This is a genomic window from Acidimicrobiales bacterium (genome assembly GCA_035531755.1).
Classification (GTDB): domain Bacteria; phylum Actinomycetota; class Acidimicrobiia; order Acidimicrobiales; family UBA8190; genus DATKSK01.
This window is the reverse complement of the sequence record DATKSK010000054.1, coordinates 1-57,671: the sequence shown is the minus strand read 5'-3', so window position 1 is coordinate 57,671 and position 57,671 is coordinate 1. Positions and strand designations below refer to the sequence as shown.

51 protein-coding genes, 1 tRNA gene and 1 riboswitch (1 of these 53 running past the window's edge) are annotated in these 57,671 nt (G+C 74.2%); of the genes, 40 read left to right on the top strand and 12 right to left on the bottom strand.

Features of this window, described 5'->3' with window-relative positions; translation table 11 throughout:
• From panC to lysS, 6 genes are all read left to right on the top strand, one after another.
• Positions 1 to 513: the end of a pantoate--beta-alanine ligase gene (gene panC, locus VMV22_11255; protein ID HUY22900.1), read on the top strand. Its footprint begins 1,179 nt before the window's first position; only the last 513 of its 1,692 coding nucleotides appear in the window; its start codon lies off the left edge, out of view; it ends in the stop codon at positions 511 to 513.
• Between the two features lies 1 nt (position 514).
• Positions 515 to 907, top strand: coding sequence for an aspartate 1-decarboxylase (panD, locus tag VMV22_11250; GenBank protein HUY22899.1), 393 nt, complete (start codon positions 515 to 517; stop codon positions 905 to 907).
• Between the two features lie 37 nt (positions 908 to 944).
• Positions 945 to 2,663 (top strand): L-aspartate oxidase, encoded by a 1,719-nt coding sequence (gene nadB, locus VMV22_11245; GenBank protein HUY22898.1) that lies wholly within the window; start codon positions 945 to 947, stop codon positions 2,661 to 2,663.
• Entirely contained in the window at positions 2,660 to 3,613 is a 954-nt protein-coding gene (gene nadC, locus VMV22_11240) for a carboxylating nicotinate-nucleotide diphosphorylase (protein HUY22897.1), read from the top strand. The genes nadB and nadC overlap by 4 nt, the downstream gene beginning before the upstream one ends.
• A 3-nt stretch (positions 3,614 to 3,616) precedes the next feature.
• Complete coding sequence (locus VMV22_11235; GenBank protein ID HUY22896.1) at positions 3,617 to 4,450, top strand: type III pantothenate kinase; 834 nt, start codon at positions 3,617 to 3,619, stop codon at positions 4,448 to 4,450.
• Positions 4,451 to 4,525: 75 nt separating this feature from the next.
• Positions 4,526 to 5,929 carry a lysine--tRNA ligase gene (lysS, locus tag VMV22_11230; protein ID HUY22895.1) on the top strand — a complete coding sequence of 468 codons (1,404 nt, stop codon included), beginning with the start codon at positions 4,526 to 4,528 and terminating at the stop codon, positions 5,927 to 5,929.
• 58 nt (positions 5,930 to 5,987) lie between these two features.
• On the opposite strand, the gene VMV22_11225 is transcribed toward lysS, so the two are convergent.
• Entirely contained in the window at positions 5,988 to 6,968 is a 981-nt protein-coding gene (locus tag VMV22_11225; GenBank protein ID HUY22894.1) for a polyprenyl synthetase family protein, read from the bottom strand.
• A 285-nt stretch (positions 6,969 to 7,253) separates the two neighbouring features.
• Between VMV22_11225 and VMV22_11220 the strand changes: the two genes are divergently transcribed.
• The 7 genes from VMV22_11220 (at position 7,254) to rlmB (ending at position 15,764) form a co-directional block, all read left to right on the top strand.
• Positions 7,254 to 9,701: an ATP-dependent Clp protease ATP-binding subunit gene (locus VMV22_11220; protein ID HUY22893.1), complete on the top strand. Its 2,448-nt coding sequence runs from the start codon at positions 7,254 to 7,256 to the stop codon at positions 9,699 to 9,701.
• A 56-nt stretch (positions 9,702 to 9,757) separates the two neighbouring features.
• The gene (radA, locus tag VMV22_11215; GenBank protein ID HUY22892.1) at positions 9,758 to 11,158 is read left to right on the top strand and encodes a DNA repair protein RadA; all 1,401 of its coding nucleotides are present in this window, start codon (positions 9,758 to 9,760) and stop codon (positions 11,156 to 11,158) included.
• Between the two features lie 320 nt (positions 11,159 to 11,478).
• Complete coding sequence (disA, locus tag VMV22_11210) at positions 11,479 to 12,744, top strand: DNA integrity scanning diadenylate cyclase DisA (GenBank protein ID HUY22891.1); 1,266 nt, start codon at positions 11,479 to 11,481, stop codon at positions 12,742 to 12,744.
• A 103-nt stretch (positions 12,745 to 12,847) separates the two neighbouring features.
• The gene (locus VMV22_11205; GenBank protein ID HUY22890.1) at positions 12,848 to 13,324 is read left to right on the top strand and encodes a CarD family transcriptional regulator; all 477 of its coding nucleotides are present in this window, start codon (positions 12,848 to 12,850) and stop codon (positions 13,322 to 13,324) included.
• A 57-nt stretch (positions 13,325 to 13,381) separates the two neighbouring features.
• On the top strand, positions 13,382 to 14,029 hold the full coding sequence (gene ispD, locus VMV22_11200; GenBank protein ID HUY22889.1) for a 2-C-methyl-D-erythritol 4-phosphate cytidylyltransferase: 648 nt from the start codon (positions 13,382 to 13,384) through the stop codon (positions 14,027 to 14,029).
• Between the two features lie 17 nt (positions 14,030 to 14,046).
• Positions 14,047 to 14,526: a 2-C-methyl-D-erythritol 2,4-cyclodiphosphate synthase gene (gene ispF / locus VMV22_11195; protein ID HUY22888.1), complete on the top strand. Its 480-nt coding sequence runs from the start codon at positions 14,047 to 14,049 to the stop codon at positions 14,524 to 14,526.
• Complete coding sequence (rlmB, locus tag VMV22_11190) at positions 14,523 to 15,764, top strand: 23S rRNA (guanosine(2251)-2'-O)-methyltransferase RlmB (protein HUY22887.1); 1,242 nt, start codon at positions 14,523 to 14,525, stop codon at positions 15,762 to 15,764. The genes ispF and rlmB overlap by 4 nt, the downstream gene beginning before the upstream one ends.
• A 510-nt stretch (positions 15,765 to 16,274) precedes the next feature.
• Here the strand turns inward: rlmB and VMV22_11185 are convergent.
• Positions 16,275 to 17,168, bottom strand: a complete 894-nt coding sequence (locus tag VMV22_11185) for a DUF929 family protein (protein HUY22886.1) — start codon at positions 17,166 to 17,168, stop codon at positions 16,275 to 16,277.
• A gap of 294 nt (positions 17,169 to 17,462) precedes the next feature.
• Between VMV22_11185 and VMV22_11180 the strand changes: the two genes are divergently transcribed.
• Positions 17,463 to 18,230: an enoyl-CoA hydratase/isomerase family protein gene (locus tag VMV22_11180; protein ID HUY22885.1), complete on the top strand. Its 768-nt coding sequence runs from the start codon at positions 17,463 to 17,465 to the stop codon at positions 18,228 to 18,230.
• Between the two features lie 28 nt (positions 18,231 to 18,258).
• Here the strand turns inward: VMV22_11180 and VMV22_11175 are convergent.
• Positions 18,259 to 18,331, bottom strand: a tRNA-Thr gene (locus tag VMV22_11175).
• 105 nt (positions 18,332 to 18,436) lie between these two features.
• Between VMV22_11175 and VMV22_11170 the strand changes: the two genes are divergently transcribed.
• From VMV22_11170 to otsB, 3 genes are read left to right on the top strand one after another with little or no spacing between them, the layout of a single operon-like run.
• The gene (locus VMV22_11170; protein HUY22884.1) at positions 18,437 to 18,697 is read left to right on the top strand and encodes a DUF3263 domain-containing protein; all 261 of its coding nucleotides are present in this window, start codon (positions 18,437 to 18,439) and stop codon (positions 18,695 to 18,697) included.
• Entirely contained in the window at positions 18,694 to 19,290 is a 597-nt protein-coding gene (locus VMV22_11165; GenBank protein ID HUY22883.1) for a LytR C-terminal domain-containing protein, read from the top strand. Before VMV22_11170 ends, VMV22_11165 begins: the two co-directional genes overlap by 4 nt.
• A 16-nt stretch (positions 19,291 to 19,306) precedes the next feature.
• Positions 19,307 to 20,134: a trehalose-phosphatase gene (gene otsB, locus VMV22_11160; protein ID HUY22882.1), complete on the top strand. Its 828-nt coding sequence runs from the start codon at positions 19,307 to 19,309 to the stop codon at positions 20,132 to 20,134.
• Positions 20,135 to 20,160: 26 nt separating this feature from the next.
• Here otsB and VMV22_11155 read toward each other — a convergent pair whose 3' ends face one another.
• On the bottom strand, positions 20,161 to 21,537 hold the full coding sequence (locus VMV22_11155; protein ID HUY22881.1) for a trehalose-6-phosphate synthase: 1,377 nt from the start codon (positions 21,535 to 21,537) through the stop codon (positions 20,161 to 20,163).
• Between the two features lie 56 nt (positions 21,538 to 21,593).
• Between VMV22_11155 and VMV22_11150 the strand changes: the two genes are divergently transcribed.
• From VMV22_11150 to VMV22_11140, 3 genes are read left to right on the top strand one after another with little or no spacing between them, the layout of a single operon-like run.
• On the top strand, positions 21,594 to 22,790 hold the full coding sequence (locus VMV22_11150) for a glycerate kinase (protein HUY22880.1): 1,197 nt from the start codon (positions 21,594 to 21,596) through the stop codon (positions 22,788 to 22,790).
• On the top strand, positions 22,791 to 23,408 hold the full coding sequence (locus VMV22_11145) for a helix-turn-helix domain-containing protein (protein ID HUY22879.1): 618 nt from the start codon (positions 22,791 to 22,793) through the stop codon (positions 23,406 to 23,408). It begins immediately after the preceding gene.
• 32 nt (positions 23,409 to 23,440) lie between these two features.
• A complete protein-coding gene (locus VMV22_11140; GenBank protein ID HUY22878.1) occupies positions 23,441 to 25,108 on the top strand; it encodes an MFS transporter in 1,668 nt (555 codons plus the stop codon).
• A gap of 118 nt (positions 25,109 to 25,226) precedes the next feature.
• Here VMV22_11140 and VMV22_11135 read toward each other — a convergent pair whose 3' ends face one another.
• Positions 25,227 to 26,078 carry a glucosyl-3-phosphoglycerate synthase gene (locus tag VMV22_11135; GenBank protein ID HUY22877.1) on the bottom strand — a complete coding sequence of 284 codons (852 nt, stop codon included), beginning with the start codon at positions 26,076 to 26,078 and terminating at the stop codon, positions 25,227 to 25,229.
• Between the two features lie 82 nt (positions 26,079 to 26,160).
• A riboswitch (SAM riboswitch) is annotated at positions 26,161 to 26,264 on the top strand.
• A 9-nt stretch (positions 26,265 to 26,273) separates the two neighbouring features.
• On the opposite strand from VMV22_11135, the gene VMV22_11130 reads away from it, so the two are divergent.
• The 13 genes from VMV22_11130 to chrA all read left to right on the top strand — a co-directional run bounded on the left by VMV22_11130 (position 26,274) and on the right by chrA (position 38,405).
• Positions 26,274 to 27,530 (top strand): threonine synthase, encoded by a 1,257-nt coding sequence (locus VMV22_11130; GenBank protein ID HUY22876.1) that lies wholly within the window; start codon positions 26,274 to 26,276, stop codon positions 27,528 to 27,530.
• Complete coding sequence (locus VMV22_11125) at positions 27,527 to 27,802, top strand: ubiquitin-like small modifier protein 1 (protein ID HUY22875.1); 276 nt, start codon at positions 27,527 to 27,529, stop codon at positions 27,800 to 27,802. Before VMV22_11130 ends, VMV22_11125 begins: the two co-directional genes overlap by 4 nt.
• 169 nt (positions 27,803 to 27,971) lie before the next feature.
• Positions 27,972 to 29,594 (top strand): chaperonin GroEL, encoded by a 1,623-nt coding sequence (groL, locus tag VMV22_11120; protein HUY22874.1) that lies wholly within the window; start codon positions 27,972 to 27,974, stop codon positions 29,592 to 29,594.
• Between the two features lie 108 nt (positions 29,595 to 29,702).
• Positions 29,703 to 30,404 (top strand): chlorite dismutase family protein, encoded by a 702-nt coding sequence (locus VMV22_11115; GenBank protein ID HUY22873.1) that lies wholly within the window; start codon positions 29,703 to 29,705, stop codon positions 30,402 to 30,404.
• Positions 30,394 to 31,275 carry an ATP-dependent sacrificial sulfur transferase LarE gene (gene larE, locus VMV22_11110; GenBank protein HUY22872.1) on the top strand — a complete coding sequence of 294 codons (882 nt, stop codon included), beginning with the start codon at positions 30,394 to 30,396 and terminating at the stop codon, positions 31,273 to 31,275. The genes VMV22_11115 and larE overlap by 11 nt, the downstream gene beginning before the upstream one ends.
• Positions 31,272 to 31,511, top strand: a complete 240-nt coding sequence (locus VMV22_11105; protein ID HUY22871.1) for an NIL domain-containing protein — start codon at positions 31,272 to 31,274, stop codon at positions 31,509 to 31,511. The genes larE and VMV22_11105 overlap by 4 nt, the downstream gene beginning before the upstream one ends.
• Positions 31,512 to 31,546: 35 nt before the next feature.
• Positions 31,547 to 32,005 carry a hypothetical protein gene (locus VMV22_11100; protein HUY22870.1) on the top strand — a complete coding sequence of 153 codons (459 nt, stop codon included), beginning with the start codon at positions 31,547 to 31,549 and terminating at the stop codon, positions 32,003 to 32,005.
• Positions 32,006 to 32,081: 76 nt separating this feature from the next.
• Positions 32,082 to 32,960, top strand: coding sequence for a phosphate ABC transporter ATP-binding protein (locus VMV22_11095; protein HUY22869.1), 879 nt, complete (start codon positions 32,082 to 32,084; stop codon positions 32,958 to 32,960).
• 106 nt (positions 32,961 to 33,066) lie between these two features.
• Positions 33,067 to 34,254, top strand: a complete 1,188-nt coding sequence (pstS, locus tag VMV22_11090) for a phosphate ABC transporter substrate-binding protein PstS (protein HUY22868.1) — start codon at positions 33,067 to 33,069, stop codon at positions 34,252 to 34,254.
• A gap of 34 nt (positions 34,255 to 34,288) precedes the next feature.
• Positions 34,289 to 35,515, top strand: coding sequence for a phosphate ABC transporter permease subunit PstC (pstC, locus tag VMV22_11085; GenBank protein ID HUY22867.1), 1,227 nt, complete (start codon positions 34,289 to 34,291; stop codon positions 35,513 to 35,515).
• A gap of 3 nt (positions 35,516 to 35,518) precedes the next feature.
• Positions 35,519 to 36,448 carry an ABC transporter permease subunit gene (locus VMV22_11080; protein HUY22866.1) on the top strand — a complete coding sequence of 310 codons (930 nt, stop codon included), beginning with the start codon at positions 35,519 to 35,521 and terminating at the stop codon, positions 36,446 to 36,448.
• A complete protein-coding gene (locus VMV22_11075) occupies positions 36,445 to 37,248 on the top strand; it encodes a response regulator transcription factor (GenBank protein HUY22865.1) in 804 nt (267 codons plus the stop codon). Before VMV22_11080 ends, VMV22_11075 begins: the two co-directional genes overlap by 4 nt.
• The gene (gene chrA, locus VMV22_11070) at positions 37,245 to 38,405 is read left to right on the top strand and encodes a chromate efflux transporter (GenBank protein ID HUY22864.1); all 1,161 of its coding nucleotides are present in this window, start codon (positions 37,245 to 37,247) and stop codon (positions 38,403 to 38,405) included. Before VMV22_11075 ends, chrA begins: the two co-directional genes overlap by 4 nt.
• 102 nt (positions 38,406 to 38,507) lie before the next feature.
• Here chrA and VMV22_11065 read toward each other — a convergent pair whose 3' ends face one another.
• The gene (locus VMV22_11065) at positions 38,508 to 39,206 is read right to left on the bottom strand and encodes an NUDIX hydrolase N-terminal domain-containing protein (protein ID HUY22863.1); all 699 of its coding nucleotides are present in this window, start codon (positions 39,204 to 39,206) and stop codon (positions 38,508 to 38,510) included.
• A 70-nt stretch (positions 39,207 to 39,276) separates the two neighbouring features.
• Here VMV22_11065 and VMV22_11060 point away from each other — a divergent pair, with 70 nt between their 5' ends.
• Entirely contained in the window at positions 39,277 to 39,477 is a 201-nt protein-coding gene (locus VMV22_11060) for a hypothetical protein (protein ID HUY22862.1), read from the top strand.
• On the opposite strand, the gene VMV22_11055 is transcribed toward VMV22_11060, so the two are convergent.
• The 3 genes from VMV22_11055 to VMV22_11045 form a co-directional block, all read right to left on the bottom strand.
• On the bottom strand, positions 39,402 to 40,427 hold the full coding sequence (locus tag VMV22_11055) for an alpha/beta hydrolase (protein HUY22861.1): 1,026 nt from the start codon (positions 40,425 to 40,427) through the stop codon (positions 39,402 to 39,404). The genes VMV22_11060 and VMV22_11055 overlap by 76 nt on opposite strands.
• Before the next feature lie 97 nt (positions 40,428 to 40,524).
• Positions 40,525 to 41,568: a patatin-like phospholipase family protein gene (locus VMV22_11050; protein HUY22860.1), complete on the bottom strand. Its 1,044-nt coding sequence runs from the start codon at positions 41,566 to 41,568 to the stop codon at positions 40,525 to 40,527.
• Between the two features lie 2 nt (positions 41,569 to 41,570).
• Entirely contained in the window at positions 41,571 to 41,771 is a 201-nt protein-coding gene (locus tag VMV22_11045) for a hypothetical protein (GenBank protein ID HUY22859.1), read from the bottom strand.
• Positions 41,772 to 41,987: 216 nt separating this feature from the next.
• Between VMV22_11045 and VMV22_11040 the strand changes: the two genes are divergently transcribed.
• A complete protein-coding gene (locus VMV22_11040) occupies positions 41,988 to 43,100 on the top strand; it encodes a hypothetical protein (GenBank protein ID HUY22858.1) in 1,113 nt (370 codons plus the stop codon).
• Between the two features lie 68 nt (positions 43,101 to 43,168).
• Positions 43,169 to 44,020 (top strand): hypothetical protein, encoded by an 852-nt coding sequence (locus VMV22_11035; protein HUY22857.1) that lies wholly within the window; start codon positions 43,169 to 43,171, stop codon positions 44,018 to 44,020.
• 109 nt (positions 44,021 to 44,129) lie between these two features.
• On the opposite strand, the gene VMV22_11030 is transcribed toward VMV22_11035, so the two are convergent.
• Both VMV22_11030 and VMV22_11025 read right to left on the bottom strand, forming a co-directional pair.
• Positions 44,130 to 46,046 carry a primary-amine oxidase gene (locus VMV22_11030; protein HUY22856.1) on the bottom strand — a complete coding sequence of 639 codons (1,917 nt, stop codon included), beginning with the start codon at positions 46,044 to 46,046 and terminating at the stop codon, positions 44,130 to 44,132.
• A 92-nt stretch (positions 46,047 to 46,138) separates the two neighbouring features.
• The gene (locus tag VMV22_11025) at positions 46,139 to 46,987 is read right to left on the bottom strand and encodes a GNAT family N-acetyltransferase (protein ID HUY22855.1); all 849 of its coding nucleotides are present in this window, start codon (positions 46,985 to 46,987) and stop codon (positions 46,139 to 46,141) included.
• A 328-nt stretch (positions 46,988 to 47,315) separates the two neighbouring features.
• On the opposite strand from VMV22_11025, the gene VMV22_11020 reads away from it, so the two are divergent.
• Positions 47,316 to 49,067, top strand: coding sequence for a hypothetical protein (locus VMV22_11020; GenBank protein ID HUY22854.1), 1,752 nt, complete (start codon positions 47,316 to 47,318; stop codon positions 49,065 to 49,067).
• Positions 49,068 to 49,145: 78 nt separating this feature from the next.
• Here VMV22_11020 and VMV22_11015 read toward each other — a convergent pair whose 3' ends face one another.
• Positions 49,146 to 52,820 (bottom strand): BTAD domain-containing putative transcriptional regulator, encoded by a 3,675-nt coding sequence (locus tag VMV22_11015; GenBank protein ID HUY22853.1) that lies wholly within the window; start codon positions 52,818 to 52,820, stop codon positions 49,146 to 49,148.
• Positions 52,821 to 54,024: 1,204 nt separating this feature from the next.
• Between VMV22_11015 and VMV22_11010 the strand changes: the two genes are divergently transcribed.
• The 3 genes from VMV22_11010 (at position 54,025) to VMV22_11000 (ending at position 57,631) form a co-directional block, all read left to right on the top strand.
• Positions 54,025 to 54,675, top strand: coding sequence for a hypothetical protein (locus VMV22_11010; GenBank protein ID HUY22852.1), 651 nt, complete (start codon positions 54,025 to 54,027; stop codon positions 54,673 to 54,675).
• A gap of 380 nt (positions 54,676 to 55,055) precedes the next feature.
• Positions 55,056 to 56,456 (top strand): OB-fold domain-containing protein, encoded by a 1,401-nt coding sequence (locus tag VMV22_11005; GenBank protein ID HUY22851.1) that lies wholly within the window; start codon positions 55,056 to 55,058, stop codon positions 56,454 to 56,456.
• On the top strand, positions 56,453 to 57,631 hold the full coding sequence (locus VMV22_11000) for a thiolase domain-containing protein (protein ID HUY22850.1): 1,179 nt from the start codon (positions 56,453 to 56,455) through the stop codon (positions 57,629 to 57,631). Before VMV22_11005 ends, VMV22_11000 begins: the two co-directional genes overlap by 4 nt.
• Positions 57,632 to 57,671: the final 40 nt, after the last annotated feature.

Here is a 57,671-nt window from a genome sequence, read left to right as displayed (position 1 = left end):
GTGGTGGCCAAGCTCTTCTTCCTGGCGGGCCGGTGCCGGGCGTATTTCGGCGAGAAGGACTTCCAGCAGCTGGCCGTGGTCCGCCGGCTCGTCGCCGACCTGTCCATCCCCGTCGAGGTGGTGGGGTGCCCGACGGTGCGCGAGCCCGACGGCCTGGCCATGTCGAGCCGCAACACGCGGCTGACGCGCACCGAGCGCCGCGCCGCGCTGGCACTGCACCGCGCCCTGGGCGCCGGGCGGGCGTGCGTCGAGCGCGGCGAGCGCGACCCGGTGCGCGTGCGCGCCGTCATGATGGCGGTGCTGGCGGGCGAGCCGCTGGTGGCGCCCGACTACGCCGTGGTGGTCGACCCGGGGACCCTCCGGTGCCCGTCGGTCGTGGAGGCGGAGGTCCGTCTGCTCGTGGCGGCGCGGGTCGGCTCGGTCCGGCTCATCGACAACGACGGCGTGCGGGCGCCGGCGACGCCCGCCCCGGTGCCGGAGCTCGTGCTCGTCAATACCGGAGAGGAGCGTTGAGATGCGCCGGCGCATGATGAAGTCCAAGATCCACCGGGCGACGGTCACCGACGCCAACCTCGACTACGTGGGGTCCATCAGCCTCGACCCCGAGCTGATGGCGCTGGCCGACATCCTGGAGTACGAGCAGGTGTCCGTCCTCGACATCGACAACGGCGCGCGCTTCGAGACCTACGCCATCGTCGGCGGGCCCGGTGAGGTGTGCCTCAACGGGGCGGCGGCACGGCTCGTGCACCGGGGCGACAAGGTGATCGTCATCACCTACGCCGACTACGAGATCGCCGAGCTCGCCGGCTTCGAGCCCACGGTCGTCCACGTGGACGCCACCAACGCCGTGGTGGACGTGAGCGCCGCGCAGCTCGAGGCCGAGCTGCACCGGGCCGTCACCAGCTGATCCCGGGCCCAGACCCACGCTCCGGGGCGCGCCTGCCGTGGAACTCGACGTCCTCGTCCTCGGGTCCGGGGTGGCGGGGCTCTCCGCCGTCGTCCGGCTGGCCACGCCGGGACTGCGCGTCGGCGTGCTCACCAAGGCCGACCTCTCGCAGTCGGCGACCCGGTGGGCACAGGGCGGCATCGCCGCCGCCGTGGGCGGGGACGAGGACTCGGCCGACCTCCACCTGGCCGACACCCTGGCAGCGGGCGCCGGGCTGTGCGACGTCGACGCCGTGCGCGTCCTGGTCGACGAGGGGCCCGGCCGGGTCGACGAGCTGATCCGCCTGGGCGCGGTGTTCGACCGCGAGGCCGGCGGTGACCTGTCGTTGGCACGCGAGGGCGGGCACTCCACCGCCCGGGTCCTGCACGCCGGCGGAGCCGCCACGGGGGCCGAGGTCGAGCGGGCTCTCGTCTCCGCCGTCCGCCGCAGCGCCGCGGCCGTGCTCGAGCAGTGGTTCGCGGTGGATTTCGTGGTGGAGCACGGCCGGTGCGTCGGCGTCACCGCCCTCGACCCCGAGGGCCAGCGCCGGGAGGTACGGGCCGGGCAGGTGGTGCTGGCCACGGGCGGCGCCGGGCAGCTCTACGCGGTGACCACCAACCCGAAGGAGGCCACGGGCGACGGCGTGGCCATGGCCCTGCGTGCCGGGGTGCCCGTGGCGGACCTCGAGTTCTTCCAGTTCCATCCGACGGCGCTGCACCACCCGGCGATGCCCCGCCCGCTGCTGTCCGAGGCCCTGCGCGGGCACGGGGCCCTGTTGCGCGACGCCGACGGGGAGCGCTTCGTGGACGAGTTGGCGGCGCGCGACGTGGTGAGCCGCGCCATGGCCGACCGCATGGCCGCGCAGGGTGTCGAGTTCCTGTGGCTCGACGCCACCGGGCTCGAGTCGTTCGACGCCCGTTTCCCCACGGTGGCGGCGTCGCTGCACGCCGCGGGGCTCGACCCCACGGTGGACTGGCTGCCCATCGCGCCGGCCGCCCACTACCTGTCGGGCGGTGTGGTCACCGACCTCGACGGGGCCAGCGCGTTGCCCGGGCTGTGGGCGGCGGGGGAGGCGGCGTGCACGGGGGTGCACGGGGCCAACCGGCTGGCGTCGAACTCGCTGCTCGAGGGCATGGTGTTCGGGGCGCGGCTGGCCGAGGCCATCGCCGCGGGGCACGACGGGCCCACCCCGACCGGGGTGATGCGCGCGCTGCTCGGGGCGGTCCACGCCCCGGACGGCATCGCCTGCATCGATGTCGACACGGTGCCGTCACCGGCGTGGGCCGGGACGGGCACCGACGCGGCCGATGCCGCGCGCAACGGCGGCCGTGGCGGCGATGACGACGGCGACGGCGACGGCGACGGCGACACAGGGAAGCTGCGCGACCGGCTCCAGCGGGCCATGACCGACGGTGCCGGCGTGCTGCGGTCGCCGGCGTCGCTGGCCGCGGCCGCCGACGAGGTGGGCGCGGTCGGCGCCTCGCTGCCCGGGCTCGCCCGCGACCGGGCCACCGGCGAGCTCGCCAACCTGACGACGGTGGCGGCCGCGCTGCTGCGTGCCGCGCACGCCCGGGAGGAGACCCGCGGGGCCCACGCCCGGCGGGACCATCCCGACACCCGGGCGCAGTGGCGCTGCCGCCTGGTCCACCGCCGCACCGCCCCGCCGGGCGCGGGCGCGGGCGCGGTGCCGGAGGCGGGCGCGGGCGCGGTGCCGGGCGCGGGCGCGGGCGTGCCGTGACGGGCCCGGCGGGCCCGGGCCGGCCGGGCGTGGGCGCCGACGCCGCCATGGACGACCTGCTGGCGGCGTGGCCGTCGTCGGGCCCCGCGGACCCGCCGCGCGCCGCGGCGCGCGACGCGGTGGCGCGGGCCCTGGCGGAGGACATGGGCCAGCTCGGCGATCTCACCGCCATGCTGGTCCCGGAGACCGAGACGATCCGCGTCCGCGTGGTGGCCCGGGCCGACGGGGTCCTCGCCGGTCGGCTGTGCGCGCTCGAGGCGTTCGCGCAGGTGGACCCGGCGCTCGTCGTCGACTGGCGCGTGCCCGACGGCGGGTGGCTGGCGCCGGGGTCGGTGGTGGCCGAGGTATCGGGGCCCATGCGATCGGTCCTCACCGCCGAGCGCACCGCGCTCAATTTCCTGTGCCACCTGTCGGGGGTGGCCACCTTGGCGCGTCGTTTCGTCGACGCCGTGACAGTCGCCAACCCCGCCACGCGCGTGCTCGACACGCGCAAGACCACACCGGGGCTGCGCGCCCTCGAGAAGGCGGCGGTGCGCGCCGGCGGCGGGTGGAACCACCGCGCCGGCCTGTCCGACGCCGTGCTGGTCAAGGACAACCACCTGGGGCGACTCGGCATCGCAGAAGCCGTGGCGCTGGCGCGCCGGTGGTGGCCCGGCCGTATGGTGGAAGTGGAGTGCGACCGGCCCGAGCAGGTGTCGGAGGCGGTCGACGCGGGCGCCTCGGCGGTGCTCCTGGACAACATGACGCCGTCCCAGGTCTCCGAGTGCGTGGCCCTGGTGCGCGCCCGCACGGCCGAGGCGCCGGGCACCGTGCTCGTGGAGGTCTCGGGGGGCGTGACCCTCGAGCGCGCCCCGGCCTACGCGGCGGCCGGCGCGGACCTGATCTCGGTGGGCGCCATCACCCACTCGGCGCCCATCGTGGACCTCGGCCTCGACATCGTGGAGGACTGACACGTGCTGCTTGCCATCGACGTCGGGAACACCGAGACCGTGATCGGCCTGTTCTCCCTCGGCCCCGGCGACGAGCCGCCGAGCGGGAGCCGCCCCGCCCCCCCCGCACCACCGGAGCCCGCCGGCCTCACCCACCACTGGCGGCTGTCGACGGTCGACGAGCGCACGCCCGACGAGCACGCCCTGCTCATGTCGGAGCTGCTGAACCTCGACGGCCTCGACGTCGACGAGGTGGTGACGGGCGTGGCGGTCACGTCGTCGGTCCCGCGTGTCACCACGGCGTTGCGCGACATGGCGAGCCGGTGGTTCGACGTCCCGTGCGTCGTGCTCGAGCCGGGCGTGCGGTCGGGGATGCCCATCCTCTATGACAACCCCAAGGAGGTCGGCGCCGACCGCATCGCCAACGCCATCGGCGCCTACGACCTCTACGGCGGCCCGTGCATCGTGGTGGACCTCGGGACGGCCACCACCTTCGACGCCATCTCGGGCGTCGGGGAGTACCTCGGCGGGGCCATCGCCCCGGGCATCGCCATCTCCATGGACGCGTTGTTCCACCACGCCGCCGCCCTGCGCCGGGTCGAGCTCGTCGAACCGCGCAGCGTCATCGGGAAGTCCACCGTCGAGTCGATCCAGTCCGGCGCGCTGTACGGCTACGCCGCGCAGGTCGACGGCATGTGCCGGCGCATCATGGACGAGCTCGGCCACGCCACCGTGGTGGCCACCGGCGGATTGTCCGAAATCATCTCGCCGCTGTCGGCGTGCATCGAGCACCGTGAGCCCTGGCTGACGCTGCACGGCCTGCGCCTGGTCTACGAGCGCAACGCCAAGCCGGGCTGACGCCGGGCGCCGGACGCGGCGGCGGGGCGTTGGGGGCCGCGGGCGGGTGGTGCCGACCCGATAGCCTGCGGCCCCGTGGCCGACGTCCCGTACTCGTTCCATCGCACGGCCGACGCCGCCGGGCTCCAGGCGCGCTACGAGTCGCTCGGCGCGGGGGAGGAGACCGAGGACGAGGTCGCCGTGGCGGGGCGGGTCATGCTCGTCCGGCCCCAGGGACGCCTGGCCTTCGCCACCCTGCGCGACTCGTCGGGGCAGGTGCAGCTGTTCGCCCTCGAGAAGGTCACCGCGGACTTCGACCGCTTCTCCAAGCTGTCGCTCGGGGACTGGGTGGGGGCGACCGGGCGCGTGGTGCGCACCCGCAAAGGGGAATTGTCGGTGCAGGTCCATCGCTGGGTGCTGCTGGCCGAGGCCCGGCGCAGCTTCGGCGACAAGTGGAAGGGCGTGTCCGACGTCGAGACCCGGTTCCGCCAGCGCGAGGTGGACCTGTGGGCCAACGAGCGCACCCGCGAGGTCCTGTCCCTGCGGAGCGCGTTGATCAGCTCCGTGCGCCGGCGCCTCGAGGCCACGGGGTTCGTCGAGGTCGAGACGCCGGTGCTCCACGGCATCCCCGGTGGGGCGCTGGCCAAGCCCTTCGTCACGCACCACAACGCGCTCGGCACCGACCTGTTCCTGCGCATCGCCCCCGAGCTGTACCTGAAGCGCCTCGTCGTGGGCGGCTTCGAGAAGGTGTTCGAGATCGCCCGGGTGTTCCGCAACGAGGGGCTCTCCCCGCGCCACAACCCGGAATTCACGATGCTCGAGCTCTACCAGGCGTACGCCGACTACGGGGACCTCGCCGTGCTGGTCGAGGATCTGGTGTCGGGCCTGGCGACCGAGCTGTGCGGCACGGCGCGCCTGACGTACCAGGGCCGCGAGCTCGACCTCACGCCGCCGTGGCGCCGGGCCACCATGGCCGAGCTCGTGCGCGAGGCCACCGGCGAGGCCGTCGACGTGCACACGCCGGTCGGGGAGCTGCGCCGCCGCGTGGCCGCCGCCGGGGTGGACCCCGACCCGTCGTGGGGCGCGGGCAAGCTGCTGCTGGAGCTGTACGAGAAGACGACCGAGCCCGATCTGTGGGGCCCCGTCTTCGTCATGGACTTCCCCGCCGAGGTGTCGCCGCTGGCACGGCGCCACCGGTCGGACCCCGACCTCGTCGAGCGCTTCGAGGGCATCGTCGCCGGCCGCGAGCTGGTGAACGCCTTCTCCGAGCTCGTCGACCCCGACGACCAGCGCGCCCGGTTCGAGGCCCAGGCCGTGGCCCACGCCGCCGGGGACGAGGAGGCCATGGTCGTCGACGAGGACTACCTGCGCGCCCTCGAGCACGGCCTTCCCCCCACGGCGGGGCTCGGCATCGGGATCGACCGCCTCGTGATGCTGCTGGCCGACGTGGCCAACATCCGGGAGGTCATCGCCTTCCCCACCCTGCGCCCCGAGCGCTGACCACCGTGATCACGGCGGCCCACGGTCCGCGGGTCGCGGGCGGCCGACGCCGCCGGGCCTACTTGGAGACGGGCAGGCCTTCGAGCAGGGAGCGGGCCAGCTCGCCCAGCGCGTGGCCGAGCGCCTGCTCGCCGACGGCCCCGGCCGCCTGGAGCGCCTCGTCGACGTAGCGGCGGCCGGTGGCGATGGTGTCGGCGATGGCACGCGAGCCCGCCACGATGGCGCGGGCCTTGTCCCGCTCGGGCTGGTCGAGCGGCTGACCCAGCAGGGGCCGGAGCTCGGGCCCGGTGGCCGGGTCGCGCAGGGCCAGCAGCACGGGCAGCGTGTAGATGCCCTCGGCCAGGTCCTGGCCGGCGGGCTTGCCCAGCTCCTCGTCGTTGGCGACGACGTCGAGGATGTCGTCGCGCAGCTGGAACAGCACCCCGAAGCAGCGGCCGAAGCTCGTGAGCACCTCCACCTCGGGCCGCGCCAGGCCCCCGGTGAGGGCGCCGATGCGGCACGACGTGGCCATGAGCGCGGCGGTCTTCCCCTCGATGGTCGTCAGGTAGTCCGCCTCCGTGCGCTCGGTGCTGTAGGCGGCGCGCACCTCGGTGACCTGGCCCTGGCACAGCAGGCCCAGCGTGTTGGCGAGCAGCCCGGCGATCTCGGTGCCGAGCGAGGCGGCGATCTCGGCCGACCGGGCCAGGAGGAAGTCGCCGGCCACGATGGCGACGAGGTTGCCGAAACGGGCGTTGACGCTCTCGACGTTCCGCCGGACCAGCGCCTCGTCCATGACGTCGTCGTGGTAGAGCGAGGCCAGGTGCACGAGCTCGACGGCGACGGCCCCCTGCAGGTCGTCGGCGGTCGCCGGGTGCCGGCCGAGGGTGGCGGCCGCCAGGGCGAGGCTGGGGCGCAGGCGCTTTCCCCCCGCGGCGATCAGGTGCGTGGTCACCTCGTCCAGGAACGGGTCGCCCGAGCCGACGGCCGTCCGGAGCTCGGGCTCGAGCCGTGCGAGGTCGTCTTGGAGGAAGGGGAGCGACAGCAGGGGGGCGGTGTCCACCAGAGGGGAACGATAGGCGAAGGATCCCGATGTGGGACAACGAGGCCTGGTGGCGGGGTGCGCGGCGGGGGGAGGGGCCTGACTACCGTCTGTGGTCCTGGTCAGGGTTCGGGGCCGAGGTGCCGATGGAACCGGGGACGGGAACGGGTCCTCGTGCTCACAGGAAACGGGGCGTCGTGGTGTCTGTTCCTGGAGCACGCCCGGTAGACTCTGCTCAGGATTCGAGCCGTCGAGGGAGGCGGTCTGGTGTTCGAACGCTTCACTGATCGTGCACGAAGGGTGCTTGTGTTGGCGCAGGAGGAGGCGCGCCTGCTCAACCACAGCTTCATCGGCACCGAGCACATCCTCCTGGGGCTCATCCACGAGGGCGAGGGCGTCGCGGCCAAGGCGCTCGAGCAGCTCGGCATCTCGCTCGAGGCCGTGCGCGAGAAGGTCGAGGAGACCATCGGCCTGTCGGGCACCGCCCCCACGGGGTCCCCGCCCTTCACCCCCCGGGCGAAGAAGGTCCTCGAGCTGTCGCTGCGCGAGGCGCTGCAGCTCGGCCACAACTACATCGGCACCGAGCACATGCTCCTCGGCCTGGTGCGCGAGGGCGAGGGCGTGGCCGCCCAGGTCCTCGTCAGCCTGGGCGCCGACCTGGCGCGCGTGCGCCAGCAGGTCATCCAGCTCCTGTCGGGATACCAGGGCAAGGAGTCCGTCGGGGCCGGCCCCGGGTCGTCCTCGTCGGAGACGCCCTCGGGCTCCCCGGTGCTCGACCAGTTCGGGCGCAACCTGACGCAGCTGGCGCGTGACGGCAAGCTCGACCCGGTCATCGGCCGCGAGAAGGAGATCGAGCGCGTCATGCAGGTGCTGTCGCGCCGCACCAAGAACAACCCCGTGCTGATCGGCGAGCCGGGCGTGGGCAAGACCGCCATCGTCGAGGGCCTGGCCCAGCGCATCGTGGCCAACGACGTCCCCGAGACGCTCAAGGGCAAGCAGCTCTACACGCTCGACCTCGGCGCGCTGGTGGCGGGCAGCCGCTACCGCGGCGACTTCGAGGAGCGCCTGAAGAAGGTGTTGAAGGAGATCCGCACCCGCGGCGACATCGTGCTGTTCATCGACGAGCTGCACACCCTGGTGGGTGCCGGTGCGGCCGAGGGCGCCATCGACGCCGCCTCGATCCTCAAGCCCATGCTGGCCCGCGGCGAGCTGCAGACCATCGGGGCCACGACCCTCGACGAGTACCGCAAGCACCTCGAAAAGGACGCCGCCCTCGAGCGCCGCTTCCAGCCCATCAAGGTCGAGCAGCCCACGGTGGCGCACACCATCGAGATCCTGAAGGGCCTGCGCGACCGCTACGAGTCCCACCACTCGGTCACCATCACCGACCAGGCCCTGGTGGCGGCGGCCAACCTGGCCGACCGCTACCTGGCCGACCGCTACCTGCCCGACAAGGCCATCGACCTCATCGACGAGGCCGGCAGCCGCCTGCGCATCCGGCGCATGACCACGCCTCCCGACTACAAGAAGCTCGAGGAGGAGATCGACCGCATCCGCCACGACAAGGAGTCGGCGATCGAGCGGCAGGCCTTCGACCAGGCCAAGAAGTTCGCCGAGCAGGAGAAGGAGCGCCTCGACCGCAAGACGGCCATGGAGGCGGAGTGGCGCGCCGAGGGCCTCGAGCTCTTCGACGTCGTCGACGAGGAGGTCATCGCCGAGGTCCTGGCCAACTGGACGGGTATCCCCGTCTACCGCCTGACCGAGGAGGAGACCTCCAAGCTGCTGCGGATGGAGGACGAGCTGCACAAGCGGGTCGTCGGCCAGGAGGAGGCCATCAAGGCGCTCTCCCGGGCGATCCGTCGCACGCGCGCCGGCCTCAAGGACCCCAAGCGGCCCAGCGGCTCGTTCATCTTCCTGGGCCCCACGGGCGTGGGGAAGACCGAGCTCGCCAAGGCGCTCGCCGAGTTCCTCTTCGACGACGAGGACGCCCTGATCCAGCTGGACATGAGCGAGTACATGGAGAAGCACACCGTGTCGCGGCTCGTCGGCTCTCCCCCCGGCTACGTCGGGTACGAGGAGGGCGGCCAGCTCACCGAGGCGGTGCGGCGCAAGCCGTTCTCCGTCGTGCTCTTCGACGAGGTGGAGAAGGCGCACCCCGACGTGTTCAACGCCCTGCTCCAGATCCTCGAGGACGGGCGGCTCACCGACGCGCAGGGTCGGTCGGTGGACTTCAAGAACACCGTCCTGATCATGACCTCCAACCTGGGCACCGCCGACCTGCGCAAGTCGTCGGTCGGGTTCGCCAAGACGTCGGAGGCCGTCTCCTACGAGCGGATGAAGTCGAAGGTCCACGAGGCGCTGAAGCAGCACTTCCGGCCCGAGTTCCTCAACCGCATCGACGAGGTCATCGTCTTCCACGAGCTGTCGAAGGAAGAGGTCGTCGAGATCGTCGACCTGATGATCCGCCGCGTGGCGGATCAGCTGGAGTCCCAGGGCCTCGGCCTCGAGCTCACGCCGTCGGCCAAGGAGCTGCTGGCGGACAAGGGCTACGACCCCACGCTGGGGGCGCGCCCGCTGCGCCGGGCCATCCAGCAGTTCGTGGAGGACGCCCTGTCGGAGCGGATCCTGTGGAAGGAATTCCGTGTCGGCGAGACCATCGTCGTCGACGTCGAGGACGGTGCGTTCGTCTTCCGCACGGTCGCGGGGTTGCAGCCGCCGCCGGTCGAGCTGGCCGGCGCCGGCGCCGACTCCTGACCGCACCCTGACGGCGGTCCCGGCCGGCCGACACACCCGACCCGTAGCCTCCCCGTGTGGGACGGCCGCGGACGGTGCACCGGTGTACCTCGTGCGGCGAGGCCACCGCTCGCTGGGCGGGGCGCTGTGCGTCGTGCGGCGAGTGGAACAGCCTCGTCGAGGAAGTCGTCGCCGAGACGGTGGCGGTGCCGCCACGCGCCCGACCCGACCGCTGGCCGGCCACGGACGCCGAGGGGCGGTGGGCGGAGCCGGCCGTGCACCCCACCCCTCTCGGCGAGGTCGACCCCACGCAGTCGGGGCCCGTCCCGACCGGCCTGGGCGAGCTCGACCGGGTGCTCGGCGGCGGCCTCGTCCCGGGCTCGGTGACACTGCTCGGCGGCGAGCCCGGGGTCGGCAAGTCGACGCTCCTGCTCCAGGTCTTGTCGTCGATGGCGTCCACCGGGGCGCGGGTGCTGCTGGTGTCGGCCGAGGAGTCCGCCCAGCAGGTCCGCCTGCGCGCCGAGCGCCTGGGGCCGCTGCCCCCGGGGCTCATGCTGCTCGCCACGACCGACCTGTCCACCGTTCCCGGGGCCCTGCGCGACACCGCGCCGGTGCTCGTCGTCGTGGACTCGGTCCAGGCCGTCACCGACCCCGGGACGCCGGGGGCGCCGGGGAGCCTCGGGCAGGTGCGGGCGTGCACCGACATGGTCGTGCACCTGGCCAAGCTCCATCGCGTCCCGTTCGTGCTGGTGGGCCACGTCACCAAGGACGGCACCCTGGCGGGGCCGCGCACGCTGGAGCACCTGGTCGACACCGTCCTGAGCGTGGAGGGCGACCGGCATCACGCCCTGCGGACGGTGCGGGCCGCCAAGCACCGCTTCGGGCCCACCGGTGAGCTCGGGCTCTTCGAGATGAACGACACCGGCCTGGCGGCGGTGACCGACCCCTACCGCCTGCTGCTCGGGGACCGCCGCCCCGGCGCGCCGGGCAGCACGGTGCTCCCCGCCATGCAGGGCCAGCGCGCCCTGCTGGTGGAGCTCCAAGCCCTGACGGCGCGCACCGCGGCGGAGACGCCGAGCAGGCGCTCGGCCCAGGGTGTCGACGGTGGACGCCTCGCCCTGTTGCTGGCGGTCCTCGAGCAGCGTGCCGGGGTGTCGTTGGCGCGCACCGACGTCTTCGCCTCCGCCGTGGGCGGCATCCGGGTGGCCGAGCCCGCCGCCGACCTGGCCCTGGCCCTGGCCGTCGCCTCCGCCGTCGTGGACCGGCCGTTGCCTCCCGACCTGGTCGTCTTCGGCGAGGTCGGTCTGGGCGGGGAGATCCGCCAGGTGCCCCACGCGCCGCGCCGGCTGGCCGAGGCGGCCCGGGTGGGGTTCCGTCACGCCCTCGTCCCCGAGTCGTGCCCCGACGGCCCCCGGGGCATGGAGGTGCTCCACGCCCGCTCGTTGGCGGAGGCCGTCGCCCTGGCGACCGGGTCGTAGCGGGCCGGAGACGGGCCACGGGCGTCGCGCCGTCGGGCTTGCCCGCCCGTCCCCGCCGCGCCCGCCCACAATTGGCCCGCCCACAATTGGCCCGCCCACAATTGGGTCGCGGCCCGTGGCCGGCCGCCGACGCCGAGCGCCGACGCCGAGCGCCGCCGAGGCGTCGCTCCCGCGCGTGGGATGCGGTCGGTCACGGTGCGTCGCCTCCGACGTCCAGGGCCCGCCGGGATCAGCCGGTGCGCGCCGCCGCACCGTCGCGCATCGCCGTGCGCGCCCGGGCTGCGGGGATTTCGGGGCGGGGCGGCGGGTACCATGCGGGGGTGGAGCTGCGACCCAGCTCGGCCATGGCCGACGCCCTGGCGCTCGTGGCGCCCGGCCAGCCGCTACGTGACGGGATCGAGCGCGTCCTGCAGGCCGATCGGGGAGCGCTCATCGTCGTGGGCGACGGCCACGAGGTGCTGTCGATCTGCACCGGCGGGTTCCTCCTCGACGCCGAGTTCAGCCCGCAGCGCCTGGCGGAGCTGGCCAAGATGGACGGGGCCATCATCGTGTCCTCGGATGCCGGACGGATCGCCCGCGCCAACGTCCACCTCATGCCCAACGCGTCGATACCCACCATCGAGACCGGCACCCGGCACCGGACGGCCGAGCGCGTCGCCCGTTCCGTCGACGTGCCCGTGGTGTCGGTGTCGGCCGCCATGGGCCTCGTCACGATCTACCGGCACGACGTCCGGCACGTGCTGCAGCCCGAACGCCGCCTGCACGAGCGGGTGAGCCAGGCCCTGCAGACGCTGCAGCGGTTCCGGCAGCGCTTCGACCTCGCCGTCACCGCGCTGTCCGCCCTCGAGGTCGCCGACACCGTCACCGTGCGCGACGTCGTGGCGGTGCTCCAGCCCGCCGAGCTCGTGTGCCGCATCGGCGAGGAGGTGAAGGCCGATCTCGTCGAGCTGGGCGAGAACGGCCGCCTGCTGCGGCTCCAGCTCGAAGAGGTGGTCGAGGGCGTCGAGCCCGTCCGCCGTCTGGTGGTGCGCGACTACCAGCGCGCCGGCGCCGGCGCCGAGGCCGGGCGGTCGGTGCGCGTCGACGGGCGCGAGCCGGCCGGTGCAGGCCGTCGCGCCGCGCGTGGCGACGGGGCAGCGCGCGTCGACGGGGCAGCGCGCGTCGACGGGGCGGCACGTGGCGACGGGGCGGCGCGCGTCGACGGAACGGCGCGCGTCGACGGGGTGGGGGCCCGGGGCACGCCCGACGACGAGCCCGACCACGCGCTCACGGCACTCGCCCGCCTGTCGACCGACGAGCTGCTCGACGTCCGGCGGGTGTCGTCGGTCCTCGGGCTGGCGGCGGCCCACGCCGATCCCGACGGCGCCCTGGAGCCGCGCGGCTTCCGGCTCCTGCACCGCCTGCCACGGTTCCCCGACGTGCTCGCCGACCGGATCGTCGAGCACTTCGCCGGGCTGCAGCGGATCATGCGGGCGTCGGTCGGCGACCTCGAGCAGGTCGGGGGTGTGGGTGAGGCCCGGGCCCGCTCGGTCAAGGACGGCCTGGCCCGCCTGGCCGAGGTGAGCATCCTGGACCGCTACAGCTGACCGTGGCGCCGCTCGGGGGCCGGGCGGGGCCGCTCAGGTAGAATGTCCCGTCCGTCCCCGCCGTGAGCGAGTGGCCGGCGCGCCGTCCCCCCGGGAGAGGTCCGTGTTCGACATCGGTGACAAGGTGGTCTACCCCCATCACGGGGCGGCGATCGTGGAGCGGCGCGAGGTCAAGGAGGCCTTCGGCGAGAAGAAGGAGTACCTGGTTCTCCGTCTCGCCTACGGCGACCTCACCCTCATGGTCCCCGCCGACAACACCGAAGGGGTCGGCCTGCGCGAGGTCATCAACGACGAAGAGGTCGAGGAGGTCTTCGCCGTCCTTCGCAAGAAGGAGGCCCGGATGCCGACCAACTGGTCCCGCCGCTACAAGAACCACTCCGAGAAGCTCCGCTCCGGCGATATCTACCAGGTGGCCGAGGTCGTGCGGAACCTGTCCATCCGCGACAAGGACAAGGGGTTGTCCGCCGGCGAGAAGCGCATGCTGAGCCGGGCGCGCCAGATCCTCGTGTCGGAGCTGACCTTCGCGCTCGACGTCGACGAGGAAGCCGCCGAGAAGCGCCTCGACGAGGCGCTGCCCTGAGCCCCATGGGCCCGCTCCGCCCGGGCGGCGCGCCGTCGCCGGACGGGGGGTGAGCCCGTGTCGGTGTGGGCGATCGTGGTCGCGGCCGGCAGTGGTCACCGGTTCGGCGCCCCGAAGCAGTTCGCGCGGCTCGGCGGCCGGTTGATGGTGCAGTGGTCCGTGGACGCGGCGCGCGGCGTGGCCGACGGTGTCGTCCTCGTCATCCCCGACACCCCGCCGGAGCCGGGCTCGGCCGGCGACGGTTCGTACGGCGCCGACGTGGTCGTCCCCGGTGGTGACACGCGGGCGGCATCGGTGCGAGCCGGGCTCGCCGCCGTCCCCGCCTCCGCCGAGGTGATCGTGGTGCACGACGGGGCGCGGCCACTGGCGTCGCCGGCGCTGTTCCGGTCCGTGGTGGACGCCGTCACCGGGGGGGCCGAGGCGGCCGTGCCGGCGATGGCCGTGGCCGACACGCTGAAGCGCGTGGAGGGCGACGCCGTCGTCGCCACCGTGGCGCGCGACGGGATCGTCGCCGTGCAGACGCCCCAGGCCTTCCGGGCCGACCTCCTGCGCCGGGCGCACGCCCGCGACCCCGACGCCACCGACGACGCCGCGCTGGTCGAGGCACTCGGGGCTACCGTGCGCGTCGTGCCCGGAGACCCGCGCAACCTCAAGGTGACGACGGCGGCCGATCTCGAGATCGCCCAGGCGCTGGCGGCGCCGTGACGGCAGGGGCCGGGCCGGTGGGCTTCCGGGTGGGCCAGGGATTCGACGTGCACCGCTTCTCCGGGGACCCGGGGCGGCTCCTCGTCCTCGGCGGCGTCACCGTCCCCGGCGCCGCCGGCCTGGCCGGGCACAGTGACGCCGATGTCGTGGCCCACGCCGTCGCCGAGGCGCTCCTCGGCGCCGCGGGGCTCGGGGACCTGGGGAGGCACTTCCCGGCGAGCGACCCGGCGTGGGCGGGCGCAGACTCCCTGGGCCTGCTCGAGCGCGTGGCGTCGATGGTGGACGACCAGGGCTGGCACCTCGTCAACGCCGACTGCACGGTGGTGTGCGAGCGCCCCCGGCTGGCGGAGCACACCGACGGCATGGCCACCTGCCTCGGAGCGCGGCTGGATGCACCGGTGAGCGTAAAGGCCAAGCGTGCCGAGGGCCTCGGCGCCTTGGGCCGGGTGGAGGGCATCGCCTGCCTGGCCGTCGTGCTCCTTGCCGGTGGGGCATGAGCAGTCCACCCCCGCGCCGGCCCCGTGGACAGGCCGCTTCCTCCGGGCGCAGCGGGGCCGGGGGACGGGGCGCGACCGCAGGACGGGCCGGGACCGCAGGGCGAGGACGGGCCGGGACCGGGGGACAGGGCGGCGCCGGAGGGAGGGCCGGGGCGGGAGGGCGCACCGGTGCAGCAGGCCGCGGCGGGACCGGGGCACGCGGCGGCGGGACCGGGGCCCGCGGCGGGCCGGGCGCGCTCGGAGGATCAGGCCCGCACGCCACGCGTGGCAGCGCGCCGCGTCGTGATGACGCCGGGCGTGGCTCGGCGGTGCGCGGCCGGCGCGACGACACGCTTCGAGGGCGCGGCGACGGCCGCGGCGAGCGCGGACGACGAGCGGCCGACGGCGGTGACAGACGCATCGGACGCGACGCGGGTGGCCGACGCGACGGGCGCGAGGGGCGTGGTGACCGCCACCCGCTCGGCGGCGAACAGGTCGAGGGCCGTCAGGCCGTGCGTGAGCTGCTCGCCGCGGGTCGCCGCCCGGTGCGTGAGGTGTGGATCGCAGAGGGCCAGGACCCGTCGCCGCAGATCGACGACATCGAGCGGCTCGCCTCGCGCCGGCGCGCCCGCATCGTCCTCGTCCCCCGCGGCAGGCTCGACATGGCGGCACGGACCGACACGCCGCAGGGTGTGCTGGCCCGGGCCCAGCCGCTCGAGGAGGCCGACCTCGATGCGTTGTGCCGGGCCCGGCGGGGGGTCGCACCGTTCCTGCTGGTGCTCGACGGCGTGACCGATCCCCACAATCTCGGCTCGTTGCTGCGCTCGGCCGAGTGTGCCGGCGTCACCGGGGTCGTGGTGCCGCGGCATCGTGCCGCGCACGTGACGCCCACGGTGGCCAAGGTGGCGGCCGGCGCCATCGAGCACCTGGCGATCGCCGTGGTCCCCGGGATCCCCACCGCCCTGCGCCGTCTGGACGAGCTCGGCGTCGTGAGCATCGGGCTCGACGCCGAGGCCCCGCGGTCGTTGTTCGAGCTCGGCGCCGAAGCCGAGGGGCCGGTGGCCCTCGTCATGGGGGCGGAGGGTCGCGGCCTGGCGGCGCTCACCCGTCGCCGCTGCTCGGTGCTCACCGCCATCCCGCAGTTCGGTTCCCTGGGTGCGCTCAACGTCGCGGCCGCCGGCGCGGTGGCGTGCTTCGAGCTGGCGCGCCGACGGGGTGGAGATCGGCCCCCGACCCCGACGGCCGTCGCGGAAGCCTGAGCTCGTGATCGCCGCGCTTCACGGCCACGCCTGACCCCCGGCACCCGACGCCGGATCCGCTCCGGCTGGACGGCGCAGGCCCACGCCGGCCGGGCACCTCCGACGCGCCACCAGGGCCCGGACGCGCCGAAGAGGCCGACGGTGGGTGCGGGGAGCACCGATCGACCGCTCCGGCGGATGCGCTGCTGTGCGGGCGGCCCCGTCACAGTGGGCGCTTCGGCCGCAACGCCCAGCGGGTGATGGCGATCGAGAGCCCGACTCTCCGGAACGTGGTGCGCATGACCGTCATCGTGGTCTCCTTCCGTCGTGCAGCCGTCGTTGCACAGTACGCAGCCTCCGTGAACGCCGGGGGTCCGAACGGTGACGGGCGCGTGAACGACGAGGGCCACGACGAGGGCCACGACGATGGCCACGACGATGGCCACGACGATGGCCGGGACGAGGGCCGCGACGATGGCCGGGACGACACGACGACCTCCGCACGGTGCGGCCGTCGCCGGTGGGGCATGGTCAGTGCAGGCCCATGGCCTGTGCCGCCGCGGTGACGGCCGTGGCCGAGCACACCGCTGCGGGCTGCCTGCCGGTCATCGAGCAGATCGCCGCCGTCAGGTAGGTGGTGGCGCCGACGACGCCCTGGGTCACCGGGTCGGACGGGTGCGACAGCCGGGCGGCGATCTCCTTCTGGCTGAGGCCGGTCAGCACGGAGGGGTCGTAGCTGCGCCCGATGACCAAGGCGCGGTTGCCGATATCGACGAAGGGGAATCCTTCCCGGCCGCCGGAGAATCTGTCCGAGTACGCCGTCCACAGCTGTGACTGCACGGTGGTGAGCGAGTGGATGACCTTGCGCGTCCCGAGTCCGTTCGTGTCGTTGCCCTCGTACTCCACCGGCTCGAAGGTGACCAGGGTGCTCGAGTACGTGGCACCCGTGAACGAGAAGGTCGCGAACGGCGTTCCGTCCCAAGGTGACGACGTCGTCTCCTTCAGGCCCCTGAACGACCCGAACTTGGCGAAGGCGGCGATCACCGCCCACCGCTCCGAAGCGCAGTTCGGGCAGAACTCGCCACCGATGTAGATGGCACCCGGCTTGCCGTGGAGCACGAGCGGCGGTTGGCTCGAGTCCACGGTCGGAGCCGTCACCGACGGCGGGAGGCCGACGGCGTCCATCTCGGAGACGGGGATGCCCGTCAGCGCGGCCACCACGGCGGCCGACGCAGGCGTCACCGCCGGCGCGTGGTCGTGCGACGTCACCGCGGTGCTCGGGCCCGAGACCTTCACGATCACCAGCACGACCACCACCAGCACGACCGCGCCGATGGCGACGACGGCCGTCGTGGATGCCGAGAACCGTGGCGACGTCCGGGCCGGCGCCCGACGCGTCCCCGGGCGCGCCGCCCCCTTCGGCACTCGGCGTCCCGGCGCGCCGCCCGCCTGCCGGGCCGATGGCGTCCGCGAGGCCGGGCGGGGCGAGCCGGTGACGCCCCGCCGTCGGGCCGGTCGCCGTCCCGCCGGCGCCGCGCCGGCACCGGGCCGGGCGGTTCGCCGTTCCGACGGCGTGCCCCGTCCGGCGTGTCCTGCACCCATCGACGACATCCCGTCCTCGGGCCCCCAGGGCCCTCCATCCTGCCCGATGGTCACCCCCACCGCTGCCCCGGGGCCACGCGTCGTGCGATCATCTGGCGGGACGAGCAGGGGAGCCTGGTGGCGGTGGGGTCGGTGGTCGAGGTGGGGCGCGTGGGGGCGGTGGCGGTGGTCACCGTCACGCGCGGCAAGGTGAACGCCGTCGACGTCGAACTGCTCGACGAGCTGCAGGCCGTCGTCGACAGCCTCGGGAACGACGACGAGGTGCGGGCCGTCGTGCTCACCGGCGCCGGGCGCGCCTTCTCGGCCGGTGTCGACCTGCCGCGCGTCCTCGACGGGGGCGCCGCGTACGCCGAGCACCTCATCGCCGGGCTCAGGCGGGTGTTCGAGACGCTCTTCGCCTTCCCCAAGCCGACCGTGGCCGCCGTCAACGGCGCGGCCGTCGCCGGCGGGTGCATCGTCGCCTGCGCGTGTGACCGCCGCCTCATGGCGCAGGGCGCGCGCATCGGGGCGAGCGAGCTCGTGGTGGGTGTGCCGTTCCCGGCGTCGGCCATCGAGGTCGTGCGCCACGCGTGCGGCCCGCGCACCGAGGACGTCGTGTTCACGGGTGCGCTGTTCGACGCCGCGGGCGCCGTCGCCGTGGGCATGGTCCACGAGGTGCACGCCCCCGACACCCTGCTCGAGCGCGCCGTCGCCGTCGCCGGGGAGCTCGGCGAGATCGCCCCCGCCGCCTACCGGCTCGCCAAGGAGCAGCTGCGCCGGCCCGCCCTGCAGCGCATGCGACGCGACGCCGCCGCGGTCGACGCCGAGGTGGCCCGGGAGTGGGCGGCGCCGCACACCCACGAACGCCTGCGCCGGCAGCTCGAGCGCCTGGCGGCACGACGGTGACCGTGACGGCGGCCCGGCGGCCGTGTCGAGCCGGTGGTGGGACTCGAACCCACGACCTGACGATTACAAGTCGTCTGCGCTTCCAACTGCGCCACACCGGCCTGCGCGCAACGCTACCGCCCGCCCTCGGCGACCCGGCGCCGACGGGGGTGCAGGGCGGGGGATCCTTGCTTCGCGCGCGGTGCGCAGGCAGGCTTGACCCCGCGATGGCATTGACCGACCAGGACCGCAAGATCCTCGACTTCGAGGAGTCGTGGTGGACCCGGCCCGGTGCCAAGGCCGCCGCCATCCGCGAACGGCTCGGCATGTCGCCCACGCGGTACTACCGGCGCCTGTCGGAGCTCGTCGACGCCGCCGGCGCTTTCGAGCATGCGCCCCTCGTCGTCCGCCGGCTGCAGCGTCGCCGGCGCGACCAACGGCGCAACCGCTTCGAGACCCCGGCCGAGCACCAGCACCCACGGCGATGACCGCGCCGGAGAACGACTCCCCGCCCCCGGCGAACTGGATCCGCGGCGCCGGCGTGGTCGCCGTGGCCGTCGTGGTGGGCATCGTCCTGATGCCGTCGGCGACGCGCCCCCCGATCCAGGTGGCCAGCGCGTCCGAGTCGACGCCCACGAGCCCGGCCGGCGGGACCACGACGACCGCGGCCGGTGCCACCACCACCACCACGGCCCGGACCACCACCACGACGGCGGCGCCGACGGTGCTGCCGGGGGCGTCGGCCATCCACGTGCTGGTGGCGAACGGCACGAGCATCAGCGGGCTGGCCGGGGGGGTCGGCACCTACCTGCGCACGCGGGGGTTCGGCACGCTGGCCGCCGCCAACGCCACCACCAGGGTGTCGGCGACACAGGTCTACGCGGCCGCCGGTGAGCAGCGGGCCGCCACCACCGTGGTCGGCGCGCTGGGCCTGTCCGCCGGCGTGGTGCAGCCGTCGAGCGCCGTGGCCCCGGTGGCCAGCACCGCCGGCGCCACCGTGGTCGTGATCGCCGGGCCCGACCTCGCCCGTCTGGCGCCCGGCGCCTCCACCTCGTCCGCGTCGAGCGCCTCGACCCGCTGACGGGCGCGGCACGCCCGTGGGAGCAGGCGAGCCCGACGGCGCCGCCCCCCCCGACGCGCTGGGGGCGCTGGCGGTGCTGCTCGAACGGCCGGGGGCGAGCGCCGTCCTGACCGACTTCGACGGGACGTTGGCGCCGATCGTCGCCGACCCGGCGACCGCCGTCGCCCTTCCCGAGGCCGCCGCCGTGCTGGCCGCCCTGGCCGAGCGCTTCGCCGTGGTGGCCGTGGTGTCGGGCCGGCCGGTGGCCTTCCTGGCCGAGCGCCTGGCCGGCGCGGGCCGGGGCGTCCGGCTCGTCGGCGTCTACGGGCTCGAGTGGCTCGAGGACGGCGAGGTCCGCCACGCCCCCGGGGCCGAGCCGTGGCGGGGGGCCGCCGCCCGGGTGGCGGACGCGGCCCGGGCCGAGTTCGCCGGGGAGGCGGTGGGGATCGAGGACAAGGGGGCGTCGGTCACCGTGCACTGGCGCCAGGCGCCGGCCGCGGGCGAGCGGGCCTGGGCCTTCGCCCGGGACTGGGCGCAGCGCACCGGGCTGCGGCTCCAGCCCGGGCGGATGGCCGTGGAGTTCCGGCCACCGGTCGACATCGACAAGGGGGTCGTGGTGGAGCGCCTCGCCGCCGGGTGCGCGGCGGCGTGCTTCGTCGGCGACGACGCCGGCGACCTGGCGGCCTTCGCCGCCCTCGACCGCCTGGCGGCGACGGGCACGCGCGGCGTGCGGCTGGCGGTGGCCGACGAGGAGTCGCCCCCCGAGCTCGTGGCCACCGCCGACATGGTCGTCCACGGGCCCGCCGAGGCGCTGGCCCTGCTGGCCACCCTGGCCACCCGGGCGGCGGGCCCTCCCACGGGCTGACGCCGGGAGCCGGGGTGCGATCCCCGTCAGCCGGCGAGGGCCGAGGACAGCTGGTCCGCCAGCCAGTCGCCCGGCTTGCGCTGCGAGACGACGGCCCGCAGCCCCTCGGCGCGCCGCGCCCGCTCGTCGGCGGGCATGTCGAGCGCCTCCAGGAGGGTGCCGGCCGTGCCGGTGACGTCGAAGGGGTTGACCTCGAGCGCCTGGCCGTGCAGCTCGGCGAAGGCGCCCGCCTCGCGCGACAGGGCGAGCACCCCGTCGGCGGTGTTCACGAGCGGGCCCTCCTTGGCCACCAGGTTGAGCCCGTCGCGCAGGGGGTTCACCAGGAGCACGTCGTAGCGGACCAGCGCGGCCAGCGACCTCCCGGGGTCGTCGGCCACGTCGAGGATGATGGGCGCCCAGTCGTCGGTGCCCCACGTGTCGTTGACGTGGCGTGCGGTGTGCTCCACCTCGGCCCCGTAGGCGAGGTACTCCGGCAGCGCCTGGCGCGACGCGTACGCCAGCGCCAGCAGCACCACCTGGCCGCGCAGCTCGGGCCGCAGGCGCAGCATCTCGTCGAAGGCCCAGAACCCCCGCAGCAGGTTCTTGGCGGGCTCGATCCGGTCGACGCGCAGCACCAGGCGCCGGCCGCGCAGGAGCTCCTCGAGGCGCTCGCCGGCCGCCACGCACTCCGCCGAGGCGGCCCGTTCGAACAGGCTGCCGGGGTCGGGGGTGAGCGGCGACACGAAGGTGCGGCGGGCGTCGACGCCCATGTCGGCGCAGCACGCCCGGTAGGCCGCCTCCCAGCGCTCGGTGTGGAAGCCACAGGCGGCCGCGGCCGCCATGCCCTGCAGGACCTCGCGGGCCACGGCCTCGGGCAGGACGCGCAGCATGCTGGGGTCGGCGAAGGGGGTGTGGGTGAAGTGCACGGTGTGCAGATCGGGCCGCCCCTCGGCCAGCAGCTTGGGCAGGAGGCTCAGGTGGTAGTCCTGCACCAGCACGGTGGCGCCCTCGCCGGCGGCCTCCTCGACCACCGTGGCGAACAGCCGGTTGAGCTGGCGGTAGGCCTCCCAGGCGCCGGCCCAGTGCCGGTCGAAGCGCGGCCGGCGCGACAGGTCGAAGAGGTGGTGGTGGAGGTACCACAGGGTGGAGTTCGACACGACGTCGTAGGCCATCCGGTACGTGTCGAGGTCGGGCTGCACCGTCACCAGGCGCAGGCCCCGCTCGGTCATGAGCCCTTCGGCCGTGGCCAAGCGGTCGGCCTCGGACATGGCGCACGCCACCCACGTCGCCCCGCTGCCCTCGAGCTGCGGGTGCAGGGCGGCCGCCAGGCCCCCGGCGGAGCCGGACGGCACCGGACGCCCCGAGCCGTCCAAGGAGAACGACAGCGGGCCCCGGTTGGAGGCGATGACCAGGTCCGCGCCCATACCGGCGACCCTACCCCTCCCCCACAGGCCCCACCCGGACGGGCCACCATGGCGCCATGACCGCAGCACCGTCGTCCCCGCCCGGCGTGCTGGCCGCCCCCGACGCCTTCAAGGGCACCGCCGGCGCCCCGGTGATCGCCGAGGCCATCGCCGCCGCCGCGGCCCGGGCCGGATGGAGGTGCGACCTGTGCCCGCTCTCCGACGGCGGGGAGGGCTTCGCCGACGTCCTGGCGGCGGGGCCGGGGACGGCCCGGACCGGGGGCCGACCGCGGGGTCGCAGCTTCGGCCGGCCGGGGGAATGGCGCCGGGCCCTCGTCACGGGGCCCCTGGCCCGGCCGGTGACGGCGCGATGGTGGATGGCGGGCGGCGACGCCGTGATCGAGTCCGCGGCCGCCTCGGGCCTGCCGCTGGCGGGCGGCGCCGAGGGCAACGACCCCCTGGGGGCGACCACCCGCGGTACGGGCGAGCTCGTGGTGGCGGCGCTGGCGGCCGGCGCCCGGCGCGTGCTGATCGGCGTGGGCGGTTCCGCCACCACCGACGGGGGCCTGGGGGCGATCGAGGCCATCGAGCAGGCCGGCGGTCTCGGCGGCGCCGAGGTCGTGGTGGCCTGCGACGTGGCGGCGCGTTTCGTGGAGGCCGCCGAGGGCTTCGGTCCCCAGAAAGGCGCCACCCCGGCCCAGGTCGTCGAGCTGCGCCACCGGCTCGAGGCGCTCGCCGGCACCCTGCGGGACCGCTACGGGGTCGACGTACGTGCCCTGCCCGGATCGGGGGCGGCCGGTGGGCTGGCCGGGGGCCTGGCGGCCCTCGGGGCGCGGCTCGTGCCCGGGTTCGACCTCGTCGCCGACACGGTGGGGCTGGCGGCGCGCCTCGCCCGCGCCGACGTCGTGGTGACGGGGGAGGGCCGGCTCGACGGGTCGTCGTGGTCGGGGAAGGTGGTCGGGGGCGTGGTGCGGGCGGCCGCCCGGGTGGGTGTGCCCGTGCTGGTCGTGGCGGGTGCCGTGGGGCCCGGCGGGGTCGAGGGCGTCTCCTCGGCCGCGTCGGGGCCGTCGGTCGCGGGCCCGGCTTCCGGGGGCACGACGTCCGGGGGCACGACGTCCGGGGGCACGACGTCTGGAGGGACGGTCGTCGAGGTCGTGAGCCTCACCGACCGCTGTGGCCCGGCCCGGTCCCTCGCCGACCCGGCCGGGTGCGTGGACGAGGTCGTGGGTGCCGCCCTGGCGGAGCGCCGCGGGCCGCCCTTGACAATAAAGTGAGTGACCACTAACTTAGTCCTCGTGACGACGGCTGCGGGCACGGTGAGGGGCTCGGGCGCTCTGCGCCAGACGGCCGACGAGCGCCGGGCGTCGGTGCTGCGGGCGGCCATGGCGGAGTTCGCCAAGGGCGGCTACGCCGGCACCTCGACGGAGGCCATCGCGGCACGCGCCGAGATCTCCCAGCCCTACGTCTTCCGGCTCTTCGGGACCAAGCGCGAGCTGTTCGTCGCCACCATGGAGCTCATGCACGCCCGCATCGAGGCCACCTTCCGGACCGCGGCCGACGGCCTGTCGGGCATCGACGCCATGGCCGCCATGGGGGAGGCCTACAAGGAGCTGTTGAGCGAGCGCGATCTGCTCCTGGTGCAGCTGCACGCCTACGCGGCGTCCGCGGACGAGGAGATCCGTCGGGCCGCCCGCGAGGGGTTCCGGCGCCTGTGGACCATCGTGGGGCAGCTGACCGGGCTGCCCGAGGACGACGTGCGTGCCTTCTTCGCCCAGGGGATGCTGCTGAACGTGGTGGCGGCGATCGACGCCGCCGCGCTCGACGAGTCCTGGGCCCGGGCCTGCCAGGCCGACCCCGAGCACGTCTTCGCCCACCATCGGGCGACGTCCTGACCCACCTGCTGCCGCCATCGGAAGGGGATCCCATGCCCACCCAAGCTAGTAATCACTCACTAGTCGGCTCGGCGTCACCGGACCGGGCACCCAGCACGGCCCGCGGCGCGGCGGCCTGGGCCGTCGTCATCACCTCCCTGGCGCTGTTCATGGCGACCCTCGACAACCTGGTGGTGACCACGGCCCTGCCCGTGATCAAGGACCATCTCCACGCCGGGCTGGCCGGGCTCGAGTGGACCGTCAACGCCTACACCCTCACCTTCGCCGTCCTGCTCCTCACGGGGGCCGCCCTCGGGGACCGCTTCGGGCGCCGGCGCCTGTTCGGCGTCGGGCTCACGGTCTTCACGGTGGCCTCGGCCGCCGCCGCCCTGTCGCCGTCGATCGGCTGGCTGGTCACGGCGCGCGCCGTGCAGGGCGCGGGCGGCGCCCTCGTGATGCCGCTGTCGCTGACCCTGCTGTCGGCGGCGGTATCCCCCGAGCGGCGCAACCAGGCGCTCGGCGTGTGGGGCGCCATCGGCGGGATCGCCGTGGCCGCCGGCCCTCTCGTTGGCGGGGCGGTGACGAGCGGGTGGTCGTGGCAGTCCATCTTCTGGATCAACGTGCCCGTGGGGATCGTGCTCCTCGGCCTCGCCCGCTGGCGCCTGGCGGAGTCCTCCGGCCCGCGCCAGCCGCTCGACGTCGGCGGCGTGGTGCTCGCCACCGCCGGGCTCCTCGGCGTCGTCCTCGGCCTCGTGCGCGCCAACGCCCACGGCTGGACCAGCCCGGGGGTCCTGGCGTCGTTCGCCGCCGGCGCCTTCGGGCTGGCGGGGTTCGTGGCGTGGGAGCAGCGCGCCGCCAGCCCCATGCTCCCGCTGCGGCTGTTCCGCAGCCGCTCGTTCTCGGCCGTCAACGTGGTGGCGATGTTCATGAGCTTCGGGATGTTCGGCTCGATCTTCTTCCTGTCGCAGTTCCTCCAGGTGGTGCAGCACTACTCGCCGTTCGCCGCCGGGCTGCGCGTCCTGCCGTGGACGGGCATGCCCATGCTGATGGCCCCGGTGGCCGCCGCCCTGGCCCAGCGGTTCGGGGGTCGGCCGGTCCTCGCCGTCGGACTGGCCCTGCAGGCCGCGGGCCTGGCGTGGCTGGCGCTCGAGACGCGACCGACCGTCGGCTACGGCGCGCTGTGGATGCCGTTCGTGCTGTCGGGCGTCGGGATGGCCTTGTTCTTCGTGCCCCTGGCGTCGGTCGTGCTGTCCTCGGTGCCGCCCGAGCAGGAAGGCGTCGCCTCGGGCGCCAACGGCGCCTTCCGGGAGATCGGGGGTGTGCTCGGCATCGCCGTGCTGGGGGCGGTGTTCTCGGCCCGGGGCGGCTACGCGAGCGGCCCCGCCTACGTCGCCGGCCTGCGCCCGGCGGTGTGGGTCGGGGTGGCCGTGGTCGGCGCCGGCGCGGTCGTGGCCCTGGTGCTCCCCCGCCGGGGTGGGGTGGTCGCCGGCGCGGCCTCCGTCCTCGCCGGCTCGCACGCCGTGCCCGTCGTCGACGGCGTCGTCGACGGCGTCGTCCCGGCGGGTGCAGCCGCCCTGATGCCCTCGCCCCCCGCGTCGCCGCTCCCCGTCGGCGCCGGTTCCGCCGGCACGGTCCCCGGTCCCGGCGGGCCGGGGCGATCGGGCCGCGACGCCCGGCGCGCCCGGGTGCGGGTGCCCGAGCTCGCCTGCGATCCGGAGTGACGCACGTTCTTCCGGCGCGTCAGCCGCGGTCCGGATCGACGCCGCGCCCCCCGGCGCGTGAGCGCCCCGCGCCCCCCGGCGCGTGAGCGCCCCGGGCCCGCCCGCCGGCCCCGGTGACTCAGCGACCGTCGTGGCCCGGGGGCGCCACCCCGGCCCGCACGAGCGCGGCCCGCAGGACGTCGGTCGCCTGGGCGCGCAGCTCGCCCAGTGGCCGGTTGCGGTGGATGCGCACCCCCAGGTCGACCTGGGCGATGTGGTCGGCGCCGAAGTGGTCGGCCACGTCGACGAGCAGCCCCAGCTCCACGCCGTACCCGGGGGCGAGGCCCGTCTTGTCGAGGACCGTGCGGGGCACGGCCGTCTCCCCGGCGAGGGGCTGGCGCACCCCCCCGAGGAGCGGGAACAGCAGGTCGATCAGGGGGCGGGCGACGAGCTCGGTCACCCGCCCGCCGCCGCCGGGCTCGCCGTGCAGCGGGCGCTCGTAGAAACCCTTCACGAGCGCCACGTCGGGCTCCCCCGCCGCGGGCGACGCCAGCAGGGGGCCGAGCAGTCCCGTGACGAAGTGGGGGCCGAAGTTCTCGACGTCGGCGTCGAGGAAGACGAGCAGCTCGGCCTCGGTCTCCGCCACCGCCACCGCCATGGCCTCGCCCTTGCCCGCCCCGCCCGGGCGCGTCGTGACGACGCGCGCCCCGGCGCGCCGGGCGACCGCCCCGGTGCCGTCCTCGGAGCCGTCGTCCACCACGAGGACCTCGTCGACGAGGTCGACCCCGCCCCCGGCGGCACACAGCGTGGCCCGCACTACGGCCACGATGGCGCCCACCGTGGGGGCCTCGTTGCGAGCCGGCACGCACACGGCCACCCGGCGCTCGCCACGCGCCGCGGCCAGGCGGGCCGGCTCGTAGTCACGGTGGTCCGTGGTCCGGAGGTCCGTGGTCCGGAGGTCCGGGGGCGGCGGGTTCGAGGCGGTGGCCACGTCCCGATCATCCCCCATTCCGGCGGGGGCGCCCCCGCGCCCCCCTGCATTGACGAGGGCGCCGTCCTGGTCCACCATGGAGGGATCATCCAGAGCGGCTGAGGGACGGGCCCTGTGACGCCGCGGCAACCAGCGCATCTCGCCATCGAGGTGGGACGCCAGGTGCCAATGCCCGAGCGATGAGGAGGAATGTTCGTGGGATTCGTCACCGGGCTCCGCTGCCGGGAATGCGGGCGCGCCTACCCCGCGGAGGCGCTGCACGTCTGTGACTACTGCTTCGGGCCCCTCGAGGTGGCCTACGACTACGAGGCCCTGCGGGCGTCGGTGACCCGGGCCGAGATCGCGGCCGGCCCCCAGACGATCTGGCGCTACGCCTCGCTCCTGCCGGTGTCGGACCCCGCGCCCATCGACCTCGGCACCGGCTGCACCCCCCTGGTGCGGGCCGACCGCCTGGCCGCCGAGCTCGGGCTGGGCGAGCTGTGGCTGAAGAACGACACCGCCAACCCCACGGGCTCGTTCAAGGACCGCGTGGTGTCGGTGGCCCTCACCAAGGCCCGCCAGCTCGGGTTCAAGGTGGCGGCGTGCGCCTCCACCGGCAACCTGGCGAACTCGGTGGCCGCCCACGCGGCGCGCGCCGGCATGGTGTCGGTGGTGTTCATCCCCCGCGACCTCGAAGTGGCGAAGGTCGTGACCACGGCCGTCTACGGCGGCCACGTGGTGGCGGTGGAGGGCACCTACGACGACGTCAACCGGCTGTGCGCCGAGCTCACCAGCGATCACCCGTCGTGGGCGTTCGTCAACGTCAACGTGCGCACCTACTACGCCGAGGGGTCCAAGACCCTCGCCTTCGAGGTGGCCGAGCAGCTCGGCTGGCAGGCGCCGGACCACGTGGTCGTGCCGGTGGCCTCGGGCAGCCAGCTCACCAAGATCGCCAAGGGCTTCACCGAGCTGCACGCCGTGGGGCTGCTCGACGAGGAGCCCCACGTGCGGGTGTCGGGCGCCCAGGCGGCGGGGTGCTCACCGGTGGCGACGGCGTTCGCCGAGGGGAGCGACGCCATCCGGCCGGTGCGGCCCCACACCATCGCCAAGTCCCTCGCCATCGGCAACCCCGCCGACGGCTGGTACGCCCTGCAGACCGTGCGCACCAGCGGCGGGGCGCTCGAGGCCGTGACCGACGACGAGATCATCGACGGGATCCGCCTGCTCGCCCGGACCGAGGGGATCTTCGCCGAGACCGCCGGGGGCGTCACCGTCGCCACCCTGGCCAAGCTGGCCGGCCAGGGCGTGGTGCGGCGCGACGAGCGCGTCGTCGCCTACATCACGGGTCACGGCCTGAAGACGGTGGAGGCGCTCGTCCCGACCGTGGGCCCCACGGCCACGATCGCCCCGACCCTCGACGCCTTCCACGAAGCCGTGGACGTCGACGCCGACGTGGACGGGGGCCGGCCGTGAGCGTGACCGTCCGCATCCCGGCCCAGCTGCGCACCCTCACCGGGGGTTCGGCCCAGGTCCCGGTGGAGGGGGCCACGGTGGGAGCCGTCCTGAAGGCGCTCGACGCCGCCCACCCCGGGTTCGGCGACCGGCTCTTCGACGAGGACGGGTCCCTGCGCCGTTTCGTGAACGTCTTCCTCGCCGACGAGGACGTGCGCTTCCTCGACGGGCTCGACACGCCGGTCACCGCCGGCCAGACGCTGTCGATCGTCCCCGCCGTCGCCGGGGGCTGAGGCCCGGCCCTCCGGGGCGGCCGGCGGTTGCGCGGCCCCCGGGCCCGTGGTTTGCTGTTAGCACTCCAACCGCTAGAGTGCTAACGGTCGGACGGCGCGCCCGCCCCTGGTGGGGCTTCCCGGCGCCGCCCGCGACACCCGGACCAGGACCCACGGAGGAAACCACGCCATGCCCAAGCTGATCGCCTTCGACGAGGAGGCCCGCCGGGCCCTCGAGAACGGCATGAACAAGCTCGCCGACGCCGTACGCGTGACCCTCGGCCCGAAGGGCCGCAACGTCGTGCTCGAGAAGAAGTGGGGTGCCCCGACCATCACCAACGACGGGGTGTCGATCGCCAAGGAGATCGACCTCGAGGACCCGTGGGAGAAGGTCGGCGCCGAGCTGGTGAAGGAAGTGGCCAAGAAGACCGACGACGTCGCCGGTGACGGCACCACCACCGCCACCGTGCTGGCGTGGGCCATGGTCCACGAGGGCCTGCGCAACGTGGCCGCCGGCGCCAACCCGATGTCGCTCAAGCGCGGCATCGAGGCGGCCGTCGAGACCGCCATCGAGTCGCTCAAGAGCCAGGCCAAGGAGACCGAGTCCAAGTCGCAGATCGCCCAGGTGGCCGCCATCTCGGCCGCCGACGTCGAGATCGGCGAGATGATCGCCGAGGCCATCGACAAGGTCGGCAAGGACGGCGTCATCACCGTCGAGGAGTCGCAGACTTTCGGCATGGAGATGGACCTGGTCGAGGGCATGCGCTTCGACAAGGGCTACATCTCGCCGTACTTCGTCACCGACCCCGAGCGCATGGAGGCCGTCCTCGAGGACCCCTACGTGCTCTTCGTGGCCAGCAAGATCTCGGCCGTGCGCGACCTGCTGCCGGTGCTGGAGAAGGTGATGCAGACGGGCAAGGCGCTCGTGATCATCTCCGAGGACGTCGAGGGCGAGGCCCTGGCCACCCTGGTCGTGAACAAGATCCGGGGCACCTTCAAGTCCGTGGCCGTGAAGGCCCCGGGCTTCGGGGAGCGCCGCAAGGCGATGCTCCAGGACATGGCCATCCTCACCGGCGGCCAGGTCATCACCGAGGAGGTCGGCCTCAAGCTCGAGAACGTCGGGCTCGAGATGCTCGGCCGGGCCCGCAAGATCGTCGTGACCAAGGACGAGACGACGGTCGTGGAGGGTGCCGGCGAGGAGTCCGAGATCAAGGGCCGGATCAACCAGATCAAGGCCGAGATCGAGAACACCGACTCCGACTACGACCGGGAGAAGCTCCAGGAGCGCCTGGCCAAGCTGTCCGGGGGCGTGGCGGTCATCAAGGTCGGCGCGGCCACCGAGGTCGAGCTCAAGGAGAAGAAGCACCGCATCGAGGACGCCGTGTCCACGACCAAGGCGGCCATCGAGGAGGGCGTGGTCCCCGGCGGGGGCGTGGCCCTGCTGCGGTCCCAGGCCGCCATCCTGGACCGCGCCGAGAAGCTCGAGGGCGACGAGGCCACGGGGTGCCGCATGGTGTCCCGGGCCGTGGAGGAGCCCCTGAAGCAGATCGCCGTCAACGCCGGCCTCGAGGGCGGCGTCGTGGTCGAGAAGGTGCGCAACCTGAAGAAGCCGGCCGAGGGCCTCAACGCCGCCACCGGCGAGTACCAGGACCTGTTCGCCGCCGGCGTCATCGACGCCGTCAAGGTGACCCGCTCGGCGCTGCAGAACGCGGCGTCGATCGCGGCCCTGTTCCTCACCACCGAGGCGGTCATCGTCGACAAGCCGGAGAAGGACGCCATGCCCATGCCGGGTGGGGGGATGGACGACTTCTAGTCCACCGGGGTGGCGGCCCGGGCCTCGGTGCCCGGCCACCACCGTGGGATCCGTGTTGCCGAGGGGCGCCCGACCGGGCGCCCCTCGGTCGTTTCCTACACTGGGGCCGTGGCCATCCCCGGCGGTCGACCCGCACCGGACCTCGTCGGCCCGACCGTCGGGTGGGGCGTCCTCCATCTCTTCGTGCGGGCGGGCCCGGCGGTGGACGCCGAGGCCGTCGTGCGGGCCGTCGAGGACGCCCGGTCGGCCGGTGACCAGGTGGTGACGGCGTCGCTGCTCGGGCACAAGGCCGACGTGGCCGTGATGGTGCTCGGGCCCGACATGTGGCGCCTGCGGGCCCTGCAGAGCGCGCTGCGCGCCGCGGGCTTCGAGGTGGTCGGGTCGTACGTCTCGCTCACCGAGGTGTCCGAGTACGCGCAGGGCATGCCCGAGGAGATGCTGCAGGCCCGCCTGTACCCGACCCTGCCGCCGAAGGACAAGCCGGCGTTCTGCTTCTACCCGATGTCGAAACGCCGCAGCGCAGAGCACAACTGGTACGCGCTGGGATTCGACGAGCGCAAGGCGCTCATGCTCGGCCACGGTGCCGTCGGCCGGACGTTCCACGGGCGCATCCTGCAGCTCATCACGGGGTCGACCGGGCTCGACGACTGGGAGTGGGGCGTGACGCTGTTCGGCACGCACCCCGACGACCTGAAGGAGTGCGTCTACCAGATGCGCTTCGACGAGGCCTCGGCGCACTACGCCGAGTTCGGGCCGTTCTGGACCGGGATGGTGGCCGAGATCGAGGACGTGCTCGACAGTGTCCTCTGACGCGCCCTCGGACGCCCGCACCGACGCCCGCAGGGTGGGCGCCGCCCTCGGGGCGCTGCGCGCCGAGGTCGCCTCGATCGGCCGCGCCGTGGTGGCCTTCAGCGGCGGGGCGGACTCGGCCCTCGTGGCGCGCGTGGCCACCGACGTCCTCGGTGCCCGGCGCGTGCTGTGCGTCACGGCCGTGTCACCGTCGCTCGCGCCAGAAGAGCTCGCCGACTGCGAGGCGCTCGCCGCCGAGTGGGGCCTGCGCTGGCGCCGGGTGCGCACCGGCGAGCTCGACGTCGCCGCCTACGCGGCCAACGACGGCGACCGCTGCTACCACTGCAAGGCGAGCCTGCTGTCCGCCCTGGCGCCGTTGGCCGCCGCCGAGTCGGCCACCGTGCTCCTCGGCGTGAACCTCGACGACCTCGGTGACCACCGCCCGGGCCAGCGGGCCGCCGCCGAGCGCGGGGCGCGCTTTCCCCTGGTCTCGGCCGGGCTGACCAAGGCGGACGTGCGTGCCGTGGCCCGGCATCTGGGGCTGCGGACGTGGGACAAGCCCGCCGCCGCCTGCCTGGCGTCGCGCGTGCCCTACGGCACGCCCGTGACCCTTGGCACGCTCACCACCGTGGCCGCCGCCGAGTCGGCCCTGCGCGCCCTCGGGTTCGGGCAGCTGCGCGTGCGGCACTACGGCGACCTGGCGCGCGTGGAGCTCGAGGGGGACGACCTGGCGACCGCCGTGGAGCGGCGCGTCGAGGTGGTGCAGGCGGTGCGCGGCGCCGGGTACCGCTACGTGGCGCTCGACCTCGAGGGCTTCCGGTCGGGAAACCTCAACCAGGCGCTCTCCGTCGCCGGCGCCGCCGGCCGGGGCGCGCCACAAGGAGCGACATGATCGACGTCCGGGTGAAGCTCACGTTCCCCGAAGACCTCGTGCGCCGGCCGTTCATGGCCCAGCTCGTGCGCGAGCACAACGTGGAGCCCAACATCCGCCGGGCCAACGTCGACGACCACGAGGGGTGGATCGTGTGCGAGATCGAGGGCGAGCCGGTCGACGTCGAGGAGGCCCTGGCGTGGCTGCGGACGCAGGGCGTGCGCGTCGACCTCCTCGGCGACGTGGTGGAGAGCTGACACCCGGGACCGGGACCTCGGATCCCGACAGGCTGTTGGCGGACGTCGGTGCGCTGCTGGCCGAGCGCGTCGCCGCCGCCGTGCCGGGCTGGGTGGTGCGGTGCGTGGACGGCGTCCTGCCGGCCGGCGCCCCCGACCGGCGGGCGGTGCTGGCGCAGGCCGAGGCGGCCGGCCACCGGGCCGGCGACGAGGTGGGCGACGCCCTGCGGGCGCTGCTCGGTGCGGACGTCGACTCCCAGCACTCGACCCCGTTGGCGGTGCTGCGGGCCGCCGCCGACCATCCCACGGCGGTGTTGCGCGCCGCGGGGGTGCCGCCCGTCGAGCGCGACCGGTTCGCGCAGGAGCGCTTTCCCTCGGACGTCTACGCGCTGACCCCGGCGTCGCTGGCCGCCGTGGACCCGGCCCTGGCCGAGCCGGCCATCGCCTGGGGCGCCGCCAAGGCCATGGCGCACCGGCGGCGCCACGGCGACGCCCGCCCGGATCACGGTTCGTAGGAGTTCACCCAACGATCATCGACGCGTCGCCCGTTGTTCGCGGTTCGTTCACCTGCCCTGGGTAACTTCGCACCCGATGCCAACCGAATCCGGGCCCGTCTCCGGGGGCCACCGTCCCCCCGGCGAGCCGTCGACCTCGACCCCGGCCCCCGAGCAGTTGGCCGGGCGGGCCCCGGCCACCACCGCCGTGGGGCTCCTCGAATCCCCCCTTCTGGTGGCTCGCGACGTGGGCGTCGGTTTCGGGGCCAAGACGGTCCTGAGCGGCGTCGACCTGGGTTTCGCGCCGCGGACCATCACGGCGCTCATCGGGCCCACCGGCTGCGGCAAGTCGACCTTCCTGCGGTCGATGAACCGGATGAACGACAAGGTGCGCGGCTACTGGCGCACCGGCGCCATCGAGCTCGAGGGCCTCGAGATCACGGGCGCCGACATGGACCCCCTGGTGCTGCGCCGCCGGGTGGGCATGGTGTTCCAGCGGCCCAACCCCTTCCCCATGTCGATCCGCGACAACGTCGTGGCCGGGGTGAAGGCGCACCGCCTGGCGCCGCGCCGCGAGCTCAGCGACATCGCCGAGCGGTACCTGAAGGAGGTGGGGCTGTGGGCCGCGGTGGCCGACCGCCTCGACGACTCCCCGTTCCGCCTGTCGGGCGGCCAGCAGCAGCTGCTGTGCCTGGCACGCGCCCTGGCGGTGGGGCCCGACGCCCTGCTCCTCGACGAGCCGACGTCGTCGCTCGACCCCGTCACCACCGAGATGGTGGAAGCGCTCCTGCGCAAGCTCGCCACCGACCTCACGATGGTCATCGTCACCCACAACCTCGCCCAGGCCCGCCGGGTGGCCGCCACCACCGCGTTCCTCTACAACGGCCGGCTGGTCGAGGTGGGCGACACCGAGCGGATCTTCGACGCGCCCACCGAGCCCGAGACCGTCAGCTACGTGAGCGGCCGGATCGGATGAGCGCCGCCTGACGCCCCCGGTGCCGGGTCGTGGCCGTCGGGCCACGGCACCACGTTTCTCCCGCAGGGAAGACCCCGCAGTTCCGACGAAAGGAGCTTCACCCCGTATGTCCACGCGCCCCCACACCCCTCCGGCTCCGGCCACCTCCCGGCGACGTGCCGGCCGCTTCGGCGGCACGGCGGTGCTGACGGTCCTGGCCGCGTCCGCCGTGCTGGTCTCGGCGTGCAGCTCGTCCACGTCCACGGCGACCTCGTCCACCACGTCCACCACGACCGCCGCGGCCACGCTGCAGAGCCTGGAGAACTGGCCGACGAGCTCCATCGCCCTGCAGGAGACGGGCTCGAGCCTGTTGTACCCGCTGTTCAACCTGTGGACCCAGAAGATCCAGCAGGCGTGGCCGAGCGTGTCGATCACGACGGCGTCGACGGGATCGGGAACCGGCATCTCGTCGGCGGCCGCCGGCACCGTCAACATCGGCGCCTCCGACGCCTATCTGTCGCCGGCCCAGGTGCAGCAATACCCAGGGCTGCTCAACATCCCGCTCGCCATCTCGGCGCAGGAGGTGAACTACAACGTCCCCGGGGTCACCGGCCATCTGAACCTCGACGGACCGACGCTCGCGGCCATCTACCAGGGCACCATCACGAAGTGGAACGACGCCAAGATCGCCGCCCTGAACCCCGGCGTGACGTTGCCCGGCATCCCGATCGTCACCGTGCACCGGTCGGACAGCTCGGGTGACACCTTCCTGTTCAGCTCGTTCCTGACGGCATCGGACCCGTCGGGCTGGACGATCCCGCCGGGCACCACCGTCGCCTGGCCGAACGCGCCCGGCGCGGTGGCCGCCCAGGGCAACGGCGGCATGGTGCAGGCCTGCCAGCACAACACCGGGTGCATCGCCTACATCGGCGTGAGCTACCTGAACCAGGCCACCGCGGCCGGGCTCGGCTACGCGGCGCTGAAGAACAAGGCGGGGAACTACGAGCTGCCCACGCAGGCCACCGCCGGCGCGGCGGCGGCGAGCTTCGCCAGCTCCACCCCGGCCTCGGGGGCCGTGTCGATGATCTTCGGCCCCGCGTCCGACGGGTACCCGATCGTGAACTACGAGTATGGGATCGTGCCGACCAAGCAGCCCGACGCGTTGGCCGCCCAGGCGGCGAAGGCGGTGCTGGCGTGGGCCATCGACGCGACCGGTGGCAACGCGCCGACGTATCTCGACCAGGTCGGTTTCGTGGCGCTGCCGAGCCAGGTGGTGGCGCTGTCCACCAAGCTCATCGCCAAGATCACCCACTAGGCCCCGAGGTCACGGGAACAGGGACCACGCCGCCATGGCCGGCACGGCCCGCGCCGCGATCGCCGAGGACGAGAGGAGGGGGAGCGATCTCGCCCCCCTCCTCTCCCTCGTCACCGATTCCCCGTCGGTGGCGATGAGCCCGCCTGGGCCCGGTGCCCCCGCAGGAGCTGGCGGTCGGCGCGGGGGTGGCGGGAGCCCGGCAGGCGGGCCCGGTGACGGCGGCGGCCCGGGCCTTCCGCCGGCGCGGCGCAGGCGGGCCACGGCGTGGTGGCGTGCCGAGCGTCTCCTGCCGCACGGCCTGCACGCCATGGCCTTCGTGCCGCTGGTCGCCCTCGTGCTCATCATGGGGGCGTTGCTGTGGAAAGCCCTGCCGGCCATCCGCTTCAACGGCTTCGGGTTCTTCACCCGCACGCAGTGGAGCGTCGGCAACCTCTACGCCCCGCTCGTCTCCACCGGCGGGATCACACACCCGCCCCTGGCGTCGTACGGGGCGCTCCCGCTCATCGTCGGGACGCTCGTCTCCTCGGCGATCGCCGTCGTCCTGGCCGTGCCCGTCGCCGTGGGCACCGCGCTGATCGTGGTGGAGAAGCTCCCGCCGCGCCTGTCGAGTGCGGTGGGATTCTGCCTCGAGGTGCTGGCCGGGGTGCCGAGTGTGGTCATCGGCCTGTGGGGCTTCTTCACGCTCGGCCCCTTCCTCTCCCACCACGTCGAGCCCCTGTGGGCCGACCACATCCCGGACGTGCCCGTGCTGCGGTTCTTCCGGGGGCCGACGGGGGGCGGGCAGGGCCTGTTCACCGCCGGGGTGGTCCTCGCCATCATGATCCTGCCGATCGTCGCCGCCACCACGCGGGACCTGCTCCGCCAGGTGCCGCGCGCCAGCGTGGAGGGCGCGGTGGCGCTGGGGATGACCGACTCCGAAGCCCTCGGCACGGTCACCATTCCGTGGGTGCGTGCCGGCGTCATCGGCGCGTCGGTGCTCGGGCTGGGCCGGGCCCTGGGCGAGACGATCGCCATGGCCATGGTGAGCGGCTCGCTGCTCGGCGCCAACGTCCACTCCGCCTACGGCTCGTTCAACACCATCGCCGCCGCCATCGTCAGCCAGCTCGACGGCGCTCTCACCGACGTCAGCGGCCTCGCCACCGACACCCTCGCCGAACTGGCCTTCGTGCTGCTGGTGATCACGCTGGTCGCCAACGTCGGCGCCCGCCTCCTGGTGCGGCGGGTGGCGACGACGGCGCTCCCGGTGGGCCGGGGGATCTGAACCGTGGCCCCGGACTCCCCGGCGGCGGTCGCCACCGCCGACGCGCCCGCCCGCCTCGGGCCCCGCAAGACGCGCAACCGGCTCACGTGGGTGCTGTGCGGCGTGGCCCTCGCCCTGGTGGTGATCCCGGTGGTGTCGATCATCGCGGGCGTTGCCGGTCGGGCGGTCACCCACTGGCACTTCAAGGTGCTCACGACCTATCCGCTCGGCAACGCCGGCGGCCTGCTCAACTCGATCCAGGGCACGGTCGTCCTCGTGGCGGGGGTGCTGGTCCTGGCCGGGGCGATCGGCATCGCCGGAGGCGTCCACCTCGCCGAGTACACGCGCACCGACCGGGGCCAGTTCCTGCGCGGCGCGTCGGAGGTGCTGGCCGGTGTGCCCTCCATCGTCCTCGGCTACGTCGGCTACATCGCCTTGGTCGTGCAGTTCCACTGGGGCTACTCGCTCTACGCGGGGATCATCGTGGTCGGGGTCCTCGTCGTCCCGTACATCTCGAAGACGACCGAGGTGGCGCTGCGCACCGTCCCCACGGCGTACCGCGAGGGTGGCGAGGCGCTCGGGATGCGCAGCAGCTACGCCCTGCGCAAGCTCGTGCTCCGGCCCGCACTTCCCGGCATCGTCACCGGATTGATCATCGCCATCGCCATCGCCATCGGCGAGACCGCCCCGCTGCTCTACACGGCCGGGTACAGCACGCGGCCGCCGACCCTCAACCTCCACAACTCGCCCATCGGGTACCTGACGTACAACGTCTTCACCGACTACAACCAGCCCTTCGAGGTCGCCCATCAGCGCGCCGACGCCGCCGCGCTCCTGTTGATGGCACTGGTGCTGGTCCTCATCGTCGTGGCCCGTGTCCTCGTCATGACCACGCAGCGGCACTCGCCGGACCGCCCCCAGCGTTTCGCCAAGGGCGCCAAGAGCGCCACGTGAGCCCGGTCGAGCGCGACCGCGACGCAGCTGACGGGCGCGCCGGCACGCGCCACCCCGGGGACCGCATCCGCATCCTGGTCGTGGAGGACGAGGAGTCCTACCGCGAGGCGCTGCAGGTGGGCCTCTCCACCGAGGGCTTCGAGGTCGAGCTGTCCGCCGACGGCCTCGACGGCCTGCGGCGCTTCCAGGCCCGGCCTCCCGACCTCGTCCTGCTCGACGTGCTGCTCCCGGGCATGACGGGGACCGAGGTGTGCCGGCGCATGCGCGACATCGCGCCGGTGCCGGTGATCATGGTCAGCGCGCTCGACGCCGAGGTGGACGTCGTCCTCGGCCTCGAGCTCGGCGCGGCCGACTACGTCACCAAGCCGTACCGCCTGCGCGAGCTCGTCGCCCGCATCCAGTCCGTACTGCGGCGCGTGGCGCCGCCCCCGTTCGCGCCCCCCGCCGGCGCCGATGGGGCCCGGTCCGACCGGGTCGAGGCCGGCCCGGTGCGCGTCGACTTCGCCCGGCGGGTCGTGACCGTCGCCGGGCGGCCGGTGCACCTGTCGCGCCGCGAGTTCGACCTCCTGGCGCTGCTGTTGTCGCCGCCGGGACAGGTCCGCACCCGCGACGAGCTGATCGACCGACTGTGGTCGGGGCGCGACCTGGCCGACACCCGCACGCTCGACACCCACATCCGCCGGCTGCGGGTCAAGGTCGAACGCGACCCGGCCCGGCCGCAGTACCTTGTGACGGTGCGCGGGGTGGGCTTCCGGTTCGACGCGGAAGGCGGGGGGAAACCCGAGCTCGACGAGCGGTGAGCGAGGGCCGCCGCGGGCTCCTGGCCGTGGCCCGCGTCTCGGCCACGCTGGGGGTGATCGGCTTCGGCGGCCCCGCCGCCCACGTGGCCATGCTGCGGGTCGAGGTCGTCGAGCGCCGCCGCTGGCTCACCGACGCCGAGTTCCTGGAGCTGTTCGCCGCCACCGGCGCGCTGCCGGGCCCGGGCTCGACCCAGATGGTGATCGCCGTGGGCCGGCGCCGCGCCGGATGGGCGGGGCTGGCGGTGGCGGGGACGTGCTTCATCGCCCCCTCCACCGCGACGGTCCTCGTCCTGGCCTGGCTGTATGTCCGCTACGGCCACCTCCCGGCCGTCGGAGGCCTGCTCTACGGGGTGAAGCCGGTGGTGGTGGCGGTGATCGTCGTGTCGCTGTGGGGCCTGGGCCGCGGCGTCGTCGCCACGGGGGCGCTCCCGGCGGCGGTGTCGGTCGCCGCGGCCGCGGGCTTCCTCGCCGGTGTCGACCCGCTCGTCGTGCTCGGGGCCGGGGCCGCGGTCGTCACGGTGTGGCGCAACCGGGGGAGCGTCCGGGCGCGAGGCGCGGCGGTGGTGGCCCCGGCGCTGGCGCTCGCCGCCGCCGGGCGCGGCGGGCGGGCCCGGCCCGGTGCCACCGCGACGGTGCACGTGGGCCTGTGGCCCGTCGCCCGCGAGTTCGCCAAGCTGGGCGTGATCGTGTTCGGCAGCGGCTACGTCCTGCTCGCGTTCTTGCAGCGTGACCTCGTGCACCAGTTGCACTGGCTCGGCGCCAGGCAACTGCTCGACGCCGTGGCCGCCGGCCAGGTCACACCGGGGCCGGTGTTCGCCACCGCCACCTTCGTGGGGTACCTGGTGTCGGGGGTGCCCGGCGCCCTCGTGGCGACGATCGCCATCTTCCTGCCGTCGTTCGTCATGGTGGCGGCGCTCATCCCGCTTCTCTCGAAGGTCCGGCGCTCGTCGTGGGCGTCGGGCGCTCTCGACGGTGCGGGGGCCGTGGCCGTGGGGCTCATGGCCGGCGTGGCCGTCACCCTGGCCCGCAGCGGCCTCGTGGGCCCGCTGGCCGTCGCCGTCGGCGTGGTGGCCCTGGTGGTGCTCGCCCGCTTCCGGGTCAACACGGCGTGGATGGTGCTCGCCGGCGGGGTCGTGGGCGTCCTCCACAGCCTGTGAGCACCGGCGCGGACGCGCCGGCCCCGGTGAGCGCACCGGCCCCGGGCGACGGCGTGGCGGTGGGCGACGGGGTGGCGGTGGGCGACGGGGTGGCGCCGAGGCTCAGCCCGGGGGCGCCTCGCCTCGCCACATGGGGCGACGGGGTCGGTCGAAGAGCACGTCGAGGTGCTCCCCCCGCAGCGCCGCGAACACGTGGTTGCCCCACCGCTCGGCCCCGGCGAGGGGCTGGGGGAGCTTGTCGGCGGCGAACCACCCGACGTCGGCGCACTCGAGCGGGTGGGCGCGCAACGTCCCGCCGGTCGCTTTGCAGTGGAAGACGAGGGAGTAGAGCGGGACGCGGGTGAATCCCAGACGCAGCCCGTCGAGCACGGCGATGAGCCGCAGGGGCTCGGCCTCGATCCCCGTCTCCTCGAGGACCTCCTTCACCACGACCTCGGCGGCCGAGTACCCGACGTCGGCCCACCCTGTCGGGTAGAGCCACACGCCGGAGTCGGCCCGCTTGACCAGCAGCAGCTCCCCGTCGTCGTTGCCCACGGCGGCGCCCACGGCGACCTTGGGGGTCACGTAGCCGGGCACACCCCGGCCCACGGCGCGCAGCCACTCCTCCACCAGGTCGTCGGCGTCCTCGACGCCCACCGCGCCCTCGGTGGCGGCCACGCCGATGTCGGCCGCCACCCGGAGGACCTCCTCGAAGCGCTCCCGCTCGTAGAGGCTCTCGGTGAAGCCCAGGCCGGTGCGGGCGATGGCCGCCAGGCTCTCGCTCCAGCGGAGCAATTGCCGGGTGGAGACCGGGGAGTCCACGCCCCGGACGCTAGCCGAGGTCCCCGGCCGGCCGGGCCCCCCACCGACCCCGGGTGGGTCACAATGGTCCATGGCCGTGAACGCCGACTGCCGGCATTACATCATGCAGACCACGGCGCACGACGACAAGCTCGAGCGCTGCCGGGTGGACGCCAACGAGTTGCTCCCCTTCGCGTGCCCCGACGGCTGCGTGTTCTACGAGCCGCGCAACGTGTCGTCGGCCGGGTGGCACGTCGCCCCCCGGCGCGCCGACGACCCGCCCACCGGCTGAGGCGTGCCGAGCAGCCGTCCCAGCGCGTCCCACACCTGGTCGGCGGCCCGGGCGGAAGCCTCCGACACCGCACCGAGGCCCGCGAACCCGTGGGCGAGGGCGGGGAAGTCGAGGGCGCGGACCTCCACGCCGGCGCGCCGGAGGCGCCCGGCGTAGGCCCGGCCCTGGGCGCGCAGCGGGTCGTGGCCGGCCGTGGCCACCACCGCGGGCGGCAGTCCGGCGAGGTCGGCGGCGCACAGCGGGCTGGCGAGCGGGTCGCCGGGGTCGTGGGCCCCCAGGTACTGGTCACAGAACCAGCGCGCCGCCGCCGGGGACAGCAGCGACGCCACGTCGTGTCCCCCGTCCGTCACGCCGCCGGCGCGCAGGTCGACGAAGGGGCACAGCAACGCCTGGGCGGCGAGGGGCGGCCCGCCGCCGTCGCGTACCGCCAGGGTCACGGCGGCGGCCAGGTTGGCGCCGGCGCTGTCGCCCGCCACCGCCAGGCGGGCCGGGTCGGCGCCGAGCCGGCCGGCGTGCGCCGCCACCCAGTCCAGCGCGGCCAGGCAGTCGTGGAGGGCGGCGGGGAAGCGGTGCTCGGGGGCGGTGCGGTAGTCGACACCCACCGTGACCGCCCCGGTGCGCGAGCTCACCGCCCGGCACAGCGGGTCGTGCACACCGGGCCCGCCGACCACCCAGCCCCCGCCGTGGAGGACGACGACGGCGGGCGCGGCGCGCGCCGCCGTGTGCGGGCGGTAGACGTCGAGGGCGATGTCGGCCGTCGTCGGTCCGGGCACGACGACGCGGGTGCGGTGCACCACCGCCGTGGCGTCCACGACCGCCGGCCCGGAGGCCTCGGCCATCATCCGCCAGAACAGCTCCCGGTACTGCGCCGCGGTGACGTGCGCGTAGTCGACGGACCCCAGTCGTGCGAGGCGCTGCGCCAGCGCGCCGGTCTGTTCGTCGAGTGCCACGTCGTGCCGTCGCCGGTTCCCGGGGCTGGCCTCGGCGGTGCGCGTCGTGCGCGGGCCCGGTGGCCCCGATGCCCCGGGGCCGCTTCCGAGCCGGCCGCTAGACCGCCTCGCCCTCCGACGCGGGTGCCTCGGTGTCCACGGGGGCGGGGGCGGGCCGGAAGGTGTCGCCCACGCCGCCGCGCTCCCAGAAGTCGAGGACGATGTCGGCGTTGGCCCGGCCGGCGGCGATCAGGGTGTCGGTGGCCGAGAAGTCGTCGTAGCGCGACACCGGCTCGCTGTCGACGGTGAACACGACGACCTCGACGCCCTCCGGTAGGCGCTCGAGCTCGCGGGCGAATTTGGCGTGCACGGCGATGAAGAACGCCGTCAGCACGGCTTCGACGGGGCGGCGGTAGCGGTGCGGCGTGTAGTGCAGCGGGCCGCACAGCAGGACGAAGATGCGCTCGGCGCCCTGGGCGATGGCCCGCCCGATGGGCACGTTGTCGACCACGCCGCCGTCGATGAAGGCCTCGCCGTCCACCTCCACCGGCGGGAGCAGGGCGGGCAGGGCGGTGGAGGCGAGGATGCGCTCCGCCGCGGAGCCCTCGGTGAACCACTGCGTCCGCCCGTCGGTGAGGGAGGTGGCCACCACCTCCAGGGGGATGGGGCTCTGTTCGAGGCGCTCGAAGGTGAGCCCGGAGTCGATGATGGCGCGGACCCCGTCGTTGGGGTGGACGGCCTCGCGCTGCTGGAAGAACCGCCACGGCGTCGGGAAGCGGCCCTGGGGGAACACGTCCTCGCGGGTGATCTGGCGCCAGCGCTCCACCATGCGGTCGACGCCCGCCGTCGTGGGCTCACCGCAGAACCCGGCGGCGTTGATGGCCCCCACCGACGCTCCGTACACCACGTCGGCGGTGATCCCCCGGTCCAGGAGGGCCTGGAGCATGCCGACCTGCGCCGAGCCCCGCGAGCCCCCGCCGGCGAAGACGAAGGCGGTGCGGACCTTCCGACGCGGCGCCCGCAGGCGGCGGTAGCGGCTGAGCCACCGCCGCGAGGCGCCGGTGCCCGCCACGCGGCGTGTGGTCCCGGGGCCCATGAACACGCCGCCGGGGAGGACGGGCCGGCCCTGCGGCCCCCGGGGGGTCGCGGGAGGCGTGGGCACCGTCACGGGCCGGTCCCGGGCGTGCCGACCGGCGCCGAGCCGGTGACGGGCGAGGCGCCGTCCGGGGGCGGCGGCGGGGCCTGGGCCGCCCGGGCCGCCCGGGCCACGCGGTCGCGCCGTACCGCCCAGCGCACCGACACCACCGACAGGCCCAGGATCAGGGCCACGAAGACCCCGAACACCACGGCGAAGGCGGTGCTCACGCCGGGGCCCCCGGCGTGGCGCCGGTGGCGTCCGCAGGTGCCTCCACGCCGATGACGTCCATGAGGACCCAAGGTTACCGGCGCCCTGTCGGCTCTTCCCAGGGCTCGCGCCCGTTTTTCGCCTCGGGGCGGGTCGAGGACCTGGCCGGCGGGTCCGGGGCCTCGACACACCCGTCGGGCATCCTGGGGCGCGTGCCCCGAGGAGCCCGATCAGCGGTGACGGCGGCGCCGGACGGCGCGTCGCTGCTCCGGCGCCTGCGGGGGGACGCCCAGAAGCGGCCGGTGGTGGACCCCGGGTTGGCCGGCGGGTTGCGTGACTGGCTCGAGGACGGGCTGGCGCAGGCCGTGGGCCGGCTGCCGACCGACCGGGACCCCGTCCGGGTCAGCAAGGAGTCGCTCAACCAGGTGCTGGCGTGCGAGGCCCATCTGGCCGCGAACCGCGCCGCGCCGCGGGTGGTGACCCTCGAGCTCGCACGGGGCAGCCTCGTCGACGCCCTCTTCCGGCAGTGGGTCACGATCGGCGTGATCGACGATCCGTGGGCCGACGCCGTGGCCGCCCTCGGGGTGGACGGCGACGGGGACGGTGTCGTCGCCTTCGTCGACGCCCTGCCCGACGACGGCCGGCGGCGGTTGGTGGCCGAGGTGGCGGCGCAGGCCGCCGGGATCGCCGAGCGGTGGCCGGTCCCGAGCCCCGCCTGGCTGGCGCGGACCCAGGAGCGTCTCGAGGTGCCGTTGTGCGGGGGCCGCGTCGTCCTCGCCGGCGTCGTGGACCTGGTGCTCGGCGGCCCCGCGCACGAGCGGTCGTCGGTGTGCGTCGTCGAGCTCAAGTCCGGTCGCCGGCGTGTCGAGCACCGCGGCGACCTCCACGTCTACGCGCTGTTGGAGACGTTGCGCAGCGGCGCGCCGCCGTTCCGGATCGCCACCTACTACAGCGCCACGGGCGAGCTCGACGTCGAGCCCGTGGGCGAGGACGCCCTCGTCGGCGCGCTGCAGCGCGTCCTGGCGGGCACGGGGCGACTCTGCCGCCTGGCGACCGGCGCCGAGCCGGCGCGCGCACCGAACCCCCTGTGCGCGTGGTGCGTGGGCCTGCCCGGGTGCGCGCCGGGCCAGGAGCGCGCCGGCACGGACGTCCCCCGCACCGCCGCGGCGCGCGCCGACGACGATCCCGACGATCCCGACGATCCCGGCGATCCCGACGCCGACCTCGCCGGCGAGCGCTCGGCCGCCACCACGCCGACGGCCGCCACCACGCCGACGGCCGCCACCACGCCGACGGCCACCACCGCGCCGGGGGATGCCGGAGGGCACCGCCGCCGGGGGCGGCCGTGAGCCGGGCCGCCCCGGCGGCGGCCCCGGCCCCGACCGCGGGCGGGTCGGCGTTGACCGTGCCGCGATCGGTGACGCTGACCGACGCGCTGCTGGCACCGCCGGCGGACGTCATCTCGCCGAGCGAGCTGGTGGGCCTGCGCGACACCCTCGGCCGTGACCTGCAGGCCGTGATCGCCGATCTTCCTGCCGGCGAGCGCCTGCAGATGGACGCCTTCAAGATGCGGGTGGCGCACCGCCACCCCGAACGCTGCATGTCGACCGACGACTCCTTCACGCCCTCGCCGCGCACCTGCCGGCGCGCCGTGGGCATCGCCGCCGTGCACCGGTGCGTCCGCGGCCTGGCGCCGCACCCGGCCGTCGCCGTCGCCGAAGTCCTGGCGGCCGGCGTCGAGGACGCCCGCGGCGCGCCCGGCTCGGACGCCACGGCGGCGCCGTGGTGGGCGTCGTGGTACGCGGGGCTGCCCACCGGCGCCCGGGCTGTCGTGCGCGCCGAGGCCACGGGGTGGGCGACCCAGCTGCTCACCGCCCTCGAGTGGACGCGTATCTCCCGACCTCCGGTGATCGGTGGGCGCGACGACTGGTGGCAGTGTCCCGGCGGCCGCCAGCTCACCCTGAAAGGACGCGCCGACGTGCGTGTCGCCATCGACCGGCGCTCGGCGCTGTTCGTGGTGGGGACGGGGCGGTGCCCGGACGACTGGCGCGTCGAGCTGGGCTATCCCGGGTTGGTCGCCGCCCTGGTCCGCGACGCGCCGGCGTCACCGGGCCGGGTCGTCGGGCTGTGGCCGCAGAGCGGGCAGGTCCGCGACCTCACACTCGACCTCGCCGCGTTGCGGGCCACGGCGACCGCCGTCGTGGCCGCCGTGGCGACGTGGGTCGACGGCCGCATCGAGGCGCGCCGCGCCGGCCAGGGCGTGCCCTGAACAGATCCGGGGCGATGATCCGTCGGTGGGGCCGCTCCGTTCGTGGAGGCCTGGTTCTGCTCACCGCGGGCTGCGCCGCGTGGCTCGAGCCTGCCCGCGCCCCGACGGCTCAGGGCGTGTGGCAGGCGGCGGGCGGCGGCGGCACGTCGAGCGCGGGGTTGCGGTCGAAGAACCCCACGGGGACGAGGTGGAAGCCCGCGTACTCGACCGGCATGACCGGCCAGTCCTCCGGCCGCGGCACGTGCGTGACGCCGAAGGAGTACCAGACGACGATGTCGCGCTCGGTCACGGGCCGGTCCTGCGTCGTCCACTTGGGCAGGCCGTCGCCCCCGGCGTGCTGGTTGGGATAGTCGCCCGCGGCGCGCCGCTCGTCGGGCGCGTAGGGCGTCACCCACAGGTTGCGGGTGGCGAACCCGGCGCGTCGGGCCACGCTCGAGCCCGCGTCCGCCAGCAAGGTGGGGGTGGGCCCGGGGAGGAGCTTGTAGGCGACGGGGATGCCCAACCGGTTCTCGGACTGCGGGTTCACGATCTTCCAGTAGCGGCTGGCGGCCGGCTCCACGACGCGTTGGGCCGCGGCCTCGGTGGCGAGCAGGGTCGCCACCGGCGCGAAGGCGTTCGCCCAGGGGTTCTCCGGTCCCGGCGGCACGGGGCGCGAGTCCACCTCGTAGACCGAGTTGGTGGCGCCGTCGACGTCAACGTCGAGCCGGACGTTGAACAGGTGCTGGTGGTACGGGGCGGCGAGCTGCGGCGCCACCATCGAGGCGAACGGGGGGTGGGCGCCCGGCACCACGGCCATGGTCGACAGGATGCCCGTCAGCTTCACCTCGAACTGGATCGTCCCGTCGAGGTAGAAGTACCAGAAGAAGCCGTAGTCGTAGTTGCCCACGGTGGCGATGGAGCTCACCACCAGCCGGCGCGACCGCCGCACCTCGGTCCGGCCCGAGCGCGGGTCGTTGTGCTTCCAGAGGATGCCGTAGTCCTCCTCGTGCATGCAGACGGCGTTCTTCACGACATAGGGCGTGCCCCGCTCGGTGGCGAAGACGGCGTCGAAGTAGTGGATGACCCCCAGGCAGTCGCACCCCAGGGTGAGGGAGTTCACCATCCGCCCGAGGCCCCACTCGCCGGCGTCGAAGGCGTTCTTCCATCCGTGCATGGGGCCGGGGTCGCCGTAGGGCACGACCATCTCGCTCACCGAGGCCCGGAACAGGATCGACCGGACCCGCCCGTCGTCCTCGTAGCCCACCTGGTGCAGCACGAGGCCCTCCACGGCGTCCATCGACACCCGGAGGGACCACTTCTGCCACCGGACGAGGTCGCCTTCCACCGTGAAGCTCGGGCCCTCGGGCTGCGTGATCTCGATGGGCTTGAGGTCGGCGCGTAGGGGGCCCACCGACTCGGGGTAGTAGCTGCCGCTCTCGGCGGGGATGGGCACCACCCCGGTGTCGACCACCTCGAGCACCTCGCCGCGAGCCATGTCGACGAAGCCGATCACGCCCTCGACGGGGTGGGCGTACCCGTTGTCGTCCGGGGTCTCGCGGACGTAGGCGAGGCAGCGGCAGATCCGCCGCCCCTCTTCGTGCGCCACGCCGAACGACCCCGCCGGCCACGGGTCGATCTGCACCGTGCTCATGTCCTCGATGCCCCGGCGGCGCATGGCGGCCTGCCAATCGGGGTGCCCGTGCAGCGCCACGATGGCCGCGAACGACTCCTCGAACAACAGTGCGGGGCGCACCCCGGGGACCTCGGTCACCGACAGCGAGCCGGTGGCGAGCGCAGCGACCACCTCGACCACGTTCGCCTCGGGCCCCGTCACGACCATGAGCCGCACCCGGCGGTCGACCGGCTGTGCCGGAGACCAGGAGCGCACCTCGTCCTTCGTCGGCGGGGCCAGGCCCACGTACGCGAACCGCGCCGTGTCGCCGAAGCCGGCGTGCCCCCTCACCAGGGCCACGGCGGCGTCGATCTCGGCGGCGGTCAGGGGCGCGAGCGGGTGCTCCGTTGCCGTCGACGACACTGCGTCCGCCACCAACCCCCCTCGTCACCCGATGCCGGCGTGGTGGCCGGTGCCCCGGCGAGCCCGCCGCCGTCACGGTAGGGGGAGCCTGCGGCGACGGGCAACTACGCCCCCTGTCGACCGAGGGCGCGCCGGTGGACGAAGAAGACCCTGCTCACCCTGGCCCCCACCCGGACGTAGGGCCGGAGCGGGCCCACCCAGGCCACCTCGGCCCGCGAGCGCCCCGACCGGCGCATGCGGTGCAGGGCGCCGACGATCAGGGGCCGGCCCACGCCCTTCCCCCACAGGTCGCCCCGGACGGCGACCGGCCCGAGGAGTCCGCCGCGGTTGACGTCATAGGCGCAGAACGCGGCGATGCCGAGGTCGTCGCGGCTGATGACGAGCGTCGACCGCTCGAGTGCCCGCAGAGCCTCGGCCTTCCAGCTCGGCCAGTGTTCCTCCAACCACGCCCCCACCTCGGCCCGCTCGCCCGCGCCCGCCAGCACGTGGCCACCCGGGTCGGGCGGGAGCGACCGCAGGTCCACCTCCATGTTGACGATCGAGTCGACACGCTGGTAGCCGTGGCGCTCGAGCAGGCACAGCAGCGCCGTCTGCGACGTCTCGACCCCCGGGTACAGGTAGTAGGGAGGGTCGGCCCCCACCTGCACCGAGGTGGCACCCAGCGCGGCCAGGTCGGCTTCCGCCGCCCGCAGCAGGGCCGTCCCGTGCCCCCGACCCCGGGCCGCCGGGTCGACCCCGAGGAGCCGGATGTAGCCCTGGGAACCTGCCGGCACGGCGGCCACGATCCCGATGTCGGGGTCGCCGCGCACCACCACCGGTTGGTCGGGGCTGTAGAGGCCGGCGAGCACCTCGTCGGCCGTCGGCGGGTCGTCGAGGCAGCGCCGGCACAGCTCGACCACCGCGTCGGCCCGGTCGGCGTCGAGCCGCTCGAACGGGGACTCTGGGCTCGTCATCGGCGGCTCGGTCTCGGAGGGCGAGGGGTCGGGGCAGGCGTGGGCGGCGACGGCCCAGGCTAGGTCGGGCGGCCGACCGAGGGTCCGGTCACCGGGGTGCCCCGCCGGCCCGCCTGCCCGGTGGCGCCCGGCGGCCCGCGTGAGCGGCCTGTGAGCCGGGTGCAAGTGCCGCCCGGACACTGGAACGACCAGGAGCGTGCCGGGGCACGAGCCGCGCGAGGAGGCGTGTGGACGGGTTCGACGTCGTTGTCCGTCGGCGTGGGCGCCGGCACCGGCGGCGACGTGGCCGCGGATTCACGGACACGGTGATCGACGACCGGGAGGAACGGTGACACCGACGAGCATTCCGGCGCTGCGGTTCAACGAGCGCATGTCCGGTTACCTCGCCAGCACGGACGGGGGCGACTTGGACTACGAGGCCGCCTACGAAGCCGGACGCGCCCGGGGGACGTCGATCCAATTCGAGACCACGATCACGCACGAGGACCTCCCGGCGCTGCTCCGCGACGCCGCCTCCCCGGCGACACTCACGGGCACGGTCCTGGCCCCGATGCTGTGCCCCACCCCGATGGACGTCGTCGAGGGCTCGTTCATCCTGTTGGAGCCGCACCCCGACGCGGTCGAGACCGACTGGATGCGCTACCGGATGACGCTGCGCTCGCGCACCGAGCAGCCGCAGGCGTTCCTCCTCGAGGGCCACAAGGTCATCCGGCCCGGATCGATCCTCTCGGCGTGGAAGCACACCACCACGCTCTACGTCACCGTCTACGCGGGCGACGCTCCCGACGAGGGGGCGATGCGGGCCATCGGCGTCATGCACATCGGGCTCACCGACGTGCACCACCTCCTCGCCCATGCCGAGGTCCTGAACGTCGACCGCGCCGCGCGCGAGCGCCTTCTCGTCCAGTTCGTGGTGTTGTTCGCCCGCTCGATCCTCCCCTTCTACGGGGGCGCCCTGAACGAGCTCGGCCGGTTCCCGGCGTCGCCGGGGTCCCCCGCGCCGCGTCCCCGGCCGCGCCGGCGCTCCGGCGACGACGAGACCGTCCTGCTGTGCGACCGCGCCGGACGGTGGCACGAGTCCGAAGACCTCCCCGATGCCTGCTCGCGCCTGATCCGGTACCGGGGAGGGGACAAGGGCCCGGTGATGCTGGCCTCGGGCTTCGCCATGTCGGCGACGTCGTTGCTCACCCCCATGATCCACACCAACCTGGTGGAGGTCCTCCTCGACGGCGGGTACGACGTGTGGCTGTTCGACTACCGGGCCGGGATCGACCTGCCGTCGGCCGAGACCCAGTTCACCGTGGACGACATCGCCTTCACCGACTGGCCCCGGGCGGTGGACGAGGTCATCCGGGTCACGGGGCGCCCGACCGTGCAGGTGTTCGGCCACTGCGTCGGGTCCGTGTCGCTGCTGATGGCCCTCCTCGACGGCGAGAACGGCATGGCGGGGAAGGTCCGCTCCGCCGTGTGCTCCCAGTTCTCCCTCCACCCCGTCACGTCGACGCTCAAGGTGCTCGAAGCGGACGTGCACGTCGGCAACCTGCTCGAGGCCGTGAACCAGCAGCTGCTCCACCCCGACACCGAGCGCACGGTCGGGAACGTCGTGCTCGACCTGGCGCTGCACACCGTGCCCCTGCCGCGCGGTGAGGCGTGCGAGCTGCCGGTGTGCCGGTGGATCAACGCCATCTTCGGGTTGACGCATCGGCATGCGCAGCTCGACGACCCGACCCACAAGGCGCTCCCGGAGATGTTCGGCGTCGCCAACATCCGCTGCCTCGAGCACCTTGGGCTGATGATGCAGCGGGGGAGGGCGGTCGACGCCCACGGCCGCGACCGGTACCTCCAGCGACCGGAGCTGCTCCGTGACGTCCCGATCCATTTCGTGGCAGGGGCGAAGAACTACGTGTTCCACCCGGAGGGCACCGAGCGGACGTTGCACTGGCTCACCGAGCACAACGGGCCTGACAACTACTCGCTCACGATCCTGCCGGAGTACGCGCACCTCGACGCGCTGGTGGGCCGCGACGTCGCCCACGACGTCTTCCCCGACATCATCGAGCACCTCGACCGCTACCAGTAGCCGCCGCCCCCGGCGCCCGTCGGGGAGCGCCGATCGGAGGAAGGCCCTGTCACGGTGACGGTCGCCGTGACGCCACGCTCAGGATCCCGGCGGCGAGAAGCGCGGCGCGATCCCCAACGCCGCCGCCGTCGTGCCCGCCTCGTCCTCGAGCTGTCGGGCGCGCGCCACGCTGTGCGCCGAGCCGTCGCGCCGCAGGGCGGTGGCGAGCAGGCCCTGGGTCAGGCAGGCGAAGGGCCGGGCCCGCATCGACTGGTGGCGGGCCAGGGCCGCTTCGAGGTGTGCGACGGCGGCAACGTTGCGGCCGAGCAGCAGCGACAGGGCGCCGAGGTGCATGGAAGCGGCGCCGAGGAAGGTGGCCTGCCCTCCCCGGCAGTTGTGGTCGGCGTAGGGCTCGATGATGTCGGAGACGACGGCCGCCCACTGCCGGTCGCCGAGGTTCCACGCCGTCTGCGCGAGCGCCACCACGAGGAACCACCAATGGAAATTGTGGTCGCTGTCGGTGACCTCGGCGGGGTCGAGGCTCGCCAGGGTCGCCCCGGCCTGGTCGCCATGGCCGATCTCGCTCGCCACCCACGCCACGAGCGCGGACTCGCCCAGCGAGGCGCGACCCGTCTTGCCCAATTCCAGCAGGGGGCGCAATTCCTCCATCCGCCCCTGGAGCCAGCGCCAGGGCAGCGAGAGGCCCACGTACAGCGCGTACAGCTGCGGATGCTCGGTCCGTTCCAGGATGGCAGCGGCTTGCGCCGCGCTCTGCTCGGCGTCGGCGTACCGGCCCTCGATGCCCGCCACCAGGCTGTCCCACATGCAGCCGAGGCGCAGGTACTCGGGCTGCTGCATCTGGGCGGCGATCGCCCCCAGGTCCGCAGCGACGCGTCTGGACCTCTCGAAGTCGCCGAGCTCGAACCGGGAGTGCAGCTCGCACTTCAGCCCGTGCAGCACGGTCTCGCGGTCGCCGGTCTGCTCGCCCAGGCGGCGGATCTCCATGGCCACGGCGACCTGTTGCTCCGGGTCGTCGGGACCGTCGAGCGCCCAGTAGCGGTACCCGAGCACGGCGGCCAGCGTCGACGGCTGGTCGAGGTGGCGGGCGATGGCCACCGCCTCGTCGACCAGGGCCTCCCGTTCCGCCCGAGGGCGGTCGAAGTGGCCCCACTGGGCGAGCCGGCCGAGTACCAGGGCCCGGGCGCGCCCGTCCTCGGGCGAGAGCGCGGGGAGCGCCGACTCCAAAAGGGCGCGCGCCTGCGGGTTCGGCTCGGACCCCGCGGGCAGGACCCCGCCGTAGCCCAGGGCAGCTTCGGCGAGCAGGTCGGCGCGCCCACAGCGGTCGGCGACGTCGAAGGCCTCGAGGAACCGGGCATTGGCGTCGCTCGTCCGTCCCGCCTTCATGCAGGCCCTGCCGATGGCCAGGAGGAGGTGGCAGCGCTCCAGCTCGTCGGAGGGGCGGTAGACCGACACGATCTCGAGTGCCCGGGCGAGATGGTCGGCGGCCGCCTCGTAGGCCACCTGCTGCAGCGCGTAGTCGGCTGCGAGCCGGAGATAGCGCAGCGCGTCGTTGACGCCACCGGCTCCGGCGCCGAGGTAGAAGTGGCGGGCGAGCTCGGCGGCGTGACGGCCGGAGTCCACGCCGTAGCGGGCCTCGAGCGCGGCGCCCAGCTGCCGGTGCAGGCGCGCCCTGCGACTGAGGCCCAGCTCGTCGTAGAGCGCCTGGCGGACCACCGCGTGCGCGAAACGATGCGTGTCGAAGTCCCGTGAGCTCTCGCTCACGACGCCGGCCTGTCGCGCTTCGTCGAGCGCGGCCAGCAAGGTCGCCTCGTCGCAGTCGATGGCCTGGCCCACCGTGGCGATGTCGAACTCCTCTCCCATCGCCGAGGCGGCGGACAGGACGCGCATGCACACGCCCGACAGCTGGCGCAGGCGCCAGTGCACGACGTCGCGCAGCCGGTCGGGCAGCAGGAGCTCGTCGGCGTTGGCCACCGTCCACGCCTCGAGCGAGCGTCCCGCCTCGTTGAGGTCCCGGACGACCTCCTGCAGGAAGAACGGGTTCCCACCGGTGTGGCGCTGCAGATTGGCCGCCCCCACCGCCTCGGGGTCGGTGAGCGAGCGCCCGATGGCCGCCTCCACCAGCTCCTGGGTCTCGGCTGCCGACAGCCCGCCCAGAGCGACGCGCTCGACCGACGCCGTGCGGCGGATGCCCGCCAGGGACTCGGAGAACCATCCCGCCACCTTGGCGTCGGTCTGGCGGTAGGTGGCCACGATCAGCACCGGGGACGGCGACGTCGACCGCAGGAGGTACTCCAGCAGCAGGAGCGAGGGTCTGTCCGCCCAGTGTAGGTCGTCGAGCACGAGCACCAGCCGGCGACGAGCGGCGATGGCGTCGATCCACCGGCTGACGGCATCGAACGCCTGGTAGCGCTCGCCCTCGCCCTCGCCCTCGCCCTCGCCCTCGCGTTCGCCCTCGCGTTCGCCCTTGCTTTCGCCCTGGCCGTCGCTCTCGCCCTCCGGCCCGCCGTCGACGAGGAGCCCGCCGGCGCCGTGGTTCTCGACCAGCTCGGGCACGATGCGGCCGAGGACCGGGGTCAGGGGCCCGACGTCGGCGCGGACGAGCGATGCGGGCGCACGGCGCGCATAGCGACCCAGCGCCTCGCGGAACGCCTGGTACGGGCACAGCGGCTCCTCGTCCCAGCGGCCGTGCAGAACGAGGTCGCCGTCGGCGTCGAACTCGCGTGCGAACTCCGCGGTGAGGCGGGTCTTGCCGATGCCGGGCTCCCCGGTCACCAAGAGGAGCAGTTGCTCCCCCGCGACCGCTCGCAGTCGGGCCGATCGCGCCACGTCGAGCTCGGCGAGACGCCCGACGAAGCCCACCGCGCCCGCCGGTGCCAGCCACGAGAGATCCGAGAACTCGGCACCGGACGGCGCCGCCCGCCGGCGTCCATCGATCGGCTCGTCGTCGGGCGCCGGCACCGCCGCGCCGGTCGCCGCCGGGAGGGACGCCGGCGCCGCCGGCGCCAGGGCCAGGCAGGGGTCCTGGCGCAGGATCGACTGTTCGAGCTCGGCCACCGCCGGTCCGGGGTCGATGCCGAGCTCGTCGCGCAGCACGCCGCGCAGGCGGGCGAAGCACCGCAGTGCCCCGGCTTGTGAGCCCGAGCGGTACAGGGCGAGCATGAGCTGCCCCCAGAATCGCTCCTCGAAGGGGTGCTCGGCCACCAGTGTCTCGAGCTCGGCGATCACGTCGCCGTGCCGGCCGGCGGCGAGGTCGGCGGCGATCCGGTCGCCCAGGGCGGCCAGCCGGGCAGCGTTCAGGCGCGTGGCCTGCGTGCCGACGAACGGGAGCGACTCCAGGCCGGACAGCGGTGGCCCTCTCCACAGGTCGAGCGCGGCGCGCAGCAGTCCCGGTGCGTCACGGGGGCTGTCGGACGCCGAGGTGGCGCGCGCCCGCGCCACGAGCCGGTGGAAGGCGGTCACGTCGACCTGCACCGCCTCGGCGTCGAGCGAGTACCCGTTGGCGACGCGGACGATGCACCGGCCCTCCGGTCCGAGCGTCCGCCGCAGGCGGTAGACGAGCCCCTGCAGGCTGGCGACCCCGTCCCTCGGCGCGTGATCGCCCCAGAGGTCGTCCACCAGCCTGCTGGTGGACACCGGCTGGCCGGGCTCGAGCGCCAATCTGGCCAGGAGGGCCCGTTCGAGGGTGCGGGAGAGCGCGACCTTGTCCCCGTCGACCTCGACTTCCACAGGACCGAGCAAGCGGACGGCGATCACTGTGGTGGCCCCCCTTCACCCCCGGCACAGAGATTGTACGCGTCACCTCGGCCGCGATCTCGGGGACCGAACACGCATCGCGGGAAAGAGCTCACATTCGGTGGTGGCCAGGGTCCGCACCGGCGATCCTGTGAGCCGCGTGTCGGTGGGATGTGAGCGGCGCGCCCCACTCTGGTCGCGAGCCAGCGGGACAGCGGCACATGCCCCCCACGTGCTGAACCTGCGAACTCGGACGGGGCGGGCCGGTGGGGTGCGCGATGCCGCCCTACCGGCTGCGGCCCCGTCCCGCGGCCAGGCCCACCCGGATCAGCCGGGGGAGCAGCGCCCGCGTTCCACGACGACGGCCGCCACGGCCAGGGAGAATTCCGTCCAGGGCGCGCCCCGACATGTCGAGCACCGACGCCAACCTGGCGTGAAGGGGGTTCGGGTCGCCGTCACGGGTGGGCGAGCCGCACCCGGTGGTCGCCGGCACGCCCGGCCTGGTCGTCGAGGCGGAGCGATGCGACGTTCCCGTGCTCGGCGACGAGGACGGCGGTCGCCCCCTGGACCGGTACGACGCGCCGGACAGCGGTGGATCACTCCCGAAGGCGAAGCCCGCGCCGCGCTCGAGCACCATGGCGGAGACGGTCTCCCGGGCCGGTGCAGCCCGAGGATCACGCCGTCGAGCACGAGTGACGGGCATGTCGTGCCGGTGTTCGTCGTCGACGTGGCCCTTCTCGCGCCGGCGTACGAGCCCGTCGAGCACCGGGCCGGTCGTGCTCGCGTCGACTTGCGTCGCGCCGGGGGGTACGTGGCCGAGGACTGGTCTGCGCGCCGAGGTGCAGATCCGCGCGGCACAGCCGGCGGAATCGCGCATCGCGGCTCGCCTCCTCGTGGCGGCCCCTGTTGTTGTGTCGGCGTTGTGATTCGACACAGGTGGGCGGATCGGACGCGCGGTACCGGGCACACCCCACGACCATTGGCCTCCGTCACCAGCGCGTTCGTCGCCCGTGGCCCCGAAGCGCCCGTGTGTCTGGGAATTGCGTAAGAACCGGTACCCGTGACGCGGCCTGGCTGGGCGCCCCCAGTATGCGCCGATGACGCCATGCGCGATGAAACGAAGGAGCAAGGATGCTAAGGTCCCGCTGGGGCATGTGGCCGATCTCTGTACGTTTCTGTACGGATCGACTGTTGGTGAATCGCGCCCCTCCTTCGAGGAGGTTCTGTGGCACGAGATCAGAGCGTTCGTAATCGGGTTCTCGCATATCTTGCAGAGCAGGGACCGATCGAAGACGCAAGCGGCAAGGCGACCTCGGCGCTGAAGCAGGCGATCGGGTACGAGGGAACCGACGCCGGGTTCACCCAGGTCGTCGCCGCCATGGCCAAGGGCGGCCTGCTCGACCGGGAGATCAAGGGAAAGCGGACATACCGGATCTCGCGCAGTGGGGGCGGTGGGGCCCAGGCGGCGGTCGTGTCGTCGGTTGAGGTGGCCGAGGGCGCGATGGACTACGACGAGCTCGCGGCCGCGCTGCTCGCGCGTGTCGCCCGGGTCGCCGCCGCGCCGGCCGAGGGGGCCGACTCGACGTCGTGGGCACGCCGGCGACTCGAGCAGCTCGAGGCGCGCAATGCGGTGTTGCAGCGCGACGTGGCCCGAGCGAACGCGGAGACCGAATCGGTGGTCGCAGAGCGCGACGCGTTCCGGGATCAGCTCGAGGCCGCACAGCACAACCTCGAGCTCCTGACCGACCGGCTCAAGGAGCCTCCGCGTGGGCAGGGCAGGGCCGCCGAGCGCCTCGGGCCGGACGAGCAGACTCTGTTGCACCAACTGCGTCACCGCCGGCCCCCGAGGACAAGGTCGCCCGAGCGAGCCAGTTGACTGCAGGCCCATCTCGTGCGACGAGGTGGGCTGTGAAGGTGTCTGTTCAGGCCACCGAGCGTCAGCGCTCCAAGGGATCAGCGCTGTTGTCCTGCCGGGCGATTGCCCACGGTTCAGGTCGCTCGCCGAGGATCTCCAAGAGCTGTCCGACCCTCGACCTGCCGCGGACGTACCTCGTGAGCACGGATATCGACGCCCGTCCACGGTGAGATTGCACGGTCGGCGCGGTCAACGAGTCGGCGCGGTCAAAGTGATTGTCCGAGATATCACTCACGGCCCCAGGCGAGGTCACGGGACCCGTGGGCAGAGGGGGACCGGATATGGACGATCACGTGCTGCTGCGTTACGCGTGAATATCGTGCATAGATAGAATCAGCTTCATGGTCTCGCCCGTCAGTATCAAGGCCGTCAGTATCATGGCCGTCGGTGCTGCTGCACCCTCGCTGCGGCTGCCTGCCGCCGAGGTGGCGGCCGCGTGGGGCACGAGCGGCGGCAAGGGTCAGGCCGCGGTGTGCGCGGCCGACGAAGACGCGCTGACGCTGTCGTGGCTCGCTGCCGTGCGGGCGCTCGCCACGGCGGCGTGCTCGCCCGGCGACGTCGACGGCATCTGGTGGGGCACGAGCCGGCCGCCGTTCGCCGAGGGCCCGAGCCTCGCGCTCCTCAGCGCAGCGCTGCGGCTGCGGACCGAGGTCGGCGGTGCGCTGCTGAGCGGCTCGGCCCACGCCGGCATGGAGGCCCTCGTCGCCGCGTGGGACGCCATCGCTGCCGGAAGCGCGGCGACAGCCTTGGTCGTTGCCGGCGATGCGGTCGTCCCGGGCGGGGGCACGGGTTGGGAGCCGCGGGTGGCGGCAGGGGCGGTAGCGCTGGTGCTCGCCGCCGGCTCCGGTCCGGCTTCGCTCGTGTCGAGGACTCAGCGCACGCGTCCGGTGCTCGACCGTTACCGGGGCGACGGCGAGGGCACGACGCGTGATCTCTACGACGGGCGGCTGTTCCGCGAAGAGGTGTTCCTTCCGATGCTCACCGAGGTCGGCCGGGCCGTGGGAGAGGCCGACGCCTGGTCGCTGCCCGACCCCGACGGCCGGATGGGTGCTGCGCTCGCCCGCAAACTCGGTGCGGACGCCTCCGCGTCGGCGGCTGCGTACGCCGAGCTGGGTGACACCGGCGCGGCGGCGCCGCTGCTGGGCCTGCGCGTCGCCTTGCGCTCGTCGGGGCGCGCCGCAGTCGTCGGTTACGGCGGGGGCCGGGCGACCGGCGTCGCGCTCCAGGTCGACGCCCCGGTCCCCGGCGCGGACGACGCGTTCGACGACGGCGCCGTCGTCACGTACGCCGAAGTGCTGCGCGCTCGTGGTCAGCTGGTACCGTCCGGAGAGCCGATCCCCATGGGCGTGCCACCGGGCGGAGCCGGGCACGTGCGAGGTGGTGTGGAGCTGCTGGCGCTCCAGGGCGGCCACTGTGTGGAGTGCGGCGCGATCAACGTGCCGCCGTCGGTGCACCCGGCGTGCATCCGGTGTGGTGCGAACAAGTTCGAGGTGCGAGACCTCGAACGGACCGGCACCGTCCACACGTTCATCGTGAACCACTCCATGCCAGCGCCGTTCGTCGCACCGCTCCCGCTGGCCGTCGTCGACCTCGACGACGGTGCCCGCGTGCAGCTGCAGGGGATGCCCCAGGACGCCGCGCAGCTCCGCATCGGTGATCGGGTGGAGCTCCTGCTCCGTCGCTACGCGGTCGAGCGGGGCGTGCCCGTGTACGGCTACAAGGTACGGAGGGTCGCATCATGAGCTGGAACCGTGTCGCCGTCGTCGGCGCCGGCCTCATCAAGTTCGGTGAGCTGTTCGAGCAGAGCTATGAGCAGATGGCGGCGGGGGCATTCGAGGCGGCGCTCGCCAACGTCGACAAGGGTATGTCGCGCGACGCGGTCGACTTCGCTGTCGTCGCCACCCAGCGGGGCAGCCTGTGGGGACAGGAGAGCATCTCCGGCAACACCGTGCCGAGCGCGCTCGGGCTGAACGGCATCGCGTGCACCCGGGTCGAGAACGCCTGCCCGAGCGGGAGCGACGCCTTCCGCATGGGCGCCATGGCCGTGGCCAGCGGCGTCCACGACTGCGTGCTCGTCATCGGCGTCGAGAAGATGCGCGACAAGTCGTCCGACGAAGGCCTCCTCGCGCGCGCCGCCGCCGGGCACCCGATCTACACGCGGGGCGAATCCGCCCCGGCGCTGTTCGCACCGTTCGCCACCCGGCACATGTACGAGTTCGGCACCACTCGGGAGATGCTGGCGAGCGTCGCGGTGAAGAACCACCACAATGGTGCGCTCGATCCGTATGCCCACTTCCAGAACGAGGTGACGGTGGACGACGTCCTCAACGGCCCGCCGGTCTGCCACCCGTTGCACCTGCTCGACTGCTGCCCACAGACCGACGGTGCCGCCGCCGCGCTCCTCGTCCCCGCCGAGCGCGCCGCGGAGTTCACCGACAAGCCGGTGTACGTGGCGGGTTTCGGTTTGGCGACCGACCACCCGTGGATGCACGAGAAGTCCTCCTATGTCGGGATCAAGGCCACCACGCTCGCCGCGGAACGTGCCTACCGGATGGCCGGGCTGACCCAGGCCGAGATCGACATGGCCGAGGTCCACGACTGCTTCACGATCACCGAGATCCTCGACATCGAAGACCTCGGCTTCGTCGACAAGGGCAAGGGCGGTATCGCGTCGATCGAGGGTGACACGGCGCTCGGTGGGCGGATCCCGGTCAACACCAGCGGCGGCCTTCTCGCCAAAGGCCACCCGATCGGTGCCACCGGCGTCGCCCAGCTCACCGAGTGCTGGTGGCAACTGCGGGGCCAAGCCGAAGAGCGCCAGGTCGAGATCCGCCACGGCAACGTCCTGCAGCACAACGTCGGTGGACGCGGGTCGGGCGTGGCGGTCGTGAACATCCTCACCACGAACACCGATTGACGATCGAAGGCTTCGGCGCGGCAAGGGGAGGCTCGGCGAT

What these genes read in the sequence shown, in the direction of transcription:
- panD (HUY22899.1), top strand. Translation starts at nt 515, where the DNA reads ATGCGCCGGCGCATGATGAAGTCCAAGATCCACCGGGCGACGGTCACC.
- rlmB (HUY22887.1), top strand. Translation starts at nt 14,523, where the DNA reads ATGAGCAGTCCACCCCCGCGCCGGCCCCGTGGACAGGCCGCTTCCTCC.
- VMV22_11170 (HUY22884.1), top strand. Translation starts at nt 18,437, where the DNA reads ATGGCATTGACCGACCAGGACCGCAAGATCCTCGACTTCGAGGAGTCG.
- VMV22_11165 (HUY22883.1), top strand. Translation starts at nt 18,694, where the DNA reads ATGACCGCGCCGGAGAACGACTCCCCGCCCCCGGCGAACTGGATCCGC.
- VMV22_11155 (HUY22881.1), bottom strand. Translation starts at nt 21,537, where the DNA reads ATGGGCGCGGACCTGGTCATCGCCTCCAACCGGGGCCCGCTGTCGTTC.
- VMV22_11150 (HUY22880.1), top strand. Translation starts at nt 21,594, where the DNA reads ATGACCGCAGCACCGTCGTCCCCGCCCGGCGTGCTGGCCGCCCCCGAC.
- VMV22_11140 (HUY22878.1), top strand. Translation starts at nt 23,441, where the DNA reads ATGCCCACCCAAGCTAGTAATCACTCACTAGTCGGCTCGGCGTCACCG.
- groL (HUY22874.1), top strand. Translation starts at nt 27,972, where the DNA reads ATGCCCAAGCTGATCGCCTTCGACGAGGAGGCCCGCCGGGCCCTCGAG.
- VMV22_11105 (HUY22871.1), top strand. Translation starts at nt 31,272, where the DNA reads ATGATCGACGTCCGGGTGAAGCTCACGTTCCCCGAAGACCTCGTGCGC.
- VMV22_11095 (HUY22869.1), top strand. Translation starts at nt 32,082, where the DNA reads ATGCCAACCGAATCCGGGCCCGTCTCCGGGGGCCACCGTCCCCCCGGC.
- pstS (HUY22868.1), top strand. Translation starts at nt 33,067, where the DNA reads ATGTCCACGCGCCCCCACACCCCTCCGGCTCCGGCCACCTCCCGGCGA.
- pstC (HUY22867.1), top strand. Translation starts at nt 34,289, where the DNA reads ATGGCCGGCACGGCCCGCGCCGCGATCGCCGAGGACGAGAGGAGGGGG.
- VMV22_11060 (HUY22862.1), top strand. Translation starts at nt 39,277, where the DNA reads ATGGCCGTGAACGCCGACTGCCGGCATTACATCATGCAGACCACGGCG.
- VMV22_11025 (HUY22855.1), bottom strand. Translation starts at nt 46,987, where the DNA reads ATGACGAGCCCAGAGTCCCCGTTCGAGCGGCTCGACGCCGACCGGGCC.
- VMV22_11005 (HUY22851.1), top strand. Translation starts at nt 55,056, where the DNA reads ATGGTCTCGCCCGTCAGTATCAAGGCCGTCAGTATCATGGCCGTCGGT.
- VMV22_11000 (HUY22850.1), top strand. Translation starts at nt 56,453, where the DNA reads ATGAGCTGGAACCGTGTCGCCGTCGTCGGCGCCGGCCTCATCAAGTTC.